General features: G+C 65.1%; 46 protein-coding genes and 8 pseudogenes (2 of these 54 running past the window's edge). 36 read left to right on the top strand and 18 right to left on the bottom strand.

Features of this window, described 5'->3' with window-relative positions:
• The 7 genes from carB to metK all read left to right on the top strand — a co-directional run.
• Positions 1-1,660: the 3' end of a carbamoyl-phosphate synthase large subunit gene (carB, locus tag CKW46_RS16540; protein ID WP_482052145.1), read on the top strand. It extends 1,706 nt beyond the left edge of the window; 1,660 of the gene's 3,366 nt are visible here — the last part of the coding sequence; its start codon lies beyond the left edge, outside the window; it ends in the stop codon at positions 1,658-1,660.
• Positions 1,657-2,493: an orotidine-5'-phosphate decarboxylase gene (gene pyrF, locus CKW46_RS16535; RefSeq protein WP_012393964.1), complete on the top strand. Its 837-nt coding sequence runs from the start codon at positions 1,657-1,659 to the stop codon at positions 2,491-2,493. The genes carB and pyrF overlap by 4 nt, the downstream gene beginning before the upstream one ends.
• A 973-nt stretch (positions 2,494-3,466) precedes the next feature.
• A complete protein-coding gene (gene mihF, locus CKW46_RS16530; RefSeq protein ID WP_015355818.1) occupies positions 3,467-3,784 on the top strand; it encodes an integration host factor, actinobacterial type in 318 nt (105 codons plus the stop codon).
• A 129-nt stretch (positions 3,785-3,913) separates the two neighbouring features.
• On the top strand, positions 3,914-4,507 hold the full coding sequence (gene gmk / locus CKW46_RS16525) for a guanylate kinase (RefSeq protein WP_012393966.1): 594 nt from the start codon (positions 3,914-3,916) through the stop codon (positions 4,505-4,507).
• Between the two features lie 86 nt (positions 4,508-4,593).
• Positions 4,594-4,926 carry a DNA-directed RNA polymerase subunit omega gene (rpoZ, locus tag CKW46_RS16520; protein WP_012393967.1) on the top strand — a complete coding sequence of 111 codons (333 nt, stop codon included), beginning with the start codon at positions 4,594-4,596 and terminating at the stop codon, positions 4,924-4,926.
• 15 nt (positions 4,927-4,941) lie between these two features.
• Positions 4,942-6,183 carry a bifunctional phosphopantothenoylcysteine decarboxylase/phosphopantothenate--cysteine ligase CoaBC gene (gene coaBC, locus CKW46_RS16515; protein ID WP_482052144.1) on the top strand — a complete coding sequence of 414 codons (1,242 nt, stop codon included), beginning with the start codon at positions 4,942-4,944 and terminating at the stop codon, positions 6,181-6,183.
• A 128-nt stretch (positions 6,184-6,311) separates the two neighbouring features.
• Positions 6,312-7,523 carry a methionine adenosyltransferase gene (gene metK / locus CKW46_RS16510; RefSeq protein WP_012393969.1) on the top strand — a complete coding sequence of 404 codons (1,212 nt, stop codon included), beginning with the start codon at positions 6,312-6,314 and terminating at the stop codon, positions 7,521-7,523.
• A gap of 81 nt (positions 7,524-7,604) precedes the next feature.
• Here metK and CKW46_RS16505 read toward each other — a convergent pair whose 3' ends face one another.
• The 4 genes from CKW46_RS16505 to CKW46_RS16490 all read right to left on the bottom strand — a co-directional run bounded on the left by CKW46_RS16505 (position 7,605) and on the right by CKW46_RS16490 (position 11,873).
• A complete protein-coding gene (locus tag CKW46_RS16505) occupies positions 7,605-8,180 on the bottom strand; it encodes a pyridoxamine 5'-phosphate oxidase family protein (protein ID WP_015355816.1) in 576 nt (191 codons plus the stop codon).
• Between the two features lie 91 nt (positions 8,181-8,271).
• Positions 8,272-9,750 (bottom strand): flavin-containing monooxygenase, encoded by a 1,479-nt coding sequence (locus CKW46_RS16500; RefSeq protein WP_085981920.1) that lies wholly within the window; start codon positions 9,748-9,750, stop codon positions 8,272-8,274.
• Positions 9,751-9,900: 150 nt separating this feature from the next.
• Positions 9,901-10,872, bottom strand: a complete 972-nt coding sequence (locus CKW46_RS16495; RefSeq protein ID WP_012393972.1) for an alpha/beta hydrolase — start codon at positions 10,870-10,872, stop codon at positions 9,901-9,903.
• A 26-nt stretch (positions 10,873-10,898) separates the two neighbouring features.
• Positions 10,899-11,873 (bottom strand): esterase LipI, encoded by a 975-nt coding sequence (locus tag CKW46_RS16490; RefSeq protein ID WP_041299227.1) that lies wholly within the window; start codon positions 11,871-11,873, stop codon positions 10,899-10,901.
• Between CKW46_RS16490 and CKW46_RS16485 the strand changes: the two are divergent.
• Together CKW46_RS16485 and CKW46_RS16480 are read left to right on the top strand one after the other, a co-directional pair.
• Positions 11,872-12,608 (top strand): annotated as a pseudogene (locus CKW46_RS16485) (lysoplasmalogenase). The gene CKW46_RS16490 and the pseudogene CKW46_RS16485 sit on opposite strands and share 2 nt — an antisense overlap.
• A gap of 110 nt (positions 12,609-12,718) precedes the next feature.
• The gene (locus CKW46_RS16480; RefSeq protein WP_015355812.1) at positions 12,719-14,665 is read left to right on the top strand and encodes a primosomal protein N'; all 1,947 of its coding nucleotides are present in this window, start codon (positions 12,719-12,721) and stop codon (positions 14,663-14,665) included.
• Between the two features lie 17 nt (positions 14,666-14,682).
• Here the strand turns inward: CKW46_RS16480 and CKW46_RS16475 are convergent, their stop codons facing one another.
• Positions 14,683-15,507 carry a class I SAM-dependent methyltransferase gene (locus CKW46_RS16475; RefSeq protein ID WP_482052143.1) on the bottom strand — a complete coding sequence of 275 codons (825 nt, stop codon included), beginning with the start codon at positions 15,505-15,507 and terminating at the stop codon, positions 14,683-14,685.
• Between the two features lie 223 nt (positions 15,508-15,730).
• Here CKW46_RS16475 and CKW46_RS16470 point away from each other — a divergent pair, with 223 nt between their 5' ends.
• Complete coding sequence (locus tag CKW46_RS16470; protein WP_012393977.1) at positions 15,731-16,213, top strand: MarR family winged helix-turn-helix transcriptional regulator; 483 nt, start codon at positions 15,731-15,733, stop codon at positions 16,211-16,213.
• A gap of 122 nt (positions 16,214-16,335) precedes the next feature.
• Here the strand turns inward: CKW46_RS16470 and CKW46_RS16465 are convergent, their stop codons facing one another.
• Positions 16,336-17,160, bottom strand: coding sequence for a class I SAM-dependent methyltransferase (locus CKW46_RS16465; protein WP_012393978.1), 825 nt, complete (start codon positions 17,158-17,160; stop codon positions 16,336-16,338).
• A gap of 207 nt (positions 17,161-17,367) precedes the next feature.
• Between CKW46_RS16465 and fmt the strand changes: the two genes are divergently transcribed.
• The 4 genes from fmt to ribD are packed head-to-tail and all read left to right on the top strand — an operon-like array spanning position 17,368 to position 21,531.
• A complete protein-coding gene (gene fmt, locus CKW46_RS16460; protein WP_011739898.1) occupies positions 17,368-18,306 on the top strand; it encodes a methionyl-tRNA formyltransferase in 939 nt (312 codons plus the stop codon).
• Positions 18,303-19,748 (top strand): RsmB/NOP family class I SAM-dependent RNA methyltransferase, encoded by a 1,446-nt coding sequence (locus CKW46_RS16455; RefSeq protein WP_482052142.1) that lies wholly within the window; start codon positions 18,303-18,305, stop codon positions 19,746-19,748. The genes fmt and CKW46_RS16455 overlap by 4 nt, the downstream gene beginning before the upstream one ends.
• A 57-nt stretch (positions 19,749-19,805) precedes the next feature.
• On the top strand, positions 19,806-20,504 hold the full coding sequence (gene rpe / locus CKW46_RS16450; protein ID WP_085979811.1) for a ribulose-phosphate 3-epimerase: 699 nt from the start codon (positions 19,806-19,808) through the stop codon (positions 20,502-20,504).
• Positions 20,505-20,511: 7 nt separating this feature from the next.
• The gene (gene ribD / locus CKW46_RS16445; RefSeq protein ID WP_015355807.1) at positions 20,512-21,531 is read left to right on the top strand and encodes a bifunctional diaminohydroxyphosphoribosylaminopyrimidine deaminase/5-amino-6-(5-phosphoribosylamino)uracil reductase RibD; all 1,020 of its coding nucleotides are present in this window, start codon (positions 20,512-20,514) and stop codon (positions 21,529-21,531) included.
• Positions 21,532-21,535: 4 nt separating this feature from the next.
• Here ribD and CKW46_RS16440 read toward each other — a convergent pair whose 3' ends face one another.
• Entirely contained in the window at positions 21,536-23,089 is a 1,554-nt protein-coding gene (locus CKW46_RS16440; protein ID WP_012393983.1) for an MFS transporter, read from the bottom strand.
• Positions 23,089-23,790, bottom strand: coding sequence for an LppX_LprAFG lipoprotein (locus CKW46_RS16435; protein ID WP_117437455.1), 702 nt, complete (start codon positions 23,788-23,790; stop codon positions 23,089-23,091). Before CKW46_RS16435 ends, CKW46_RS16440 begins: the two co-directional genes overlap by 1 nt.
• 132 nt (positions 23,791-23,922) lie before the next feature.
• On the opposite strand from CKW46_RS16435, the gene CKW46_RS16430 reads away from it, so the two are divergent.
• From CKW46_RS16430 to CKW46_RS16380, 11 genes and pseudogenes are all read left to right on the top strand, one after another.
• On the top strand, positions 23,923-24,546 hold the full coding sequence (locus CKW46_RS16430) for a riboflavin synthase (RefSeq protein ID WP_117437456.1): 624 nt from the start codon (positions 23,923-23,925) through the stop codon (positions 24,544-24,546).
• Positions 24,547-24,684: 138 nt separating this feature from the next.
• Positions 24,685-25,962, top strand: coding sequence for a bifunctional 3,4-dihydroxy-2-butanone-4-phosphate synthase/GTP cyclohydrolase II (locus CKW46_RS16425; RefSeq protein ID WP_015355804.1), 1,278 nt, complete (start codon positions 24,685-24,687; stop codon positions 25,960-25,962).
• Positions 25,959-26,441 carry a 6,7-dimethyl-8-ribityllumazine synthase gene (ribH, locus tag CKW46_RS16420; protein ID WP_015355803.1) on the top strand — a complete coding sequence of 161 codons (483 nt, stop codon included), beginning with the start codon at positions 25,959-25,961 and terminating at the stop codon, positions 26,439-26,441. The genes CKW46_RS16425 and ribH overlap by 4 nt, the downstream gene beginning before the upstream one ends.
• On the top strand, positions 26,438-26,908 hold the full coding sequence (locus CKW46_RS16415; RefSeq protein WP_012393987.1) for a PH domain-containing protein: 471 nt from the start codon (positions 26,438-26,440) through the stop codon (positions 26,906-26,908). Before ribH ends, CKW46_RS16415 begins: the two co-directional genes overlap by 4 nt.
• 19 nt (positions 26,909-26,927) lie before the next feature.
• On the top strand, positions 26,928-27,581 hold the full coding sequence (locus CKW46_RS16410; RefSeq protein ID WP_117437457.1) for a hypothetical protein: 654 nt from the start codon (positions 26,928-26,930) through the stop codon (positions 27,579-27,581).
• 45 nt (positions 27,582-27,626) lie between these two features.
• Positions 27,627-29,096, top strand: coding sequence for an HNH endonuclease signature motif containing protein (locus CKW46_RS16405; protein ID WP_482053430.1), 1,470 nt, complete (start codon positions 27,627-27,629; stop codon positions 29,094-29,096).
• 19 nt (positions 29,097-29,115) lie between these two features.
• Positions 29,116-31,059: an excinuclease ABC subunit UvrC gene (gene uvrC, locus CKW46_RS16400; RefSeq protein ID WP_499017996.1), complete on the top strand. Its 1,944-nt coding sequence runs from the start codon at positions 29,116-29,118 to the stop codon at positions 31,057-31,059.
• A pseudogene (gene rapZ, locus CKW46_RS16395) lies at positions 31,056-31,975 on the top strand (RNase adapter RapZ). The gene uvrC and the pseudogene rapZ overlap by 4 nt, the downstream one beginning before the upstream one ends.
• The gene (locus CKW46_RS16390) at positions 31,972-33,048 is read left to right on the top strand and encodes a YvcK family protein (RefSeq protein WP_015355798.1); all 1,077 of its coding nucleotides are present in this window, start codon (positions 31,972-31,974) and stop codon (positions 33,046-33,048) included. The pseudogene rapZ and the gene CKW46_RS16390 overlap by 4 nt, the downstream one beginning before the upstream one ends.
• A complete protein-coding gene (whiA, locus tag CKW46_RS16385; RefSeq protein ID WP_012393992.1) occupies positions 33,045-34,022 on the top strand; it encodes a DNA-binding protein WhiA in 978 nt (325 codons plus the stop codon). Before CKW46_RS16390 ends, whiA begins: the two co-directional genes overlap by 4 nt.
• A 102-nt stretch (positions 34,023-34,124) precedes the next feature.
• The gene (locus CKW46_RS16380; protein ID WP_011739914.1) at positions 34,125-35,507 is read left to right on the top strand and encodes a WS/DGAT/MGAT family O-acyltransferase; all 1,383 of its coding nucleotides are present in this window, start codon (positions 34,125-34,127) and stop codon (positions 35,505-35,507) included.
• Here the strand turns inward: CKW46_RS16380 and CKW46_RS16375 are convergent, their stop codons facing one another.
• The 3 genes and pseudogenes from CKW46_RS16375 to CKW46_RS16365 form a co-directional block, all read right to left on the bottom strand.
• A complete protein-coding gene (locus CKW46_RS16375; protein ID WP_482052140.1) occupies positions 35,508-36,785 on the bottom strand; it encodes an alpha/beta hydrolase in 1,278 nt (425 codons plus the stop codon). It lies immediately after the preceding gene.
• Positions 36,782-38,420 (bottom strand): annotated as a pseudogene (gene fadD12 / locus CKW46_RS16370) (acyl-CoA ligase FadD12). The gene CKW46_RS16375 and the pseudogene fadD12 overlap by 4 nt, the downstream one beginning before the upstream one ends.
• A 3-nt stretch (positions 38,421-38,423) precedes the next feature.
• Positions 38,424-39,167, bottom strand: a complete 744-nt coding sequence (locus CKW46_RS16365; protein WP_482053429.1) for a lysophospholipid acyltransferase family protein — start codon at positions 39,165-39,167, stop codon at positions 38,424-38,426.
• 270 nt (positions 39,168-39,437) lie between these two features.
• Between CKW46_RS16365 and CKW46_RS16360 the strand changes: the two are divergent.
• Positions 39,438-40,631: pseudogene (locus tag CKW46_RS16360) on the top strand (PE family protein); the annotation flags it as partial.
• Positions 40,632-40,775: 144 nt separating this feature from the next.
• Positions 40,776-40,874 (top strand): annotated as a pseudogene (locus CKW46_RS16355) (transposase); the annotation flags it as partial.
• A gap of 21 nt (positions 40,875-40,895) precedes the next feature.
• Here the strand turns inward: CKW46_RS16355 and CKW46_RS16350 are convergent.
• Positions 40,896-42,098: pseudogene (locus CKW46_RS16350) on the bottom strand (ISAs1-like element IS2404/ISMul1 family transposase).
• Between the two features lie 421 nt (positions 42,099-42,519).
• Here CKW46_RS16350 and CKW46_RS16345 point away from each other — a divergent pair.
• From CKW46_RS16345 to CKW46_RS16330, 4 genes are all read left to right on the top strand, one after another.
• Positions 42,520-42,864: an LLM class flavin-dependent oxidoreductase gene (locus CKW46_RS16345; RefSeq protein ID WP_482052139.1), complete on the top strand. Its 345-nt coding sequence runs from the start codon at positions 42,520-42,522 to the stop codon at positions 42,862-42,864.
• Between the two features lie 178 nt (positions 42,865-43,042).
• A complete protein-coding gene (locus CKW46_RS16340; RefSeq protein WP_012394608.1) occupies positions 43,043-43,273 on the top strand; it encodes a DUF167 domain-containing protein in 231 nt (76 codons plus the stop codon).
• A 43-nt stretch (positions 43,274-43,316) separates the two neighbouring features.
• On the top strand, positions 43,317-43,667 hold the full coding sequence (locus CKW46_RS16335) for a hypothetical protein (RefSeq protein ID WP_041299216.1): 351 nt from the start codon (positions 43,317-43,319) through the stop codon (positions 43,665-43,667).
• Positions 43,668-43,819: 152 nt separating this feature from the next.
• A complete protein-coding gene (locus CKW46_RS16330) occupies positions 43,820-44,683 on the top strand; it encodes an alpha/beta fold hydrolase (protein ID WP_117435403.1) in 864 nt (287 codons plus the stop codon).
• 213 nt (positions 44,684-44,896) lie between these two features.
• On the opposite strand, the pseudogene CKW46_RS16325 reads toward CKW46_RS16330, so the two are convergent.
• Both CKW46_RS16325 and CKW46_RS16320 read right to left on the bottom strand, forming a co-directional pair.
• Positions 44,897-46,100, bottom strand: a pseudogene (locus CKW46_RS16325) (ISAs1-like element IS2404/ISMul1 family transposase).
• A 429-nt stretch (positions 46,101-46,529) separates the two neighbouring features.
• Positions 46,530-47,732 (bottom strand): annotated as a pseudogene (locus CKW46_RS16320) (ISAs1-like element IS2404/ISMul1 family transposase).
• A 116-nt stretch (positions 47,733-47,848) separates the two neighbouring features.
• On the opposite strand from CKW46_RS16320, the gene CKW46_RS16315 reads away from it, so the two are divergent.
• A complete protein-coding gene (locus tag CKW46_RS16315; protein ID WP_482053428.1) occupies positions 47,849-49,591 on the top strand; it encodes a BCCT family transporter in 1,743 nt (580 codons plus the stop codon).
• 93 nt (positions 49,592-49,684) lie between these two features.
• On the opposite strand, the gene katG is transcribed toward CKW46_RS16315, so the two are convergent.
• Together katG and CKW46_RS16305 are read right to left on the bottom strand one after the other, a co-directional pair.
• Complete coding sequence (gene katG, locus CKW46_RS16310; RefSeq protein ID WP_036426551.1) at positions 49,685-51,916, bottom strand: catalase/peroxidase HPI; 2,232 nt, start codon at positions 51,914-51,916, stop codon at positions 49,685-49,687.
• A gap of 36 nt (positions 51,917-51,952) precedes the next feature.
• Positions 51,953-52,405, bottom strand: coding sequence for a Fur family transcriptional regulator (locus CKW46_RS16305; RefSeq protein WP_036426550.1), 453 nt, complete (start codon positions 52,403-52,405; stop codon positions 51,953-51,955).
• 329 nt (positions 52,406-52,734) lie between these two features.
• Between CKW46_RS16305 and CKW46_RS16300 the strand changes: the two genes are divergently transcribed.
• Both CKW46_RS16300 and CKW46_RS16295 read left to right on the top strand, forming a co-directional pair.
• Positions 52,735-53,184, top strand: a complete 450-nt coding sequence (locus CKW46_RS16300; RefSeq protein WP_011740210.1) for a nitroreductase family deazaflavin-dependent oxidoreductase — start codon at positions 52,735-52,737, stop codon at positions 53,182-53,184.
• A 221-nt stretch (positions 53,185-53,405) separates the two neighbouring features.
• Positions 53,406-54,221 carry a DUF1906 domain-containing protein gene (locus CKW46_RS16295; protein ID WP_482053427.1) on the top strand — a complete coding sequence of 272 codons (816 nt, stop codon included), beginning with the start codon at positions 53,406-53,408 and terminating at the stop codon, positions 54,219-54,221.
• A gap of 33 nt (positions 54,222-54,254) precedes the next feature.
• Here CKW46_RS16295 and CKW46_RS16290 read toward each other — a convergent pair whose 3' ends face one another.
• On the bottom strand, positions 54,255-55,109 hold the full coding sequence (locus CKW46_RS16290) for a sulfurtransferase (RefSeq protein ID WP_015355787.1): 855 nt from the start codon (positions 55,107-55,109) through the stop codon (positions 54,255-54,257).
• A gap of 133 nt (positions 55,110-55,242) precedes the next feature.
• A complete protein-coding gene (locus CKW46_RS16285; RefSeq protein ID WP_015355786.1) occupies positions 55,243-55,938 on the bottom strand; it encodes a DUF899 domain-containing protein in 696 nt (231 codons plus the stop codon).
• Between the two features lie 247 nt (positions 55,939-56,185).
• Between CKW46_RS16285 and CKW46_RS16280 the strand changes: the two genes are divergently transcribed.
• Together CKW46_RS16280 and CKW46_RS16275 are read left to right on the top strand one after the other, a co-directional pair.
• Positions 56,186-57,049 (top strand): cyclopropane mycolic acid synthase family methyltransferase, encoded by an 864-nt coding sequence (locus CKW46_RS16280; RefSeq protein WP_482053426.1) that lies wholly within the window; start codon positions 56,186-56,188, stop codon positions 57,047-57,049.
• A gap of 533 nt (positions 57,050-57,582) precedes the next feature.
• Positions 57,583-57,671: the start of a hypothetical protein gene (locus CKW46_RS16275; RefSeq protein ID WP_117437160.1), read on the top strand. 190 nt of this gene lie beyond the right edge of the window; 89 of the gene's 279 nt are visible here — the first part of the coding sequence; the start codon lies at positions 57,583-57,585; its stop codon lies beyond the right edge, outside the window.

Genomic DNA, 57,671 nt, shown 5'->3' with positions numbered 1-57,671 from the left:
GATCCTCGGGTCCGGGCCTAACCGCATCGGCCAGGGGATCGAGTTCGACTACAGCTGCGTGCATGCGGCAACCACGTTGAGCCAGGCCGGTTTCGAGACGGTGATGATCAACTGCAATCCGGAGACGGTATCCACCGACTATGACACCGCGGATCGGCTGTACTTCGAGCCGCTGACGTTCGAGGACGTGCTCGAGGTATTTCATGCCGAGGAGCAGTCGGCCGCCGGTGGGGCCGGCGTGGTGGGAGTCATCGTGCAACTCGGCGGCCAGACGCCGCTCGGGCTGGCAGAACGGCTGGCCAACGCGGGGGTGCCGATCGTCGGCACCCCGCCCGCCGCCATCGACCTGGCCGAAGACCGCGGGGCGTTCGGCGATGTGCTGACCGCGGCGGGACTGCCCGCGCCACGCTATGGCACCGCAACCACCTTCGCGCAAGCCCGCCGTATCGCCGAAGACATCGGCTATCCGGTGCTGGTGCGGCCGTCGTACGTGCTGGGTGGCCGGGGGATGGAGATCGTCTACGACGAGGAGACGCTGCGCGGCTACATCACCCGCGCGACCGAACTCTCGCCGGCACATCCGGTGCTGGTCGACCGCTTCCTCGAAGACGCTGTCGAGATCGACGTGGACGCGTTGTGCGACGGGACCGAGGTCTACATCGGCGGGGTCATGGAGCACATCGAGGAGGCCGGGATCCACTCCGGTGACTCGGCGTGTGCCCTGCCGCCGGTGACCTTGGGCCGCAGCGACATTGAAAAGGTTCGCAAAGCCACGGAAGCCATCGCGCATGGCATCGGTGTGGTGGGTCTGCTCAATGTGCAGTATGCGCTCAAAGACGACATCTTGTATGTCTTGGAGGCCAATCCGCGCGCCAGCCGCACCGTGCCCTTCGTGTCCAAGGCCACCGCCGTCCCGCTGGCCAAGGCATGTGCCCGGGTCATGTTGGGCGCCAGTATTTCCCAGTTGCGCGCCGAAGGGATGCTGGCGCGTACCGGGGACGGCGCCAACGCCGACCCGCGTGCCCCGATAGCCGTCAAAGAGGCTGTGCTGCCTTTCCACCGCTTCCGGCGCGCGGACGGCGCGGCCATCGATTCGCTGCTTGGACCGGAGATGAAGTCGACGGGCGAGGTGATGGGGATCGACCGGGACTTCGGCAGCGCCTTTGCCAAGAGCCAGACCGCCGCGTACGGTTCGTTGCCCGCGGCGGGGACCGTGTTCGTTTCGGCCGCCAACCGGGACAAACGCTCACTCGTGTTCCCCGTCAAGCGGCTCGCCGACCTGGGCTTTCGGGTGCTCGCTACCGAGGGCACGGCAGAGATGCTGCGACGCAATGGGATTCCCTGCGACGAGGTTCGCAAGCATTTCGAGGCGCCACAACCCGGACGCCCGGCGATATCCGCCGTCGACGCGATCCGGGCCGGCGAGGTCGACATGGTGATCAATACCCCATACGGGAACTCTGGCCCGCGTGTCGACGGCTACGAAATCCGCTCGGTTGCCGTGTCCGTCAACATCCCGTGCATCACCACCGTGCAGGGCGCGTCGGCCGCGGTGCAGGGCATCGAAGCCGGGATCCGCGGCGATATCGGGGTCAGGTCGCTGCAAGAGCTGCACCGCGCCATCGAACAACAGAGCGCGGCCGACGGCGGGGCCCGGTGACCGGATTCGGCGCACGCTTGGCAGAGGCCAAGGCACACCGCGGGCCGCTGTGTTTGGGGATCGATCCCCACCCCGAGTTACTTCGGGCCTGGGATCTGCCGGCCACCGCCGACGGATTGGCCGCGTTCTGCGATATCTGCGTGGCGGCCTTCGCGGGATTTGCGGTGGTCAAGCCGCAGGTGGCGTTTTTCGAAGCGTACGGTGCCGCGGGATTTGCGGTGCTGGAAGGCACGATGGCCGCGCTACGGGCCAATGGTGTGCTGGTCCTGGCGGACGCCAAGCGTGGCGACATCGGGTCGACGATGGCGGCCTACGCGGCGGCCTGGGCGGGCGACTCGCCGCTGGCGGCCGATGCCGTGACTGTCTCGCCCTTTCTGGGGTTCGGCTCGCTGCGGCCCCTGCTCGAGGTTGCGACGGCCAATGATCGGGGTGTGTTCGTGCTCGCGGCTACCTCCAATCCGGAGGGCGCCACCATTCAACGCGCCGACGCGGATGGCCGCACGGTGGCCCAACTGATCGTCGATCAAGTCGGACTCTTCAATAGTGAAGTTGGCGAAGTGACGGGGCCGGAGCCCGGATCGGTTGGTGTGGTCGTCGGCGCAACGGTGCTGAATCCGCCGGATGTGAGCGGGCTGGGCGGACCCGTATTGGTTCCCGGCGTCGGGGTGCAGGGCGGCCGGCCGGAGGCGCTGGGCGGCCTCGGCGGCGCGGCGCCACAACAGCTGTTGCCCGCGGTGTCGCGCGAGGTCCTGCGCGCCGGCCCCAGCATTTCTGAAGTCCGGGCGGCGGCCGAGCGGATGCTGGACTCCGTCGCGTACCTTTCAGCGGTCTAGGTCTTCGGGTCAAGCACGCTCGGCGCCCGTTGCTGTTGGAGTTTCTGTAGCCGCTGACGCCCGGGGTCGATCTGCGTCTGAGCGCCGCCGGAATCCCAGCCCGCTTGCCACCTCACACGTCGGCGCTCGGCAACCGTGCGCGGCAGCCGGGCTCCATGCTTGCCGGAATCCACTCTGAAAAGGCTTGCAGTAAAAGGAAAATCGTCAGATTTCCGTGGTCACCGGGGCTTCGTCGCGGCCCGCCAAACTGCCCGAGTCGGCGTCGGCACGTTCGCATTGGTGCCGGCGCGATCAACTGCGTGTGGCCGTTTGGGCGCCCGCGCCGCGCTGTTGTTCGGGAAACCCCGACGTTGCTGGCCGCATTCGGCTGGACATCCGTACCAGATTTGCTGGGCAGTCGAAATGGACCGATGTTCGTCCGTCGGTGAATGCGGCGCGACGCCCGAGTCGTGAGTCGGCGTGGTGGGGTCTCGGGTCCGCCCCGTTCCGGCAACGTGGACGGGCCCACCGCACGGTTCGAGCATGCGCTGGCCTGCTGATTCGCTCCATTTGCCCCGAACCGCCCGACACGCGCGACACGCCACCGAAATGCGTGATCCATGGCACGTTGGTCGCGGGGGTTGCTCGGGGTGGCCCGGGGCGGCCCAAACCGGCCGGCGGGCGGTGCGATCGTCGGGCGGCGCCGCCCGCAGATTCCAGTCAAATCGCAAATAACCGCAGCTAGGCATCAATATCTGGGGGTGTGGCCGGACCATCCCGCTGGGCGCTCGACCCCGTGGTTTGTGGCCGCTCGGGCGTGGCGGCGGAGCGCTGATTCGTCTCGCGGCCGGGGCCCACGCTGGGGATTTGTCACCCAAACCAGGGGGTCGGGTTAGATTTCGTCAGGAACCGTGAGTACGGTCGTCTCCGCTGGCTGTAGTACCAGCCAAGACAAACAAATGATCGATTGATATCGATGAGAGACGGAGGAATCGTGGCCCTTCCCCAGTTGACCGACGAGCAGCGCGCGGCCGCGTTGGAGAAGGCTGCTGCCGCACGTCGAGCGCGAGCAGAGCTCAAGGACCGGCTGAAGCGCGGCGGCACCAACCTCACCCAGGTGCTCAAGGACGCCGAGACCGACGAAGTCTTGGGCAAGATGAAGGTGTCTGCGCTGCTCGAGGCTTTGCCGAAGGTGGGCAAGGTCAAGGCGCAGGAAATCATGACCGAGCTCGAAATCGCCCCGACCCGGCGGCTGCGTGGTCTTGGTGACCGTCAGCGCAAGGCCCTGCTGGAAAAGTTCGGCTCCGCCTAGCCCGCTGCCGACGATGCAGGCCGCTGGGCCTGAGGTGGGGTATCACCCGCTAGCAGGGGTGGTGCGGGCAATCAGCGCCCAAGGATCCAGGCTGCAGTGCCTGGTGGGGGTGCCGACTCAGGAGCGCCGATGAGCGCCGGCGGAGGACCTGGCACAGGACATGTGGTCGTGCTGTCCGGTCCTTCCGCTGTCGGCAAGTCGACGGTGGTCCGCTGCTTGCGTGAGCGGATCCCAAACCTGCACTTCAGCGTCTCGGCCACCACCCGGGCGCCGCGGCCGGGGGAGGTGGACGGCGTGGACTACCACTTCGTCACCCCGGAGAGCTTCCAGCAGATGATCGACCAGGGCGAGTTGCTGGAGTGGGCCGAGATTCACGGGGGATTGCACCGATCGGGCACCCCGGCTCAACCGGTGCGGGAGGCCACGGCCTCCGGAGTTCCGGTGCTGATCGAGGTCGATCTGGCCGGGGCCAGGGCTGTCAAGAAGGCGATGCCCGAGGCCATCAGCGTGTTTTTGGCGCCGCCCAGTTGGGAGGACCTCAAGGCCAGGCTGGTCGGTCGGGGCACTGAGACGCCGGACGTTATTCGTCGCCGGTTACAGACCGCGCAGACCGAACTGGCAGCCCAACCCGACTTCGACAAGGTCGTGGTAAACGGTCGATTGGAATCCGCATGCGCTGAATTGGTATCATTGCTGGTGAGAACTGTGCCCGGCTCTGGGTGAGTCATCAGCCAGGCAAAGAGCCAGAATTCAGAATTGAGATCTTTAACGTCTTCGCAACGATTTACGCCGCCAGGAGAAAGTCTTAAGTGAGTATTCCGCAGTCCGATGCGCCGTTGGCCGCCGTTTCCGCCGTGGATCAATTCGATCCTTCCTCTGGCGGGGTCGGTGCCTACGACACCCCGCTGGGCATCACCAATCCGCCCATTGACGAGTTGCTGGATCGCGTCTCGAGCAAATACGCCCTGGTGATTTATGCGGCGAAGCGGGCTCGGCAGATCAACGACTACTACAACCAGCTCGGCGAGGGCATCCTGGAATACGTCGGGCCGTTGGTGGAGCCGGGCCTGCAGGAAAAGCCGCTATCGATCGCGATGCGTGAGATCCACGCCGATCTGCTCGAGCACACTGAGGGCGAGTAACAGGGCAGGCCCCGGATGGACCGTAAGCGGATCGTCGTCGGCGTCTCTGGGGGTATCGCCGCGTACAAGGCGTGCACGGTCGTCCGTCAACTGACTGAGGCCGGTCATCACGTCCGGGTCATCCCCACCGAATCTGCGCTCCGTTTTATCGGGGCGGCCACCTTCGAGGCGCTCTCCGGTCAGCCCGTGCACACCGGGGTGTTCGACGACGTGCCGGCGGTGCCGCATGTTCAAATCGGTCAGCAGGCTGACCTGGTCGTGGTCGCCCCGGCGACGGCTGATCTGCTGGCCCGGGCGGTAGCCGGGCGCGGAGACGACCTGCTGACAGCAACTCTGCTCACGGCCCGGTGTCCGGTGATGTTCGCTCCAGCGATGCACACCGAGATGTGGCTGCATCCGGCCACCGTCGACAATGTGGCCACGCTGCGCCGTCGTGGCGCGGTGGTGCTCGAACCCGCATCCGGGCGGCTGACCGGCAGTGACACCGGCGCCGGACGCTTGCCCGAGGCCGAGGAGATCACCACCCTGGCCCAGCTGCTGCTGGAACGCCATTATGCGTTGCCCTACGACCTGGCCGGCCGCAAGGTGTTGGTGACCGCCGGTGGCACCCGGGAGCCGATCGATCCGGTGCGCTTCGTGGGCAACCGCAGCTCCGGTAAGCAGGGTTACGCCGTCGCGCGCGTCGCTGCCCAGCGGGGCGCCGAGGTGACGTTGATCGCGGGGCACACCACCGGGTTGATCGACCCGGCCGGTGTCGAGGTGGTGCACGTCAGCACCGCGCAGCAACTCGATGACGCCGTCTCCAAGCACGCACCCACCGCGGACGTGCTGGTGATGGCCGCCGCCGTTGCCGACTTTCGGCCGGCGCAAGTTTCCACCGCCAAGATCAAAAAGACTGCCGACAGTCCACCGGTGATCGAACTCCTGCGCAACGACGATGTGTTGGCCGGTGCGGTGCGTGCGCGCGAGGATGGGCAGCTGCCCAAGATGCGTGCCATCGTTGGTTTTGCCGCCGAGACCGGTGACGCCAACGGGGATGTGCTGTTTCACGCCCGACAGAAGCTGCGGCGAAAAGGCTGCGACTTGCTGGTCGTCAACGCCGTGGGCGGTGACAGGGCCTTTGAGGTGGACAACAACGACGGCTGGCTATTGGCCGCCGATGGAACCGAGGCGGCGCTGCAGCACGGGTCGAAGACGCTGATGGCAAGCCGTATCGTTGACGCAATAGTTACGTTCCTGGATAGCTGTCGCGGGTAGTCGATCCACGGGCTCGGTGCTGTACAGCGGCTGGACAGGTCCTGAACGATGCCTTGCTCGAGTGGACGAGCGCAAATTGATGCCTGAGGATATAATTCGGCTAACTAATTATCGGAAGGATGCAGATAGTGAGTGAAAAGGGTCGCCTTTTTACCAGTGAGTCGGTGACGGAAGGACATCCCGACAAGATCTGTGACGCGGTCAGCGACTCGGTCCTCGACGCGCTTCTGGCGGCGGACCCCCGCTCGCGTGTTGCAGTTGAGACCCTGGTGACCACCGGGCAGGTGCACGTGGTGGGTGAGGTCACGACGACCGCCAAGGAGGCGTTCGCTGACATCACCAATATCGTTCGCGAACGCATCCTCGACATCGGCTACGACTCGTCGGACAAGGGCTTCGACGGGGCATCCTGCGGAGTGAACATCGGTATCGGAGCCCAGTCGCCCGACATCGCACAAGGTGTTGATACCGCCCATGAGGCCCGCGTCGAGGGCGCTGCGGATCCGTTGGACGCGCAAGGCGCCGGCGACCAGGGCCTGATGTTCGGTTACGCGATCAACGACACCCCGGAGCTGATGCCGCTGCCGATCGCGCTGGCTCACCGGTTGTCGCGGCGACTGACCGAGGTCCGCAAGAACGGTGTGCTGCCCTACTTGCGCCCGGATGGCAAGACTCAGGTCACCATCGCCTACGAGGACCGGGTGCCGGTGCGGCTGGACACGGTGGTCATTTCGACCCAGCATGCGGACGACATCGACCTGGTGAAGACGCTGGATCCCGACATTCGCGAGCAGGTGCTCAAGACCGTGCTCGACGACCTGGCCCACGACACCCTGGATGCCTCGGCGGTGCGGGTGCTGGTCAACCCGACCGGAAAGTTCGTCCTTGGCGGACCGATGGGCGATGCGGGCCTCACCGGCCGCAAGATCATCGTCGACACCTACGGCGGGTGGGCCCGGCACGGTGGTGGCGCATTCTCCGGCAAGGATCCGTCCAAGGTGGACCGCTCGGCGGCGTACGCGATGCGCTGGGTGGCCAAAAACGTGGTCGCAGCAGGACTGGCCGAGCGGGTCGAGGTACAGGTGGCCTACGCTATCGGCAAAGCCGCCCCGGTCGGCCTGTTCGTGGAGACATTCGGCTCCGAGGCTGTCGACCCGGTCAAGATCGAGAAGGCCATCGGTGAGGTGTTCGACCTGCGGCCTGGCGCGATCATTCGCGACCTGAACCTGCTGCGGCCCATCTATGCGCCCACCGCCGCTTACGGGCACTTCGGTCGCACCGATGTCGACCTGCCGTGGGAGCGGCTCGACAAGGTCGACGACCTCAAGCGCGCCATCTAGGTTTCCGGCACGAGCAGACGCGGAATCGCGCGCGGGATCCCCGCGCAATGCGATTCCGCGTCTGCTCGCGCGTGTGGTGGCTCAGTTTTGCGCGCTGGGCGGCAGGGGATGGTCGGAGTCCAACGCCGGCAGGCCATCGATGCTGTGCTGGTTGCGATCGATGACACCAGAGAAGGTTTCCTCGGTCGCTTTGCGGAAGTGGGCGTCCAGCACCGGTCGTTCATCGACGAGGTCGTAATAGGGAACCGCGAATCCGCACGCATCCGCGATGCGGTCGACGTCGATCACGACGGCGGAGCGCGTGCCCGGATGAAGAGTCTTGAAATGTTCTCTCAGGGTTTGGAATTCGCCGTCATCGGGGCGCACCACTCGTCCGGTCCCATAGAGCCGCAGGATCCGCGAGTTGCGGGTGAACGAGCAGAACATGATCGTGATCCGGCCGTTGTCGCGCAGGTGCGCAATGGTTTCGGCGCCGCTGCCGAATAGGTCGATGTAGACGACCGTGTGGTCGTCCAGCACCGCGAAAGTGTCGCGATAACCCTTGGGGGAGAGGTTGACTCGGCCTCCGTCGGACGGCGCGGTGGCAACGAAGAACATGGCCTGGTTGCCGATGAACTCGCGGATCGACTCGTCGATGTGCGAGAACTCTTTGGCCACCGAAATCTCCTTTTGCTCATTCGAAGCCGCACGTTCGAGCCTAACGCCGGCCAGCGAGGTCGGCGACGTGAGTTTTGTCTCGGGGGAGCTCTCAGCGTCCGAAGCGGTAGTCGTCGAGATCGAAATGCCTGCCACGCCAGTAGGCTTCCACGGTGGTGGTGGGACGCAGCGGCACGTCGCCGTTCTTGTCGAAGTAGTAGCTGTTGGCCCGGCGGCAACTGTCCTGCCAGAACACTTGGCGGTACCGGCGCCGCATCATCTCGGCGAAGTAGCGGGCGTTGGCTTCCTCGGTCACCTCGACCCGGGTCGCGCCGTCGCGTCGGGCCCGCTTCAGGCAGCGCAGGATGTGGTGGGTCTGCGTCTCGATGAGCGCGAAATACGACGAACCCACGTAGCCATACGGGCCGAACACGGCGAAGAAATTGGGGTATCCGGGAACGCTGACGCCTTGGTAGGCCTGCGCGCGATGCTCTTCCCAGAACTGGCTCAGTGATCGACCTGCGCGTCCGATGACCGGATAGGTCAGCACATCGTCGGTGTCGAGCACCTTGAAGCCGGTGGCCAGGATCAGCACGTCTATCTCGTGGTCGGTGCCGTCATCGGTGGCCACCGATGTCGGGGTGATCTTCTCGATCGGCTCGGTGACCAGCTGCACGTTGTCGCGGTTGAAGGTGGACAGGTAGCCGTTGTGGAATCCGGGTCGCTTGCAGCCGACCGCATAGCGTGGGGTGAGTTGGTCGCGCACCACCGGATCGTCGACCCGCTGTCGCAAATAGCGCCGTCCCAGCACCGCGCTCCAGCGCGCCAACGGAAACACCGTGAAGTAGTGCGCCGAGATTGGGAAGGTCGCCTCCACATAGGCCTGGCTGAGTAGCCGCTGCAGCGCTTTTCCGCCCGGGATGCGCATTGCCCAGCGCAGCGCTGCCGGCAACGGAAAGTCGAATTTCGGAAAACACCAGATCGGAGTTCGCTGAAACACCGTGAGGTGTTTCACGATTGGTGCGATTTCCGGGATGACCTGGACCGCCGACGCGCCGGTGCCGATGATCCCGACGCGTTTGCCGGTCAGCTCCTGGCTGTGATCCCAGCGCGCGGTGTGCATGGTGACGCCGGCGAAGGAGTCGACGCCGGCAATGTCAGGAAGCTTTGGCACGGTCAAAACGCCGCTGGCATTGATGATGAATCGGGTGGTCAGTTCGCCGCCGGGATCCGTCTGCAGACGCCACAGACTGCGCTCGTCATCGAACTCGGCACCAAGGACCTTGGTGTTGAACCTGATTCGGGGCCTGATGCCGTACTTGTCGGCGCAGTGCTCGGCGTAGGCCCTGAGCTCGCGGCCGGGTGCGTAGCTGCGCGACCAGTCCGGGCTCTGCTCGAACGAGAACTGGTAGGAGAACGACGGAATATCCACGGCTATGCCGGGATAGGTATTCCAGAACCAGGTTCCGCCGACGCCGTCGCCGGCTTCGATCACGAGGTAGTCGCCGAATCCCGCCTTGTCGAGGCTGATCGCGGCACCGATGCCGGAGAATCCGGCGCCGACGATCACGATCTGGTAGTCTGGTTCGATGCTCACTAGCGTTCCCCTCCGATGCCGAGAACTCCGTGCTCGGGCCGCAGGATCAGCGCCGCCTCGAGGGCCATGGCACCACTGTATGGCTGACGGCGGTGGCCGGTAAGGGCCGGACTCCCGGGTCTTTCGAGTCCCTGCTAGTTCTTGTTAGTAATGCAGCACTTTGCGCAGTGCCGCCAAGCCGCGGCTGGTTGCTTCGGCGGCTGAGGGCACCACCACGGCGAAGCTGACGTAGCCATGCACCAGGTTGGGCTCGTTGCACCACTCGGCCGCTATCCCCGCGGCAGTGAGCAACTCGGCATAACGGGCCCCGTCGTCACGCAGCGGGTCGTGTTCGGCGGTGCCGATGAAGGCCGGAGGTAGCCCGGTCAGGTCGCCGTTGCCCGGCGCGAGCGTGGCAGGCAGCGCCGTGTGGTCGCTGACGTCAAGGTCGGGCACATACCACGACAGGAACGCGTCGATGACCTCGAGATCCAGGATGGGCGCGGTGGCGTTTTCGCTGAAGGACGGCAGGGCCAGGTCGCCGACGCACGACGGGTACCACAGCAACTGGAAGACCAGGTTCGGAGCGCCATTACCGGCATGGTCACGGGCCAGCTGCGCCATGATCGCCGAGATGTTGCCGCCAGCGGAGTCGCCGGCTACGGCGATCCGGTTCGGGTCCCCGCCCAACTCGTGAGCGTGCTCACCGACCCACCGCAACGCCGCCCAGCTGTCTTCGATCCCGGCCGGGTAGGGATGCTCCGGAGCGAGCCGGTAGTCGACGGAGACCACGATGGCCTCCGCGCCCACCGCATGCGCCCGCGCGACGTGGTCGTGGGTATCCAAGCTGCCCAGCGCCCAGCCGCCGCCGTGGTAGTACACGACGACCGGAAGGACCCGGTCGGGCTCCACGGTGGGCCAATAGATTCGGACGGGGATGTCGGTAAGCTCGCCATAGCCGATCTTGCGGTCCTCGGTCCGCAAATCGGGGAGCAGTTCCGGTGGTGCTTTGAGCGCGGCGAGCCGTTCGCGGGCCAATTCGACGCCGTCTGCGGCGCAAAAGGTCATCGGAACCGCGTCGAGCAGCATCTTCAGGATGGGATCGATGCCGGGGCGGGTGCTGATCTGCTCCGTCATGGTCCTACACGGTACGCACTTGTGGCCTATCCGTGCAGCGCAACGCGCAATGCCGCCAGCCCGCGCTCCATGGCGGTGGTGGCCGCGGGCACCACGCCGGCATAGCCGATGTAGCCGTGTACCAGGGATCCGGCGTTGTGAACTTCAACCGAGACGCCGGCAGCGGCCAGCAATTCGCCGTACCGGATGCCGTCGTCACGTAGCGGGTCGTGGCCGGCCACCGCGATGTAGGCGGCCGGTAGATTCGCCAGGTTCTCGGCGCGGCCCGGAGCCATGCCCGCTGGTGGGTTAGACAGGTCGGTATCGCCTGCATACCAGCGGGAAAAGTCGGCGATGGCCTTGACGTCGAGAACCTCGCCGGTGGCGTTTTCGGTGAACGACGGCAATGTCTGATCCCACATCGTGGACGGATACCACAGCAGTTGAAAGGCGATCGGCGGTATGGGGCCATCGGCATTGTCCCGGGCCTGTTGTGCGATCACCGCAGCGATGGTTCCACCTGCTGAATCACCGGCCACGGCTACCCGGTTGAGGTCAGCGCCGATAGTGGATCCGTGGTCGGCGACCCATCGCGTTGCGGCCCAAGCATCTTGGATGGCCGCGGGGTAGGGGTGCTCTGGGGCCAAGCGGTAATCGACTGAAACGACCAGCGTGTCGGCCCCGACGGCATGCTGACGACAGGTTCCGTCGTGAGTGTCCAGGTCGCCCATGACAAAGCCGCCGCCGTGAAAGAACAGCACCACCGGTAGTGGATCGGTGGCATCGGGACTGATTGGTGGCCAATAGATCCGAATGGGGATGGATCCACCCGGTCCGTCGATGGCCCGGTCCTCGACGCGAAGCTCGGGGTGCACGGGCCGGCGTGGCAAGTCCCGCAGCCGCTGACGTACCGCATCGATTCCTTCCTCGGTGGATAGCCGAAACGGAACCGCATCCAGTACCTTCTGCATGATGGGGTCGATAGCGGGTTTCTCGTCTGCGGTTTTGTCCAAACTGGGCATGGACGTACCGTACGCACCTCGGTTGGTGACCGGCGGCTGGGTGCTCGCCGGATGGGCCGGCCTCGGCTACGGCGTGTACCTGACCATCATCGCGATGCGCCGCCCGCAGGGTATGGAACTGACCGGGCATTGGATCCTGCAGCCGCCGTTCAAGGCATCGATGGCGGTGCTGCTCGCGCTAGCGGCGGCCGCCCACCCGATCGCGCGCGAGCGACGGTGGCTGATAGCGGCGTTGCTGTTTTCCGCCGCCGGTGACTGGTTGTTGGCAATCCCGTGGTGGACCCAGTCATTTGTGCTGGGGCTTGGTTCGTTCTTGTTGGCCCACTTGTGCTTTCTCGGAGCCATGCTGCCGATGGCCTGGGGGCGGTTCCATCGCGTCCACGGATCGCTGCGGCGGCGTTGATGTGCGTGGTCTCAGTGGGGCTGTTGATTTGGTTTTGGCCGCACCTCGGTCAGGAAAATCTGACGATTCCGGTGACGGTCTACATCCTGGTGCTGACCGCCATGGTGTGCACGGCTTTCGTCACCAGGCTTCCGACGATATGGACAGCGGTGGGGGCGTTGAGTTTCGCGGTATCGGACTCGATGATCGCGATCAGCCGGTTCATCCTCGGTAACGAGGCCCTGGCGGTGCCGATCTGGTGGGCATATGCCGCCGCGGAGATCTTGATTACCGCCGGGTTCTTCTTCGGCCGGGATATTTCGGATAACGGGCCGGCCGCTGTCGACGGCTGAGGCGCCGCGTCCGCTGTTGCGAAAAAGCAAGAAAAAGATTGTCTAGCAAATCATCTCGAGGCTGCGAGTGCGTACCGATCGAGGTAGAGCCGATCGCGAGGGTACTACCGATGCTTTCGGTGCCCCACCTCGATCGTGAATTCGACTACTTGGTGTCCGCCGAGCAGTCCGACGATGCCCAGCCCGGGGTGCGGGTCCGGGTGCGGTTCCACGGCCGATTGGTCGACGGGTTTGTGCTCGAGCGCCGCAACGACACCGACCACCAGGGCAAGCTGGGCTGGCTGGATCGGGTGGTATCGGCCGAACAGGTGCTCACGCCGGAGATCCGCCGATTGGTCGACGCCGTGGCCGCTCGCTATGCAGGCACCCGGCCGGACGTCTTGCGGCTGGCGGTGCCGGCCCGGCATGCGCGGGTGGAGCGCGAAGTCGCAACGCGGCCGGACCTGCCGGAGGTGGCTCCGGTCGATGGGGCCGGCTGGGCGGGGTACGGCAGGGGCGGCCAATTCTTGGACGCCCTCGGCGAGGCGCGGGCGGCGCGTGCCGTCTGGCAGGCGCTACCCGGCGAGCCGTGGGCCGATCGATTCGCCGAGGCCGCCGCGCAGACGGTGCGCACCGGCCGGGCGGTGCTGGCGATCGTTCCCGACCAGCGGGACCTCGACGAGCTGTGGCGAGCGGCGACAACCCGCATCGATGAGCGCAGCGTGGCGGCATTGTCGGCCGGATTGGGTCCGGCCGCCCGCTACCGACGCTGGTTGGCCGCGCTGCGGGGTGGTGCACGACTGGTGATCGGTACCCGCAGCGCCGTGTTCGCGCCGCTGAGCGACCTGGGGTTGGTCATGGTCTGGGCGGACGGCGACGACACCCTGGCCGAGCCGCGGGCGCCCTACCCGCACGCCCGGGAGGTGGCGATGCTGCGGGCACATCAAGCCCGGTGCGCGGCGTTGATCGGCGGCTACGCCCGAACCGCCGAGGCCCACGCCCTGGTGCGAAGCGGGTGGGCGCATGACATCGTCGCGGCCCGGCAGGTGGTTCGGGCGCGCACCCCGCGCGTCATTGCCCTCGATGACAGCGGCTACGCCGACGAACGCGACCCGGCCGCACGGACCGCGCGTCTGCCATCGATCGCCCTGCACGCCGCCCGCTCGTCGTTGCAGGCGGGGGCGCCCGTACTGGTCCAGGTGCCACGGCGCGGGTACGTGCCCTCCCTGGCTTGTGGGCGCTGCCGGGCAATCGCGCGGTGCCGACATTGCACGGGGCCGCTGTCCCTGCTGGAACGCGGCGCGCCCGGCGCGGTCTGTCGATGGTGCGGGCATGGGGAACCGCTGCTGCGCTGCACGCGCTGTGGGTCGGACACCGTGCGGGCCGTCGTCGTTGGAGCCCGGCGCACCGCCGAAGAGCTGGGACGCGCCTTCCCCGGTACGTCGGTGATCACCTCGGCGGGCGATGCGATCGTGCCCGACGTCGATGCTCGCCCGGCGCTGGTCGTGGCCACCCCGGGCGCTGAGCCCCGGGCAGCCGGGGGATACGGGGCCGCCCTGTTGCTGGATACCTGGGCGTTGTTGGGCCGTCAAGATCTGCGCGCGGCCGAGGAAGCGCTCTGCCGTTGGATGGCTGCAGCGGCCCTGGTGCGCTCGCGTGCCGACGGAGGCGTGGTGGCGGTGGTCGCCGAATCGTCTATCCCGACGGTGCAATCGCTGATCCGCTGGGACCCGGTGGGGCACGCCGAAGCCGAGCTGGAGGCCCGTAGCGAAGTCGGGCTGCCGCCGAGCGTGCACATCGCCGCCATCGATGGCACCGCGGAGGCGGTCCTGGCCTTGCTGGATCAGGCCCGGTTGCCCGAAGACGCAGACATGCTCGGCCCGGTCGACCTGCCGCCGGGGGTACGCCGCCCGGCAGGCACCCCCGACGGCGTGCCCGTGACCAGGATGCTGGTGCGGGTACGCCGGGAACAGGGTCTGGAACTAGCCGGGTGTCTGCGCCGCGGAGTCGGTGTGCTCAGCGCACGCCAGACTCATGAACCGGTCCGGGTACAGATCGACCCGCTGCACATCGGCTAACCCGCATTGATCCATCGTCAGCGCTTGCGCGCGGTGAAAATCAGGTACTCCCACTCCATCACGCCGTCGGTGAGGTATTCGCGGCTGAGTTCGATGAGTTCGGCGTCGAGCTGGGCAACTCGTTGGGGGTCGTCGTTGATATTGCGGTAGGCGTTGATCGTCGGTCCGTAGTAATCCTTGAAGTAATCGACGCATTCTTCGGGTTGCCCGAACCGCTTTACCCGCAACGAGCCCCGCTGCGTCCGGACATCGCACACGTGGTCGCTGAACAGGTCGCCGATGTACTCTTCGCGCCCCCACCACACCTCATGCGGGGCGCCCATCGGCAGCGTCGGCCGGTACGGCCGGAGGGTGGAGAGCAACTGGCCGTAGAACCCCTCCGGCGTCCAACTCAGCACACTGATCTTGCCGCCCCTGCGACACACCCGGGCCAGCTCGTCGGCCGTGCGCTGATGACGCGGAGCGAACATCGCCCCGATCGTCGAAAGCACCGCGTCGAACTCGTTGAACCCGAAGGGCAGGGTCTCGGCATTGGCTTCCCGCCAGCTGAGGTGTACTCCCGCTGCCGCGGCGCGTCGCTGAGCGCTGCGCAGCAGTTCCGGCGTGAGGTCACAGGCGACGACATGAGCACCCGCAACCGCCGCGGCGATCGACGCATTCCCCGAACCCGCGGCAACGTCGAGGACGCGATCTCCGGGGCGAATGCCGCTGGTGGAGAACAGGATTGGCCCCAGCGGGGCCAGTACTTCATCGGCCAGTACCGCATAGTCGCCCAACGCCCACATGGCCCGATGCGTGGTTGCCGGGGCCCGCCGATCGCTGATTGGTGTGTCAAGAGCCATTGCCCCTCCTGACCGAATTCGGGAAATTTGCTGCGACACCATCGTCGGCGCAAGGCAGGCGCAGGGAAACCACTTCCGATCGTTGCCCGGCGGCAATTGTATACGTGATCAATAATCGCTGTCTACGAATGTAGGGCGCTGCTAGACTCTTCCCTTGCTGCAGCCTGTTTTGTGCGACAACGAACTTGAAAAGCCCAGCGAAATCCGGGGAAGGGGGCCATTAATGTCCACCGAGAACGCGACGGCAGCTGAAGAGTCGCTGGACATGATTACCGATGCGCTGCTAACGGCGTCTCGGCTGTTGGTAGGCATCTCGGCGCATTCGATCGCGCAGGTCGATGAGAACATCACCATCCCGCAATTTAGGACCCTGGTCATTCTGTCCAATCGGGGACCGGTCAATCTGGCCACGCTGGCGAACCTGCTTGGGGTGCAGCCGTCGGCGACCGGCCGGATGGTCGACCGTCTCGTCAGCGCCGGGATGATCGACCGACAGCCGCACCCGACCTCGCGTCGTGAACTACTCGCGGTGTTGACCAAGCGTGGTCGTGATCTCGTCCGCCGGGTCACCGCGCACCGGCGCGACGAAATCGCTCGTATCGTCGAGCAGATGCCGCCGGCCGAACGGCAGGGGTTGGTTCGCGCGCTGACCGCGTTCACCGCGGCCGGCGGTGAGCCGGACGCAAATGTCGAGATGGATCTATAGGCTCAGCCTTTTGGTGCCCATTTGGGCTTTGGGTCTTTGGGGTCCTCTCGAAGACGTCGGGATTCAGCCGTTCCAGGCCGCCCGCCGAATTGGCGGGCGGCCCGGCCCGGTTGCGGAGCGGCTTACTTCTTGGTGCCGGTCAGAACCAGGTACTCCCATTCCATGACGCCGTCGGTCAGGTATTGGTCGGCGAGTTCAACCAGCTGGGCGTCGAGTTCGGCCGCCAGCACCGCGTTGTCGCCGATGTTCGCGTAGGCCTCGATCGTCGGGCCGTAGTGATTCTTGAAGTAGTCGTGCACGGCCTGCGCCGTTTGGAAGCGTGTGACCTCCAACTGTCCGCGCTGCGTTTGGATGTCGGAGACGTGGTTCCCAAACAGGCCGCGGGCGTAGGCTTCCCGTCCCCATAGCGCAGACGGGGGCAGGGCCGCCGACAGGCTCGGGCGGTAGGGCCGGATGGTGGCCAGCATGCGGCCGAAGAAACCTTCTGGCGTCCAGCTGATCACGCCGATGGTTCCGCCGGTCTTGCAGACGCGGGCCAGTTCGTTGGCTGAGCACTGGTGATCCGGGGCGAACATCACGCCGATCGCCGAGATCACGGTGTCGAACTCGCTGTCGCCGAACGGCAGTGCCTGTGCGTTGGCCTCCTGGTAGTCAAGGGTCAATCCCTGGGCTGCGGCGCGCGCCTTGGACCGTTGCAGCAGTTCGGGTGTCAGGTCCGTCGATACCACCGTGGCGCCCGACTTGGCCGCCGGAAGCGAGATGTTGCCGGAGCCGGCCGCAACGTCGAGCACGCGCACGCCGGGCCCAATGCCGGCGGCAGCGACCAGGATCGGGCCGAGCGGAGCCATCACCTCTTCGGCCATCAATGCGTAGTCGCCCAGTGCCCACATCGCCCGGTGTGTAGCCGCGAGCGATACGTCCTCGCGGATGGGTGTGTCGATAGTCATTCAGAGCTCCTCAAAAGGAAAAGGAAAGGGAAAGGGCTGCGTTACTTCGACATCGTCGTCGCAGGCGCGGCGGAAAAACTCGACTGCTTGCTCGCAGAACGTTTCCGCCGGACACAGTATGCAATAGCAAGTTTATAAACGGCTGAGAATCTGGCCATTGAAGATTGTGGTCCACGCCACTTCACAGGCACTTCCTAGACTGTCCCGGTGCGTCTCGTTTTTGCCGGTACCCCCGAAACTGCGCTGCCAGCGCTCCATCAGCTCATCGATTCGCCGCGACACGACGTGATCGCGGTGTTGACCAGGCCCGATGCCGCTTCGGGTCGGCGCGGTAAGCCAGAACCGTCGCCCGTGGCGCGTGCGGCGCTGGAACGGGGCATCCCGGTGCTGCGGCCGTCACGGCCGAACTCGGCGGAGTTTGTCGCTGAACTATCCGAATTGGCGCCACAGTGCTGTGCGGTGGTCGCCTACGGCGCGCTCCTGGGTGACGCGCTGCTCGGGGTGCCGCCACAGGGCTGGGTCAACCTGCATTTTTCGCTGCTGCCGGCATGGCGTGGTGCGGCGCCGGTGCAAGCCGCCATTGCCGCGGGTGACGCGGTCACTGGGGCCACGACCTTCCAGATCGAGCCCAGTCTGGACTCCGGACCGGTGTACGGGGTGGTCACCGAGACCATCCGGCCCACCGATACCGCTGGCGATCTGCTTGGGCGACTTGCGGTTTCGGGTGCCGAGCTGCTCTCGGCCACCCTGGACGGGATCGCCGAGGGGGCTTTGACAGCGCGCCCGCAACCTGCGGACGGCGTCACGCTGGCGCCGAAAATCTCCGTCGAGCAGGCCAGGGTGCGGTGGGAGTTGCCGGTGCCCATCATCGAGCGTCGGATCCGGGCCGTTACTCCCAATCCGGGCGCCTGGACGCTCATCGGTGACCTGCGGGTCAAGTTGGGGCCGGTGTATCTCGATGCCGCGGTCGAACCTCCCGGCCCCTTGCCCCCAGGTGCGATTCAGGTGGATCGCAAGCACGTGTGGGTCGGCACTGGCTCGGAACCTTTGCGATTGGGCCAGGTCCAGCCGCCGGGCAAGAAGCTGATGAACGCCGCCGACTGGGCACGCGGTGCCCGCCTGGACCCCAGCGTGCGTGCATCATGAGCCCCGGCCAGGACAAACGACAGCGAAATCGGCCGGACCGAAAGCCGCGACGCTCCGAGGGCACGGGCGTGCCGAACCAGCGCAGGGGCCCGCGCCGGCGGCCGCTGGACCCGGCGCGCGGCGCCGCGTTCAACGCCTTGCGGGCGGTGAGTGAGCGCAACGCCTACGCCAACCTGGTGCTACCCGCGCTGCTGAGGGAGCGCGGCATCACCGGCCGCGACGCCGCCTTCGCCACCGAGTTGACCTATGGCGCCTGCCGGGCCAGGGGACTGCTCGACGCCATCATCGGAGCGGCGGCCGGACGTTCGCCCGAGGCGATCGACCCCTTCCTGCTGGACTTGTTGCGGCTAGGTGCCTATCAGCTGTTGCGCACCCGGGTGGACGCCCACGCCGCGGTGTCCACCACGGTCGAACAAGCCGGCATCGAATTCGATTCGGCGCGGGCGGGTTTTGTCAACGCAGTGCTGCGCACGATCGCTGATCGCGATGAGCAATCCTGGGTCCAGGAGCTGGCGCCAGACCCGCGCCGCGACCCCGTCGGGCACGCGGCCTTCGTCCATGCTCACCCACGCTGGATCGCGCAGGCCTTCGCTGACGCGCTGGGCCCGTCGGCGGCGGAACTCGATGCGGTGCTGGCCAGCAATGACGAGCGTCCACAAGTGCACCTGGCGGCTCGTCCGGGGGTGCTGACGGCCGCCGCATTGGCCGATGAGGTGCGCGGCACCGTGGGCAGGTATTCGCCGTACGCCGTGTACCTGCTCGGTGGTGACCCGGGGCTGCTGGCGCCCGTGCGCGACGGTCAGGCGCTGGTGCAGGACGAGGGCAGTCAATTGGTGGCGCGGGCGTTGACGCTGGCCCCGGTCGAGGGCGACTCGGGCCGGTGGCTGGACCTGTGCGCGGGGCCGGGCGGCAAGACGGCGCTGCTGGCCGCGCTGGGCGTGGCAACGGGGGCCCGGGTGACCGCCGTGGAGCCGTCGTCGCATCGCGCCGACCTGGTGGCGGACAACACCGGCGGGCTGCCGGTGGATCTCGTCCGTGGTGACGGGCGCTACACCGACCTGGAACCGGTTTTCGACCGGGTGCTCGTCGATGCGCCCTGCACCGGCCTGGGCGCCTTGCGCCGGCGGCCGGAAGCCCGCTGGCGCCGGCAACCGTCGGACGTGCCCACCCTGGTCAAGCTGCAGCGTGAGCTGCTGGCCGCGGCGATCAACCTGACTCGTCCGGGCGGGGTGGTGCTCTATGCCACCTGTTCGCCGCACCTGGCCGAAACCGTCGGGGTCGTCGCCGACGCGCTACGCCGGCACCCGGTGGATGCGCTGGATACCCGAGCACTCTTCGAGCCCATCACCGAGGGCCTGGGGGAGGGGCCGTACGTGCAGCTGTGGCCGCACCGGCACGGCACCGACGCCATGTTCGCCGCGGCGCTGCGCAGGCGGGCATGAGGCAGCGGGAGCGAATCGCCGACGTGCGTCGCGCGTCGCGCCGCGCGGCTCAGTAGTGTGTCGCTCATGCCTAACAGCATCGGGGGTCCCATGATCGCGCCGTCGATCCTGTCAGCTGACTTTGCCCGGCTAGCCGACGAAGCCGCTGCGGTGCGCGGTGCCGATTGGTTGCACGTCGACGTGATGGATGGTCACTTCGTGCCCAATCTGACGCTCGGGCTTCCCGTGGTGGAGAGTCTGCTGGCGGCCAGCGACATTCCAATGGATTGCCATCTCATGATCGACAACCCGGATCGGTGGGCTCCGCCCTACGCCGAGGCCGGGGCTTACAACGTCACGTTTCACGCCGAGGCCACCGACAACCCGATCGCGGTGGCCCGCGACATTCGCGCGGCCGGTGCGAAAGCCGGGTTCAGTGTGAAACCGGGAACCCCGCTGGATCCCTACCTCGAGATCCTGCCGCACTTCGACACCCTGCTGGTGATGTCGGTGGAGCCCGGCTTCGGCGGACAGAGTTTCATTCCCGAGGTGCTCAGCAAGGTGCGGACGGTACGCAAGCTGGTCGATTCGGGTGAGTTGACGATCCTGATCGAGATCGACGGCGGCATCAACGCAGACACCATCGAGCAAGCGGCGGAGGCCGGCGTGGACTGCTTCGTCGCCGGGTCGGCGGTGTATGGAGCCCAGGATCCCGCTGCCGCGGTGGAGGCACTTCGGCGACAGGCCGGGGCCGTTTCCAGCCATCACGGCCGGTGAGCGCCAGATGACAGTCGAACAGGTCAAGAGCCTCGAAGAGTCGATGCGTCTGGCGATCGAGCAGTCGATGCTGGTCAAAGGCACGACGTACCCGAACCCGCCGGTCGGCGCTGTCATTGTCGACCAGGAAGGCCGGGTCGTCGGCATCGGCGGCACCCAGCCCTCCGGTGGTGATCATGCCGAGGTGGTGGCGCTGCGCAAGGCGGGTGGTTTGGCGGCCGGCGCCATAGCGGTGGTCACCATGGAGCCCTGTAACCACTTCGGCAAGACTCCGCCATGTGTGAACGCTTTGATCGAAGCCAGGGTCGGAACGGTGATATACGGCGTCGCCGACCCCAATGGGATCGCAGGTGGGGGCGCGGGGCGGCTGTCGGCCGCCGGCCTGCAGGTGCGATCCGGCGTGCTGGCCGATCATGTGGCGGCCGGACCGTTGCGGGAGTGGCTGCACAAGCAGCGCACCGGGTTGCCGCATGTGACCTGGAAGTACGCCACGAGTATCGATGGCCGTAGCGCTGCCGCCGACGGTTCCAGCCAGTGGATTTCCAGCGAGGCGGCCCGTGCGGATCTGCATCGGCGCCGCGCCATTTCCGATGCGATCGTGGTCGGTACCGGCACCGTGCTGGTTGACGATCCAACCCTGACCGCCCGGCTGTCGGATGGTTCCTTGGCGGCCGAGCAGCCGCTGCGCGTGGTGGTGGGCAAGCGTGACATTCCGCCCGAAGCCAAGGTGCTCAACGACGATGCGCGAACGATGATGATCAAGACCCACGAGCCGGTGGAGGTCCTGCGAGCCCTCTCCGACCGCACCGACGTGTTGCTAGAAGGGGGTCCGACCCTGGCCGGGGCCTTCTTACGGGCCGGAGCCATCAACCGCATCCTGGCCTACGTGGCGCCGATCCTGCTCGGCGGCCCGGTCACCGCCGTTGACGACGTGGGCGTGTCCAGCATCGCGCACGCATTGCGCTGGCAGTTCGACGGCGTCGAGCGGTGCGGCCCCGACCTGTTGCTCAGCCTGGTGTCGCGCTAGTGACTCACGGCCGGGGCGCTACGGCCGGTTCCTCCGAGATCTCCGGTTCTTCCGCGTGCTCCTTGCGTCCGCTGACCAGCAGACCCAGCACCGCACCAAAGACGCACACAAACGCGGTGATCGTGAAGATTTCGCCGTACATCAAGGCGAATGCCTGTTGGTATTGGGCTCCGATCGCGGCCGCGCGCTCGAGCAAGGTCGCGTCGGGCGGTACGGCCGCCGACAATCCCGCCAGGATCTGGTTGAACCGGTACAGACCCCAGGCGCTCAGCGCGGCCACACCGATCAACATGCCGGTCATCCGCGCGACCACCACCGCCGCCGAGGCGATGCCATGTTGGGCGGCCGGTACAACTCGCAGCGTGGCCGACGACAGCGGCCCAATCACCAGGCCAAGCCCTAGGCCGGCCACCAGCAGGTCGGCGTGCATGGCGGGCACGGTGAACAAGCCGAAGATGCTGTGCCGATAATCCGGCAGATCGACGGGCCAATGCGAAATCAGCAAATAGCCGCCGGCGGCGATCAGTAGCCCGACAAACGTCACCGCCCGGTCGCCGACTCTGGTGGCAATCCACCCGCCGGTCACCGCGCCGATCGGAAGGGCGATCAGGAACCACAGCAGCATCCCCGCCGCCTGGGTCTGGTCCATGCTCAGCACGCCCTGGCCGAACAACTCCACGTTCACCAGAGTCACCATCAGCGCGGCACCCGCGGCCACCGATGAACCCAGGGCGGCCAAGAACGGCCGGAAGTGCACCCCATTCGGGTCGATCAGCCGGGTTCGAGCGAACCGCTCCCAGGCGAAGAACGCCACCGCGGCCACGATCGCGCCGGTCAGCACCGGTAGTCCGTAGCTCGGCAACACCTCTTTGCCGTCCGGGTTGGGGTTGTACAGCCCTATGACGGCGAGCCCCAACGCGATTGCCAGCAGCGCACCGCCAACCAGGTCGATCTTCTCCGGCTCTGCGTTCTTGTCGTGCGCCGGCAGGCTGAATTGGATCATCAGCATGGCGATCGCGGTCAGGGGGACGTTGATCCAGAAGACGTCTCGCCAGTCATGGAACAACCAGACGATGAAAATCCCGTAGAGCGGCCCCAGCACGCTGCCGAGTTCCTGGGCGGCTCCGATACCGCCGAGGACGCCGGCGCGGTTTCGTTGTGCCCACAGATCCGCACCCAGCGCCAAGGTGATCGGCAGCAGCGCACCGCTGGCCACACCTTGAAGTGCCCGGCCGGCGAGCAGCATATGGAAATCGCCGAAATGCCCCGCCAGCGCGGTGACCACCGAGCCGGCGGCGAAGCCGAGCAAGCTGACCTGCAGCATCAGCTTGCGGCCGAACCGGTCGGAAGCCCGTCCCAGCAGCGGCATCGCGGCGATGTAGCCGAGCAGATACCAGGTGACAATCCAGGTGATCCGCTGCAATTGGTTAACCGGGATGCCGACGCTGCCCATGATGTCGCGCATGATGGTGACCACGACGTAGGTGTCGAGGGCGCCCAACAATACCGCCAGGCTGCCGGCGCTGATGGCGACGCGGCGCCCTGTCTGCGTGCTCATCAGCTCACCGGGGGCTTGCTGACGCTGACCTGCTCGCCCCACTTGGACAAGGTCATCTCGACGGAATTGCCCGACCAGCGATCCAGTTTGGCTTGCACCAGCTGATGGTCACCGTTCTCCTGAATCCACACGGTGCCCGGCACGGGTTCTGTTGCATTGAACGGGGGCGCGATCTGGTTCACCGCCTCGGCAGTGACCTTTCCGGTGATCCGGATCGTGGTCTGTCCGTCGATGGTGTCGCGACCGTCGGCCTTGGCGTCCTGGAGATTGGCCAGCACATTGGCCAGGCCAACTTGCGGGTTCAGGATCTGCGACGGGTCGTAGATGTCGGCAGCCGGGCCGAAATCACTCCACTTGTTCGGGGTGAGGGTGGCATACAGGGTTCCGTCCACCACCACGAAATCGGCGTCGATCGCAGATCCGCCGAGCGTGAGCTCGACGTTTCCCTTCGCGGCGGTCGGGTTGGTGGTCAGATCGCCGGAGAGCGTCTTCATCGACAGGCCGGGGATCTTGCCGTTCACGGTGAGGACCAGGTGCGCGCTCTTGAGGTTGCTGGTGAGCTCGGTTGCTTGCTTCACCAACGGTGTCGCATCGGGTAGTGGTCCGCCGCTGTCCTTCGTGCCCGACGAGCAGCCGGCAACCAGGGCGGTGGCGGTGCCGAGGGCGGCGAGGACAGCGAATAGACGGCGGCGGGTCTGCATACCCTGCATCGTAGAGGGTGCCGCCGACCGGGTCGGGCAACGCGGGGTGTGCAGCGCGCTACAGAACGGCGTTTGTCGCGGCCCGCCGAGGGCCAATTAGCCTGGTGCAATGTTCACCGGAATACTGGTGCAATGTTCACCGGAATAGTCGAGGAACTCGGCGAAATCACCGACCGGAGCACCCTCACCGATGCGGCACGCTTGACCATTCGTGGCCCGATCGTTACCGCCGACGCCGGCCATGGTGATTCGATCGCAGTCAACGGTGTCTGCCTGACGGTGGTGGAGGTGCTCGCCGACGGCCAGTTCACCGCCGATGTGATGGCCGAGACGCTGAACCGGTCCAACCTGGGGGAACTACAGGTCGGTAGCCAGGTCAATTTGGAGCGTGCCGCGGCCGTCAACAGCCGCCTCGGTGGGCACATCGTCCAGGGCCATGTCGACGGGACCGGCGAGATCATCGCCCGGAGCCCGTCGAAGCACTGGGAAGTGGTGCGCATTCAGGTCCCAGCGACGGTGGCCCGCTATGTCGTGGAGAAGGGATCGATCACCGTCGACGGCATTTCCCTGACCGTCTCCGATCTAGGTGCGCAGCCTCGGGACTGGTTCGAGGTTTCGCTGATTCCGACCACCCGAGAGCTCACCACGCTGGGACAAGCGCCGGTGGGTACGCAGGTAAACCTGGAGGTGGACGTGATCGCCAAATATGTCGAACGACTGATGCAATCCGGACCGACAGCCGACCCGGCGCACTAGCGCGGTAGGAAACCGGTCAGAATCAGCGGGCAGGGACCTCAAAGCCGCAAGACAGTAACTGTGGCGGTGCGGTAGTCCATACTGATTGCAGCACGTGAAACATCTCGTGTGAGTAGGTCTGACAGCAAGGTAGCAAAGATGACGAGGTTGGACTCCGTCGAGCGAGCGGTTGCCGACATTGGTGCGGGCAAGGCTGTCATCGTCATCGATGACGAGGACCGCGAGAACGAGGGCGACCTGATCTTCGCCGCTGAGAAGGCAACACCGGAGCTGGTGGCGTTCATGGTGCGCTACACCTCTGGGTACCTGTGCGTCCCGCTGGATGGAGCGGTGTGTGACCGGCTGGGACTGCTGCCAATGTACGCGGTCAACCAGGACAAGCACGGTACCGCCTACACCGTTACGGTGGATGCGAAAAATGGCGTGGGAACTGGTATTTCAGCTTCCGACCGAGCGACCACGATGCGGCTGCTTGCGGATCCGGCGAGTGTGGCCGAAGACTTCACCCGTCCCGGTCACGTCGTTCCGTTGCGCGCCAAGGACGGCGGGGTGTTACGCCGCCCGGGCCATACCGAGGCCGCGGTGGACCTGGCCAGGATGGCTGGCCTGCAGCCCGCGGGCGCGATCTGTGAGATCGTCAGCCAAAAAGATGAAGGGTCGATGGCCCAGACCGACGAGCTGCGGGTCTTCGCCGACGAACACGGGCTGGCACTGATTACCATCGCCGACCTGATCGAATGGCGGCGTAAGCACGAGAAACACATCGAGCGCGTTGCCGAGGCCCGGATTCCGACCCGGCACGGGGAGTTTCGCGCCATCGGATACACCAGCATCTATGAAGACGTCGAGCACGTTGCACTGGTGCGCGGCGAGATCGCCGGGCCGAACAGCTACGGCGACGACGTATTGGTGCGGGTGCACTCGGAGTGTCTGACCGGCGACGTTTTCGGGTCACGTCGTTGTGACTGCGGGTCCCAGCTCGACGCGGCCATGGCCATGGTCGCCAGGGAGGGGCGTGGGGTGGTGCTGTACATGCGCGGACACGAGGGCCGCGGCATCGGGTTGTTGCACAAGCTGCAGGCCTATCAACTCCAGGACGCCGGGGATGACACCGTCGACGCCAACCTCAAGCTCGGTCTGCCCGCTGATGCACGCGACTATGGGATCGGGGCCCAGATTCTGGTTGATCTAGGGGTCCGTTCGATGCGGCTGCTGACCAACAACCCGGCAAAGCGGGTAGGGCTGGACGGTTACGGTTTGCACATCATCGAGCGGGTCCCGTTGCCGGTGCGGGCCAATGCGGAGAACATCCGCTATCTGATGACCAAGCGCGACCGGATGGGACATGACTTGACCGGATTAGACGACTTTCACGAATCGGTGCACCTGCCAGGGGAATTCGGTGGTGCTTTGTGAGCGGTGGCGCCGGCATTCCGGACGTGCCGGCGTTCGACGCTTCCGGCGTTCGGCTGGCTATCGTCGCCAGCACCTGGCACACCAAGATTTGTGATGCCCTGCTCGCCGGTGCGCGCAACACGGCTGCCGATTCCGGAATCGACAACCCGACGGTGGTGCGCGTCCTGGGGGCGATCGAAATTCCGGTGGTGGCACAGGAACTGACTCGAAATCACGACGCTGTGGTCGCGTTGGGTGTGGTAATACGTGGTGAGACACCGCATTTCGACTACGTTTGTGATGCGGTGACCCAGGGTCTGACCCGGGTCTCGCTGGACTCCTCCACGCCGGTGGCCAATGGGGTTTTGACCACCAACTCCGAGGAACAGGCGCTCAACCGGGCTGGCCTGCCAACCTCAGATGAGGACAAGGGCGCGCAGGCGACCGCGGCGGCGTTGACCACCGCGTTGACCCTGCGCGAGCTGCGTGCTGAGTCATGACCGACGAAGCACAACGCGCCGAGTGGGACGTCGTCTTGCGTCCCTACTGGACACCGGTTGTCGCGTACACCGCGGCGATCCTGATCGTGGCGGCGCATGTAGCCGGTGGATTGTTCCTCAAGGTGGGCTCGAGCGGGATGATATTTCAGACCGGTGATCAAGTGGCGATGGGCGCCCTCGGGCTCATTCTCGCCGGTGCTGTGCTGCTGTTCACCCGACCGCGGCTAAGGATCGGTGCTGCGGGCATCTCGGTGCGTAATCTGTTGGGCTATAAGCTGATTCCTTGGAAAGACGTGGTCGGTGTGTCGTTTCCTGGGGGGAGTCGCTGGGCGCGAATCGACTTGCCCGATGACGAGTACATCCCGGTGATGGCGATTCAGGCCGTGGACAAGGAGCGTGCGGTGGCGTCAATGGACGCGGTGCGCTCCCTGCTGACCCAATATCGCCCGGACCTGCCCACTCGCTGAGCCGCGCTACGATCTGCCGATGACGCGTCTTGGGCGTAGCTGCGCGGCGGTGGTGTTGCTCGTCGTGGTGGTGGCGATGGCCGCGTGCACCAATTCCGTTGCCGGTCGCGCGATTCGGGCCTCCGTTCAGCCGCGTGCCCACATCTCGGCTCGTGACTTGTTGTTGCAGGATGGGGACAACACGCCGCTGGGGCCGGCGTCTTCGACTCGGGTGGGCGAAACCTATTTCACCAGCGCCCGGCCACCCGAATGCACGGCCGCGGTGTTGTTCAAAGGTTCGCCGCTACGGCCACCGGGCTCGGCGGACTTCGCCGAGTCCGCATACCGAGTGCAGGCTACGGCGATGTATGCCGAATCGGTCGATGTCTACAACAGCCCGTTGAATCCTCACGACGTGGTGCAGAACGGATTCCGCGCGGTGTCGCAATGCCATGGCGATGCATTTGCCGGGTATCCGGCGGGGGAGTTCGGGCCGATCACGCTCAAGTCCTTCGGCACTCCGGCTGAGGGTGTGCTGGTGTGGAGCATGGGCCGTTCGGATTGGAACTGCGACTACGGACTGGCGGTGGTGCCGCGGGCCGCTCTGGTCATATCCGCGTGTGACCAAAATTCCGGATTTCCGATGGCGGAGTGGGCGGTCACCCGACGGGCGCAGCTCGACGACCGGGTCTGACACGAGTCGGGGGAAGTGTCGCCATCGGCTGCTATGGTCGAACGTATGTTCGAGTATTGGTATGCCTCCCGTCCGACGGCGGAGTCGAATGCGCTGTTGGAGAGGGCGCGAGAGGCATCTCGCCGGGAGGCTGCGGCCGCGGCCGAACGGCTGGACGTGGTCGGTGCATTGTTCGTGCTAAGGTGCCGGGAGTCCGGCGACCGTGCCGAATGGGCGACGGATACTTGGGAGGCGGTCGCCGCGCAGGTGGCTGCCGCATTGCGAACCAGCGTGGTGATAGGCTCGAGCTATTTGCGTTATGCGATGGCGATGCGCAACCGATTGCCGAAGGTGGGGCAGGCCTTCCGCGCCGGAGATATCGATTACCGGGCATTCCAGACGATCGTGTTTCGCACCGACCTCATCACCGACGCCGAGGTGCTGGCGAAGGTGGACGCACAGCTCGCCGCGCTGTTGGCGCGATGTCCTGCGGTAACTCGAGGTCGGCTGTCCGTTGCGGTCGATCAAGTGGTGGCCGATGTCGATCGCGATGCCGTGCGCCGCGTTGCCGAGGCGGCCGACGGTCGATTCGTCGATGTGGATGTGATCGCCGACGGTTCGGGCTTGGCCGCGCTGGCCGGAAGCGTGCTCGCGACCGCGGGGCGAGCCTTTGACCGGCGCCTCGACGAGCTTGCGAACACGGTGTGCGCCGCCGACCCGCGCACCCGTGAGCAGCGCCGTGCCGACGCGGTGGGGGCGCTGGTGGCGGGCAGTGATCGGTTGGCGTGCGGCTGCACGTCCGCCGATTGCACTGCCGCAGCGCGGTCAGCTCCGAGCAAGGTGGTGATTCACGTCGTTGCCGATCAATCGACTGTCGACGGAACCGGTCACACGCCCGCTGTGTTGCTCGGCGCCGAAGGGCTGATCCCGGCCTCGTTGATCGCCGAGCTGGCCAAGGTCGCCACACTGCGGCCGCTGATGCGACCGTCAGGGCGCCCCGAGTCCGGATACGCGCCATCAGCGGGGCTCGCCGAATTCGTGCGGTGCCGTGATCTGACGTGTCGAGCACCCGGCTGCGACCAGCCGGCAGTTTGCTGTGATCTGGACCATACCGTTGCATACGGTGACGGCGGGCACACGCACGCGTCGAACCTGAAGTGCCTGTGCCGCAAACACCATCTGCTGAAAACGTTCTGGGGCTGGCGCGACCTGCAGCTACCCGACGGCACGGTGATCTGGCTGCTGCCCGACGGGCACACCTACGTGACCACCCCGGGTAGCGCGCTGCTGTTTCGGAACCTATGCGTGCCGACCGGGGAGCTACCGCCAATCGTGGGCACGGCCGGCAGCCCCCGCGCTGGCCGAGCGGCGAGGATGCCGACCCGTGCCCGAACCCGCGCACAAAACCGGGCGAATCGCATCGACACCGAGCGCCGATGCAATCGCAGGGCACTGGAAGCCGTCGGCGGCGTCCACGCCGACCGGTACGACACCCCGGAGCCGACAATCGGTCCCGACGAGCCGCCGCCCTTCTAGCGGCTACTAGCCTGGGTACGTGCCAGATCCCGCGACGTATCGCCCCGCGCCCGGGTCCATCCCGGTCGAGCCGGGGGTGTACCGATTCCGGGACCCGCATGTGCGAGTCATCTATGTCGGCAAGGCCAAGAGCCTGCGCAGCAGGCTGACGTCGTATTTTGCCGACATCGCGCACTTGCAGCCGAGGACCCGCCAGATGGTGACCACCGCCGCAAAGGTCGAGTGGACGGTGGTCAACACAGAAGTCGAGGCGCTGCAGCTCGAGTACAACTGGATCAAGGAATTCGATCCTCGCTTCAACGTTCGCTACCGCGATGACAAGTCATATCCGGTGCTGGCCGTCACGCTCAACGAAGATTTTCCCCGGCTCATGGTCTATCGCGGTCCACGGCGCAAAGGGGTCCGCTATTTCGGGCCCTACTCGCACGCGTGGGCGATCCGCGAGACAGTGGATCTGCTTACCCGGGTGTTTCCGGCGCGCACCTGCTCGATGGGAGTGTTCAAGCGGCACAAGCAGATAGACAGGCCATGCCTGCTCGGCTATATCGACAAGTGCTCGGCTCCCTGTATCGGCAGGGTCAGCAAAGAGCAGCATCGCCAGATTGTCGATGATTTCTGCGACTTTCTCTCCGGTAAGACCGACCGATACGCCCGCGAGCTGGAACAGCAGATGAACGCCGCTGCGGAGAACCTCGACTTCGAGCGCGCCGCACGGCTGCGAGATGACCGGTCTGCATTGAAGCGCGCGATGGAAAAGCAAGCGGTGGTGCTGGGGGACGGCACCGACGCGGACGTGGTGGCATTTGCCGACGACGAACTCGAGGCGGCGGTGCAGGTGTTCCATGTCCGCGGCGGTCGGGTCCGCGGTCAGCGCGGCTGGGTGGTCGAAAAGCCCAGTGCACCAGATGTTTCGGTCGAGGAACAGTTGGTGGAGCAATTCCTGGCTCAGTTCTATGGCGACCAGGCGGAGTTGGGCGGTGCCGCCGATGAGTCGGTCAACCCGGTTCCCCGCGAGGTACTGGTGCCGTGCCTGCCCTCCAACGCCGACCAACTGTCCAGCTGGTTGTCCGGCTTGCGCGGCTCGCGGGTCACGCTGCGCGTGCCGCGCCGCGGAGACAAGCGCGCGCTGGCCGAAACCGTGCAGCGAAATGCGAAAGAGGCGCTGCAGCAGCACAAGCTGAAGCGGGCCGGTGACTTCAACGCCAGATCTGCTGCACTGCAGAATATTCAGGAGGCGCTCGGGATAGCCGATGCGCCGTTGCGCATCGAGTGCGTCGACATCAGCCACGTGCAGGGCACCGATGTGGTCGCCTCGCTGGTGGTTTTTGAGGACGGCCTACCGCGCAAGTCCGACTACCGCCACTTCGCCATCCGGGAAGCGGCTGGGCAGGGCCGCTCCGACGACGTCGCATCCATTGCCGAAGTGACTCGACGCCGGTTCCAGCGCCACCTGAGTGAACAGAACGATCCGAATCTGCTTTCCCCGGAAGGAAAATCTCGCCGATTCGCCTATCCGCCCAATCTCTATGTCGTTGACGGCGGTGCGCCGCAGGTCAACGCCACCAGCGCCGTTCTCGAGGAGCTGGGTATCGGCGACGTCGCGGTGATCGGCCTGGCCAAGCGGCTGGAAGAAGTATGGGTGCCCTCCGAGCCGGATCCGATCATCATGCCGCGTAACAGCGAGGGCCTTTACTTGCTGCAGCGGGTGCGCGACGAGGCGCACCGATTCGGCATCACCTACCATCGGAGCAAGCGATCCAAGCGGATGACGGCGTCGGCGCTGGATGCGGTGCCCGGATTGGGAGAGCACCGTCGCAAGGCGCTCGTCACCCATTTCGGATCGATAGCCCGCCTCAAGGAGGCCACCGTCGACCAGATCACCGCGGTACCGGGTATTGGCGTAGCAACGGCAACTGCCGTGCTCGAGGCGTTGCGTCCCGACCAGCCGGGGGGTGCCCAATGACCAACCATATTGCGGGTGGCGGAAATCTGCCCGGTCCAGAAGGCGACGCCTCGGCCGGTATCGACGTGGTGCTGGTGACCGGGCTGTCCGGGGCGGGCCGCGGCACGGCGGCCAAGGTACTAGAGGACCTGGGCTGGTATGTCGCGGATAACCTGCCTCCGCAGCTGATCACCCGAATGGTGGATTTCGGGCTGGCGGCCGGATCGCGCATCACCCAACTCGCCGTGGTGATGGACGTTCGGTCACGGGGCTTCACCGGCGACCTGGATTCGGTGCGCAACGAACTGGCCACCCGCAACATCACCCCCGAGTGGTGTTCATGGAGGCGTCCGACGACATGTTGGTGCGCCGCTACGAACAGAATCGCCATAGCCACCCGCTGCAGGGCGGGCACACACTTGCCGAGGGGATCGCCGCCGAGCGCAAGATGCTCGAGCCGGTGCGCGCCACCGCTGACCTCATCATCGACACGTCCACGCTCTCGGTGCGCGGGCTGCGGGAGAACATCGAACGAGCTTTCGGCGGCGACGCCGCGGCGATCACCAGCGTCACCGTGGAGTCCTTCGGCTTCAAGTACGGACTGCCGATGGACGCGGACATGGTCATGGACGTGCGGTTTTTGCCCAACCCGCACTGGGTCGACGAGCTGCGCCCACTGACCGGCCAACACCAGGCGGTCAGCGACTACGTCCTGGGCCGGCCTGGTGCGTCCGAGTTTCTGCAGACCTACCATGAGCTGCTATCCCTGGTCGTGGAGGGCTATCGCCGGGAGGGCAAGCGCTACATGACGGTCGCGATCGGCTGCACCGGTGGCAAGCATCGCAGCGTCGCCATCGCCGAAGCACTGGTGGGGCTGCTGCGGTCGAATTCGCGACTTTCGGTGCGGGTACTGCACCGGGATCTGGGCCGCGAATGAATTCACCGGCGAGCCACAGCATCGTTGCTTTGGGTGGCGGACACGGGCTATACGCGACGCTGTCGGCGGCTCGTCGGCTCACTCCCTACGTCACCGCGATCGTGACCGTTGCCGACGACGGTGGATCCTCGGGTCGGCTACGTAGCGAACTCGACGTGATACCGCCGGGTGATTTGCGAATGGCGCTGGCGGCCTTGGCATCCGACAGTCCGTACGGCCGACTTTGGGCGACCATTCTGCAGCACCGGTTCGGTGGCAGCGGCGCGCTGGCCGGGCATCCGATCGGCAACCTGTTGCTGGCCGGCCTGTCCGAGGTGCTGGCCGATCCGGTAGCCGCGCTCGACGAACTCGGACGCATCCTCGGTGTCAAGGGCCGGGTGCTGCCGATGTGTCCGATTGCGCTGCAGATCGAAGCCGACGTTTCCGGGCTGGAGTCTGATCCGCGGATGTTCCGGCTGATCCGCGGCCAGGTGGCGGTGGCCACCACCCCGGGAAAGGTGAGACGGGTGCGGTTGCGGCCGGCCGACCCACCGGCGACCCGCCAGGCCGTCGACGCCATCATGGCTGCCGATCTCATCGTCTTAGGTCCCGGGTCGTGGTTTACCAGTGTGATTCCGCATGTGCTGGTGCCGGGGCTGTTCGCGGCGTTGCAGGCCACGTCGGCGCGTCGCGCGCTGGTGCTCAACCTGGTGGCCGAGCCGGGGGAGACGGCCGGTTTCTCGGTTGAGCGTCACCTGCACGTCCTGGCCCAGCATGCCCCGGGGTTCACGGTCCACGACATAATCATCGACGCGGACCGGGTGCCTAGCGATCGAGAGAAGGAGCAACTTCGCCGCACGGCAACAATGCTTCAGGCCGAGGTCCACTTCGCCGACGTTGCCCGACCTGGTACACCTTTACATGACCCGGGCAAGCTAGCGGCCGTCCTGGGTGCAGTGCGGGTCCGTGACAGGGACCTCACGACGCCTCCGGTGACGAGTCCGCAGGAGATACCGATCGAGGGCGGACGTCAACAGACCGGCGGGCCCGGGGCGGGTGGCAACAAACCGAAGGGTGACGACGCGTGGCGATGACGACTGAAGTCAAGGACGAACTGAGTCGCCTAGTAGTCAAATCGGTCAGCGCCCGGCGCGCTGAGGTCACTTCGCTGCTCAGATTCGCCGGGGGCCTGCACATAGTGGCTGGGCGCGTCGTCGTCGAGGCCGAGGTGGATCTGGGCAGCATCGCGCGGCGGCTGCGCAAAGACATCTTCGACCTCTATGGCTACAGCGCGGTGGTGCACGTGCTGTCGGCCAGCGGGATCCGCAAGAACACCCGGTACGTGCTGCGGGTCGCCAACGACGGCGAAGCGCTGGCGCGTCAGACCGGACTGCTCGACATGCGGGGCCGTCCGGTGCGTGGCCTGCCGGCCCAGGTGGTCGGCGGCAGTATCGGCGACGCGGAAGCCGCGTGGCGGGGCGCCTTTCTGGCGCATGGGTCACTGACCGAACCCGGGCGCTCGTCGGCCCTCGAGGTCAGCTGCCCGGGCCCGGAAGCTGCCCTGGCGCTGGTGGGGGCCGCCCGCAGGCTCGGGGTGGGTGCCAAGGCCCGTGAGGTCCGCGGAGCCGATCGCGTGGTGGTGCGCGACGGCGAGGCGATCGGTGCCCTGCTGACCCGAATGGGGGCGCAGGACACCAGGCTGGTCTGGGAAGAGCGCCGGATGCGTCGCGAGGTGCGCGCGACGGCCAACCGGCTGGCCAATTTCGATGATGCCAATCTGCGCCGCTCGGCGCGCGCGGCGGTGGCGGCGGCCGCCAGGGTGGAACGAGCGCTGGAGATCCTCGGTGACACGGTGCCCGATCATCTGGCCTCGGCCGGCAAACTGCGTGTCGAGCATCGCCAGGCGTCGCTGGAGGAGCTGGGCCGCCTCGCCGATCCACCGATGACGAAAGATGCTGTGGCGGGTCGGATTCGGCGGCTGCTGTCGATGGCCGATCGCAAGGCGAAGGTGGAAGGAATTCCCGACACCGAATCGGCGGTGACGCCCGACTTGCTCGAGGATGCGTAGTCCGCGCAAGCACTGCTTGCGGGTCCGTCGCACGACGACGGCGCGTTGTGAGATTTCTGGGAGTGCTGGCCCTAGCAGCTCACGGGAGGTTATGGTCGCCCAATGAGGCGGCTCTCGAGTGTTGATGCGGCGTTCTGGTCTGCGGAGACCGCAGGCTGGCACATGCATGTTGGTGCGCTGGCGATTTGCGATCCGACCGATGCGCCCGACTACAGCTTTCAGCGGTTGCGCGAACTACTCATCGAACGGCTCCCGGAGATCCCACAGCTGCGCTGGAGAGTCACCGGGGCCCCGCTGGGGCTGGACCGGCCCTGGTTCGTCGAAGACCAGGATCTGGACGTCGACTTTCACGTGCGGCGAATCGGAGTCCCCGCGCCGGGCGGCCGGCGCGAGCTCGAGGAACTCGTCGGTCGGCTCATGTCCTACAAGCTTGATCGCTCTCGACCGCTGTGGGAACTCTGGGTCATCGAGGGTGTCGAAGGCGGGCGCATCGCCACCCTGACCAAGATGCACCACGCCATTGTCGACGGTGTCTCGGGTGCCGGGTTAGGTGAGATCCTGCTGGATGTCACGCCCGAACCTCGGCCGCCGCAAGAGGAAACAGTTGGATTCGTCGGATTCCAGATCCCCAGGCTGGAGCGCCGCGCGGTGGGTGCCCTGATCAACGTGGGAATCATGACCCCGTTCCGCATCGCACGGCTGGTGGAGCAAACCGTGCGCCAGCAGATCGCGGCGCTGGGCGTGAGCGCCAGGCCACCCCGCTACTTCGATGCACCCAAGACCCGGTTCAACGCACATGTGTCGCCGCACCGGCGGGTCAGTGGGTGCCGCATTGAACTGGCAAGAGCCAAGGCGGTCAAGGATGCCTTCGGCGTCAAACTCAACGACGTTGTGCTGGCGACGGTGGCCGGGGCGGCGCGGGAATACCTGAAGAAGCGCGACGAGCTGCCCGCCAAGCCGCTCATCGCGCAGATCCCGGTGTCCACCCGCACCGATCAAACCAAGGAGGACGTCGGCAACCAGATCAGCTCGATGACGGCGTCGCTGGCGACCCACATCAATGATCCGGCCGAGCGTCTCAAGGCCATTCACGAGAGCACCCAGAACGCCAAAGAGATGGCCAAGGCGCTCTCGGCGCATCAGATCATGGGGCTTACCGAGACCACCCCGCCAGGTCTGCTCCATCTGGCCGCCCGCGCGTACACCGCTACCGGGCTTTCCCATAACCTGGCCCCGATCAACCTCGTCGTATCTAACGTCCCCGGCCCGCAATTCCCCCTCTATATGGCGGGTGCGCGGCTGGACTCCTTGGTGCCGCTAGGGCCGCCGGTGATGGACGTGGCGTTGAACATCACCTGCTTCTCGTATCAGGAGCATCTGGACTTCGGGTTCGTGACGACACCCGAGGTAGCCAATGACATCGACGAGATGGCCGACCTCATCGAACCGGCGCTGGCCGAGCTCGAACGCGCGGCTGGTCTCTAGCTAGCGTGGGCCCGGGCCGTTGGTGACGTACACCCAGGACAGGAACCGGGCCACGGCTTCGGAAGTCTTATGCGCGCGTGGGGAACCGAAGATGTCGAAGGCATGCTGGGCGTTGGGCAATTCGGCGTAGGCGACCGGGGACTTCGACACCGCCCGTAGTTCTTCGACGAACTCTCGAGCTTCGACGACCGGGATGAGGGAGTCGTCTTGGCCGTGTAGCACGAAGAACGGTGGTGCGTCGGCCCGTACATGGTGGATTGGCGAAGCATCGACGAAGACCTCGCGGTGGTCGCGGAATTTCCGTTTCACCACGAAACGCGCTAGCAATTCGACGAATTCAGGTCGCCCCTCGGCCTCGGTCGAATACCAGTCGTAGCGGCCATAGATGGGAACCGCTGCCGCCACAGAGGTGTCGGCTTCCTCGAAGCCGGGTTGAAACCTGGGTTCGTTGGGGGTCAGAGCCGCCAGCGCGGACAGGTGGCCGCCCGCTGAACCGCCGCTGATCGCCACGAAGTCCGGGTCGCCGCCGTAGTCGGCGATGTTTTCTTTCACCCAGGCCAGCGCGCGCTTGACGTCGACGATATGCGCCGGCCAGGTGTGTAGGGGAGAGACCCGATAGTTCAGCGACACACAGACCCAGCCACGCGAAACCAGGTTGCTCATCAGGGGATACGCCTGGGGGCGGCGCCATCCGAGGACCCAGGCGCCACCGGGCACCTGCACCAGCACCGGGGCCTTGCCGTCGCGCGGCAGATCGCGTCGCCGCCAGATGTCGGCCAGGTTGGCACGGCGGTGTGGGCCGTAGGCCACGATGTTGGTCTTCTCCACATAGAGTCGGCGTGCCACGGTCGTGCGCAGGGGGAGGTTGCGTCGTCCCCGCCGCGTCGGCTCGGTCGGCAGGGTGGCCAACTCCTGGGCGTAGTCAGCCCCCAGTCCTTCGGTCAACCCCTCCTCGAGGACCGGGCCGGGGGTGGTGATGCCGCGGCAGCGGATCACGCCCAGCGTTGCCCAGGCCGCGGCGGTAAGGGCCAACGCGACTTTGCCCTTCGGCCCGGCGAAATCACCGCGTCGTCCGCGGCGCAGCGCGTCCACCACTGACGCGGTCAGGTAAAGACCAGGCACCTCCGAGGTCGGCCAGCCAAGCCAGAACACGAAAAAGGCGGCATAGGGGTTGCGGCTGATGGGCCGTAATCCGTTGGCGGCGTTGACGAGTTCGGCCGTCGCCCGGGTCAGGGGCCGGGGCCGGCGGGCCAGCTTGCGCAGTCGATCGCCCCTCATGTGCCGCAGACCTTTGCCTGCAGTTCGGCACGCAATATCTTGCCGGTACTACCGCGGGGCAACTCGTCGAGAACCGCGATTTCGCGGGGCACCTTGTAGTTGGCCAGGTTGTCGCGCACATGTTGTTTGAGGGTTTCGGGGGCGGCATTCTCACTCATCAAGATCAGCGTCGGGTTCGAGCACCACGAATGCGGCCAGCCGCTGTCCGTACTGTTCATCGTCGACGCCGATCACCGCGGCCTCCGCGACTTCGGGATGGGTAGCAAGGGTCTTTTCCACCTCGATCGGGTAGACGTTCTCTCCTCCGGAGACGATCATTTCGTCGTCGCGCCCGACCACGAACAGCCGTCCGTTGCGGTCCAGGTAGCCCACGTCGCCCGACGACATGAAGCCGGCCTGGAAATCCTTGGTGGTGCCCGATGTGTATCCGTCGAACTGGCTGTCGTTGCAGACAAAGATGCTGCCGACCTCGCCCTCCGGCACTTCGTTGAATTCCTGGTCCAGGATCCGGATTTCGGTTCCTTCGGCGGGGCGGCCCGCGGTGTCGGGTGCGGCACGCAGGTCTGCCGGCGTCGCGGTGGCGATCATCCCGGCCTCGGTCGCGTTGTAGTTGTTGTAGATCACGTCGCCGAATCGGTTCATGAACGCGACGACGACGTCGGGGCGCATCCGGGAACCGGACGCCGCGGCAAACCGCAATGTGCGGCCGCTGTAGCGGTTGAGCACCTTGGTGGGCAGTTCCATGATGCGGTCGAACATCACCGGCACCACCACCAGGCCGGTCGCCCGATGGCGGTCGATGAGGTCCAGCGTCGCTTCCGGGTCGAACTTGCGGCGGGTGACGATCGTGCATGCCAGTGATGCGGCCAGTACCAGCTGTGAGAAGCCCCAGGCGTGGAACATCGGCGCCACGATCACGATGGGCTGTTCGGCTCGCCACGGTGTGCGGTCCAGAATCGCTTTCAGGGTGCCGATTCCGCCGCTACCTCCAGAATGCTTGGCGCCCTTAGGCGTTCCGGTGGTGCCTGAAGTCAGCAGGATCAGCCGCCCGGTGCGGCCGGTGCGCTCGGGCTGGTCACCCAGGTGGGCGTTGACGAGCTGTTCGGCGGTCAGGTCGTGCTGTCCATCAGACCACGCGACGATTCGAGTGGCCTGTGGCCGGCCATCAAATGCGCGGTCGACCGTGGCGGTGAATTCTTCGTCGTAGATGACGGTGTCGAGGCCTTCGCGGGCCACCACATCGGCCAGCGCCGGACCCGCGAATGCGGTATTGAGCAGCAGAATGTCGGCACCGATCCGGTTGGCCGCCACCAGCGCTTCGACGAACCCGCGATGGTTGCGGCACATGATTCCGACGATCTTGGGCGAGCCGGCCGGCAGTGCCTGCAGCGCTGCGGCCAGCGCGTTGCTGCGCTCGTCGAGCTGCCGCCAGGTCAGCGTGCCCAACTCGTCGACCAGGCCCGGCCGATCTGGGCAGCGCTGGGCGGCTGCCGCGAATCCCGCAGTGAATCCCATCCCCTCGCGACGCATGGCGGCGGCGATCTTCAGGTACCGGTCCGGCCGCATCGGGGCGATCAGACCGGACCGCGCCAACGTGGTGATCAGACCCAGGATCTGGTCGATGCGAGGCGCCATGGCTCAGCCCAGAATCGGGAATCGACGAGTGGCGGCCAGCCTGGTGAGAGCCTCCTGCATCACCGAACGAACATGTTGGTCGACCTGGTCCACGTCGGGATCCTCGCCGAATTGGGCGATGACGTCGATCGGATCCAGCACCTCGGTGACGATCTTGGTCGGCAGCGGCAGGTTGGGCGGGATAGCCGCGCTGAATCCGAACGGGAAGCCGAACGAGAGGGGCAGAATATCGCTGCGCAGCAACCGCTTTAGCCCAAGCCGTTCGGCGAGCCAGGTGCCCCGGGACAGGTAGAGCTGGGTTTCCTGTCCGCCGATGGACACCGCGGGCACGATGGGGACACCGGCTTCGATCGCGGTGCTGACGTACCCCTTGCGGCCGTTGAAGTCGATGACGTTTTCCGAAAGCGTGGGCCGGTGCGCGTCGTAGTCGCCACCGGGAAACACGATCACCACCCCGCCGGAGCGCAATGCCTTTGCCGCATTGTCTCGGCTGGCCCGGATGTAGCCGGTGCGCCGAAAGAACGACCCGGTCGCGCCCATGAACAGGATGTCGTGGCTGAGCGTGTAGACCGGCCGGTCATAACCGAACTTGTCGTAGAAGTCGACGCTGAAGATCGGGACGTCCATCGGGAACATGCCACCGGAGTGGTTGCCCACCACCAGCGCCCCGCCCGGCGGAAACGAGTCCAAGCCGTGGACCTCGGAGCGGAAGTACGTCTTCACCACCGGCCGCATCACACCGATCATGCGCCGGGTCAGGCCCGGGTCGAACTTCTCGATGTCTTTGTCGTTGTCGGTATCGCTCACGAAGATCCCCTGACCATGGGCGCTGTGGGTCAACCGATGGTACCGATCGCCAATTGGTCCCGCGGCCGGCGGCCCCACCGGGTGGGCGGCAGTGATCTCGGCGAATCACCCACCAGAGTTCGCCGGATCGCGATAGCATCCGCCCTGCTAGATGTGCTGGGCGGCTGACCTTGCCAGAGCTGCCTGGGTCAGGCGGCGGAGGGGGGTGGGATGTCGTTCGTGGTCACCGCGCCGGAGACGGTGGTCGCCGCGGCGTCCCAACTAACGGGCATCGGATCGGCAATCGAGGCGGCCAACGCGGCGGCCGCGGCCCTGACCACGCGGCTTCTTCCCGCGGCTGCTGACGAGGTATCGGCGGGGATCGCGGCGTTGATGAGCACCCACGCCCAGGAATATCAGCTCCTGGGCGGCCAGCTGGCCACCTACCACGACCAATTGGTGCAGGCCCTCGATCGGACCGCGGGTTGGTACGCGGACGCGGAAACCGGCAACGCGGCGCTGTTGCGCAACGTGCAGCAGGAGTTACTCACCGGGTTGACGGCGCCGGGCAGGGCATGGTCTGGGGCCGGCGCCGCCTCCGCGGGAGCGTCCGGCGTTGACGCGCTGATGAGTTCGGCCTTGCTGTCCGGCGGGCGCTCGGTCTTGGTCGTGGGCTCCACCGGAACCCCGCGACCGTCGTATCGCTTCATGCGGGAGGTCTACGACCTGTTCGTCGCACCGCACTATTTTGGCGATTCGCTTTTCGGCGTACAGACACCCGCGCAGTTCCAGCCGTTCACCGGGATTCCCAACCTGACCTTCGATGAATCGGCCGCTACGGGAGCCAGCTACTTGCACGCCGCGATCACGCAACAACTCGCCGACGGGAATCGCGTTGTCGTTGCCGGCTTTTCGCAGGGCGCTTCGGTGGCGACCCTGGAGATGCGGCATCTGCAGAGCCTGCCCATCGATAGCAGGCCGAGCCCCGAGGACCTCTCGTTCGTATTGCTCGGCAATCCGAACAATCCGAACGGCGGGATCCTGGCGCGTTTTCCAGGTCTGTATATCCAATCAGTGGGTCTGACATTCAATGGCGCGACGCCGGTCACCGAGTACCCGACGACGGTCTACACGACCCAATATGACGGCTTTGCCGATTTCCCGCAGTACCCGCTCAATGTCGTCGCGGACGTCAATGCGCTGTTGGGTATCTCCTATTCGCACAGCCTCTACTACGGGCTCACGCCTGATCAAGTGGCGGCGGGCGTGGTGCTGCCGGTGTCCTCGCCGGACGTCAACACCACCTATATCTTGATCCCGAACGAGCACTTGCCTTTGTTGCAACCACTGCGCGGCATTGTGCCCGATTCGGTGCTCGATGGCATTGAGCCCGGTCTGCGCGACGTCGTTGAGTTGGGCTACGACCCAGGGCTCCGGCGTTGTTGATTAGCAGGCTTGTGAGCTGGGTTGATGATCTTTGGTGCCGCGCTATTGGGACCGGAGTGTAGGCACGGGCTATCTGGAGAACGATCGAGTTGGTTACTGTTCGTCGTTGGTCTGGAGTTGCCCGTGCCTACCGTTTCAGTATTGCCTGTGTCGTCGGTTCCAGAGGTGTTCGACCGCTGGAGTCCTGGTGAGCGCAGCGAGCTCATCGGATCGGAGTTTCTCGCAGGGCTCCGGCGTTGTTGATTAGCAGGCTTGTGAGCTGGGGAATTGTGGATTGAGGAGGTCTAGGCGGCGGTTGGCGGTCAAAGCGGTGATCCGGCAGGCTTCGGCGATGTTGTCGGCGCCGTTGAGGCGGTGCAGATTGATCGCGGTGTTGCGTAGCGTTGCTAGGACCTGTGCGCCGTTTCCGGTATGTGCCCTTTGACGGTCTTCGTCGAAGGTGACGTCGCGTATCCAGTGCAGGCTGTTCTCGATTCCCCAGTGTTGACGCATCCAGGTCATGATCGCGGTAGGGCGGGCGTGCTCGAACGGCAGGCTGCAGATGGCATAGACCACCTCCACGCTGCGCTGGTCGGTGGCGGTGATCAAGCGTTCACGAGTGATCCGGATGATTTGTTTTGCGTAGGGGAAGCCGATTCCTCGTGCAGCGGTGATGATTTGCAGGGTGCGGGTCTCGACACGGCCGTGGCCGCGGGAGTCGTCGGTAGCGGCTGCGGGCACCTCGGCCCAGGGCAGCGCGGTGATACGCGCAAGTATTTTGGCTTGGTTGGACTTGACGATCATCAGGTAGTGCGACTTCAAAGTGGCGCAGATCAACTTCGCGGTGACGACCTGGGTATGCATCGCATCCACGGTGACCAGCCACCGCAAGCTACCCGGCAGCAGCGTGAGCAGGGCATGTACGCAGGGAATTTCATTGCTTTTCTCGGCGACAGCGAGTTGACCGAGCACCAATCGGGCACGGTGGGCGAACACCGACACGAGATGCGTGGCTGTCGCTTTGGCGCGTAAAGCACCACGCAGCATCTTGCCGTCCAACGCGATCGGCACCAATCCACTGGGGCCGCTGCTGGCCACGTGTGCAGTGAAGTAACTGCCCATCCTGGCGTTGAGGTCGGCGGGGTCTAGCCGAGACAAAACAGCGCGGAAGGTCTTCTCACTGGGCCGCCGGAACCGGACCCCTAATTAGGCCAACACATCATCGGGAGCGGTGGCCGCCCATGTAGCAAAAACAGCATAGCCGCGCATCCCCGCGGCAGTGGCCAGAACCGCGATCGCCAACAAAGCCATCAGCGAATACCTCCGACCGCGTGGGTCCCTCGGGTCCGGCACCGAGGCCAACACATCGAGAAACTCCGATCCGATGAGCTCGCTGCGCTCACCAGGACTCCAGCGGTCGAACACCTCTGGAACCGACGACACAGGCAATACTGAAACGGTAGGCACGGGCAACTCCAGACCAACGACGAACAGTAACCAACTCGATCGTTCTCCAGATAGCCCGTGCCTACACTCCGGCCCCAATAGCGCGGCACCAAAGATCATCAACCCAGCTCACAAGCCTGCTAATCAACAACGCCGGAGCCCTGCACCTGAGGGCAGTTCGCCGCATCGGTTGACGGCGCCGCACCGGGCGTTCCCGGCGGCAGCACCGCTGCGGCGATCGTTAGGGCCGCAGCTACCGCGACCGCCCCAACTCCAAATTGGACCGACCTACGGGCAAACAAAGCGCGCACAGGAAGATGTTAGCCACTTCGGCACCTGTTGGCAGGCTTTGAAGAATTGGCCCCCACGCCATGCACCGCACTGCACTTTGATACTCAATGACCGCGCCGCACACACACCGCAACGGCCTAAATATCGCCGCATGCGGATATCGGTCGAGTTCCACCTGAGCTTCGAATACTCCGCACTGCAGCAGTTGCGGCAGGCCGCGGATCGCCCTAGCTTCGAAGGGATTTGGGACTGGGACCACTCTTGTGGGCCGGCGGAACTCGCCGAGCCGACGTTCGAGAGCTGGACGACGCTGGCCGCCATGGCAGCTGTTACCCAACGGACGAGGATCGACCCGCTGGTAACCGGTGTGATCTTTGGCCATCCGGCGATCCTGGCGAAAATGGCAGTGACCGTCGACCACATCTGCGTCGGTCGACTGCACGTCGGCATCGGCGCCGGGTGGCACGAGGCACCCGGCACTCGAGAACCAGGTTGACCGCCAACTTGCCCTGTTACCCGAGTTCAGCAGGCTTGGCTGCGAACACATGGTCCTGGCGTTCCGGCAGCCACCATCGCTAGGCCTACTCGAACGGTGCGCCGCCCTCGGTTGACCAGCATGGCCTTCGGGCGCGGATGACGCATCAGCGGTTGGCCGGTCGGTAGCCTCACCAAGCATGACCGACATCGTCGTCGTCCGGGTCAAGCCGGGTAGTCGCAAAGGCCCCCTGGTCGAGACGGGTTCCGATGCCGAGCTAACCATCTATGTACGCGAGCGGGCGGTCGACGGTAAGGCCAACGAAGCCGCAGCCCGGTTGCTCGCCGCCCACCTTCAACTGCCGAGAAGCCGAGTTGAATTGGTGGCGGGGGCCACGTCGCGGTTGAAGCGCTTCCGCGTCGAGCGCTGATCGCCTTCGGGGGTCCGCCCACGCCGGGGACCACCGCGTTCACATGGTGGCCAAGGCGTATCTGCCCCGTGATCTCGCCGCGACGGCGGACAACGATGCTCAGTTCATGCCAGCGCTTGCCGTCACCTCAGTGCTGGTCATGGCGGCACTTTGCATCGGCTACCTATGCGGCCGCCGGGCCGGCTCAACCCGCTCGGGCCGGATCAGGCGCAGGCGCAGGACGGCACTGGCTGGCATGGCGTTCACGGTCATTGCGCTGGTTGTTGTCCGCCGCGCCCGGCGCAGCTTGCGGCGCCGACGCAATTCCATTTCCATACAGGTAGCGAAACATGTTGCTCCGCTGGGGTTTTGGGAAGCGCCGACGCGCGCCCTCAAACAACTGCGCGGCTGCTAGCCCGCCCGAGCGCTCGACGCCGGAGCTTGGGCACCAATCCCGGGATGTGACACCCGCCCTAGCGCGACCTCAATTCAGCGGGATTGGTTATCCCCGTACGGCAGAACACACGTCAGTCCTACCCCCATTACCCGTCGACATAGGATGTTCCTATGGGGCGGTACGTTGAAAATCTGGGCGTCAGAATCTGGACGCAGAGTTTTGGGAGCCGTGCCGACAGGGCAATCCTTCTCATATCCGGCGCGATGGCTCCAGCTATCTTCTGGAACAGCAACTTCTGCGAGCGTCTCGCCGATCTAGGATATTTTGTCTTACGCTTCGACAGCCGTGACATCGGTGATTCAACGCATTTCCCCCCGGCAAGGGATGTCGACGCTGATCCGCCATACACCATCGATGAAATGGTTGACGATGTTCGAGCCATACTAGCCGACCATGATCTGAATACCGTTGTACTCATCGGACATTCACTCGGCAGCACCGTGGCTCAACTGTTCGCGGTCAAATACCCGGAACGGGTCGAGAAGCTGTTCTTGATGTCATCGCCGATAATCGCCACGGGTAACAACATATACGCCGAGACGGATAGCGAGACGCTCGCCGCCATTTGGCAAGTGCTGATGTCCAACAAGATGTACCCAGATTACAAACGTGGCAAAGAAGAATTTTTCAAAGTCTGGCGATACCTCAACGGCAGCTTTGAATTGGACACCGACTTAGCCGATGAATACACCAAGCGCCTCTATGAAACGGAAGTCATCGAGCCAGCATATAATCACACCAAGGTTCAGGTGGGCATCGACGACACCTGGACCGAGCTAAGCGAACTCGAAATCCCGATACACTTCATTTACGGCGAAAAGGACCAGTTGGCGTCGAACGTCGGGAATATACAGATCCTGGCCAACTCCCTGCCGAACGCTCATCTGACCGTTCTCAAAGGTGCCGGCCACATGTACTTCCATAGACGCATATGGCAGCAAATACTGTCGGTCCTCACCGAGGCCCTGGCCTAATACCGTTCGGCCCCGTCCCGTATCACCTGCCCTTTCGTTGCGACGACCAGGTGATATCGCGCGGCGACACCGGCAGTATCGATTGCGTTGCAAAACCACTCGGGGGTGTGATAGCCGCATCGGTAATTTCACCTGCACCCGACAACCTCCGGCCATCTCGGTAATATCAGCCCGGCAGAGTTCAAACTCTGAACAGGGCTCCGGCGTTGTTGATTAGCAGGCTTGTGAGCTGGGGAATTGTGGATTGAGGAGGTCTAGGCGGCGGTTGGCGGTCAAAGCGGTGATCCGGCAGGCTTCGGCGATGTTGTCGGCGCCGTTGAGGCGGTGCAGATTGATCGCGGTGTTGCGTAGCGTTGCTAGGACCTGTGCGCCGTTTCCGGTATGTGCCCTTTGACGGTCTTCGTCGAAGGTGACGTCGCGTATCCAGTGCAGGCTGTTCTCGATTCCCCAGTGTTGACGCATCCAGGTCATGATCGCGGTAGGGCGGGCGTGCTCGAACGGCAGGCTGCAGATGGCATAGACCACCTCCACGCTGCGCTGGTCGGTGGCGGTGATCAAGCGTTCACGAGTGATCCGGATGATTTGTTTTGCGTAGGGGAAGCCGATTCCTCGTGCAGCGGTGATGATTTGCAGGGTGCGGGTCTCGACACGGCCGTGGCCGCGGGAGTCATCGGTAGCGGCTGCGGGCACCTCGGCCCAGGGCAGCGCGGTGATACGCGCAAGTATTTTGGCTTGGTTGGACTTGACGATCATCAGGTAGTGCGACTTCAAGGTGGCGCAGATCAACTTCGCGGTGACGACCTGGGTATGCATCGCATCCACGGTGACCAGCCACCGCAAGCTACCCGGCAGCAGCGTGAGCAGGGCACGTACGCAGGGAATTTCATTGCTTTTCTCGGCGACAGCGAGTTGACCGAGCACCAATCGGGCACGGTGGGCGAACACCGACACGAGATGCGTGGCTGTCGCTTTGGCGCGTAAAGGCACCACGCAGCATCTTGCCGTCCAACGCGATCGGCACCAATCCACTGGGGTCGCTGCTGGCCACGTGTGCAGTGAAGTAACTGCCCATCCTGGCGTTGAGGTCGGCGGGGTCTAGCCGAGACAAAACAGCGCGGAAGGTCTTCTCACTGGGCCGCCGGAACCGGACCCCTAATTAGGCCAACACATCATCGGGAGCGGTGGCCGCCCATGTGGCAAAACCAGCATAGCCGCGCATCCCCGCGGCAGTGGCCAGAACCGCGATCGCCAACAAAGCCATCAGCGAATACCTCCGACCGCGTGGGTCCCTCGGGTCTGGCACCGAGGCCAACACATCGAGAAACTCCGATCCGATGAGCTCGCTGCGCTCACCAGGACTCCAGCGGTCGAACACCTCTGGAACCGACGACACAGGCAATACTGAAACGGTAGGCACGGGCAACTCCAGACCAACGACGAACAGTAACCAACTCGATCGTTCTCCAGATAGCCCGTGCCTACACTCAGGCCCCAATAGCGCGGCACCAAAGATCATCAACCCAGCTCACAAGCCTGCTAATCAACAACGCCGGAGCCCTGAAACTCTGAAGGTTCACCAAGAGGGTCTCCCTACTCGCGTGGCCGCTCGAACGGCGGTGACAGATCAGGCTCGCGAGCTCCGGCCGGAGGCCACTCGACACGCACGTTCGTCACGGTCGTTCGCGTTAGCCGCGAAGCGACGTCGGTGACCAGGACGTGCCTAGAAGGGAGTGTGATGGCGTTGCCCGACCTGCCCGATAGCGATCCGGGTCGCCCGAATGTGGTTGCCGAGGCTTGGCGAAGTATCAAACCCTCGGTCTTCGTTCCAGGGCTCCGGCGTTGTTGATTAGCAGGCTTGTGAGCTGGGGAATTGTGGATTGAGGAGGTCTAGGCGGCGGTTGGCGGTCAAAGCGGTGATCCGGCAGGCTTCGGCGATGTTGTCGGCGCCGTTGAGGCGGTGCAGATTGATCGCGGTGTTGCGTAGCGTTGCTAGGACCTGTGCGCCGTTTCCGGTATGTGCCCTTTGACGGTCTTCGTCGAAGGTGACGTCGCGTATCCAGTGCAGGCTGTTCTCGATTCCCCAGTGTTGACGCATCCAGGTCATGATCGCGGTAGGGCGGGCGTGCTCGAACGGCAGGCTGCAGATGGCATAGACCACCTCCACGCTGCGCTGGTCGGTGGCGGTGATCAAGCGTTCACGAGTGATCCGGATGATTTGTTTTGCGTAGGGGAAGCCGATTCCTCGTGCAGCGGTGATGATTTGCAGGGTGCGGGTCTCGACACGGCCGTGGCCGCGGGAGTCGTCGGTAGCGGCTGTGGGCACCTCGGCCCAGGGCAGCGCGGTGATACGCGCAAGTATTTTGGCTTGGTTGGACTTGACGATCATCAGGTAGTGCGACTTCAAGGTGGCGCAGATCAACTTCGCGGTGACGACCTGGGTATGCATCGCATCCACGGTGACCAGCCACCGCAAGCTACCCGGCAGCAGCGTGAGCAGGGCACGTACGCAGGGAATTTCATTGCTTTTCTCGGCGACAGCGAGTTGACCGAGCACCAATCGGGCACGGTGGGCGAACACCGACACGAGATGCGTGGCTGTCGCTTTGGCGCGTAAAGCACCACGCAGCATCTTGCCGTCCAACGCGATCGGCACCAATCCACTGGGGTCGCTGCTGGCCACGTGTGCAGTGAAGTAACTGCCCATCCTGGCGTTGAGGTCGGCGGGGTCTAGCCGAGACAAAACAGCGCGGAAGGTCTTCTCACTGGGCCGCCGGAACCGGACCCCTAATTAGGCCAACACATCATCGGGAGCGGTGGCCGCCCATGTGGCAAAACCAGCATAGCCGCGCATCCCCGCGGCAGTGGCCAGAACCGCGATCGCCAACAAAGCCATCAGCGAATACCTCCGACCGCGTGGGTCCCTCGGGTCCGGCACCGAGGCCAACACATCGAGAAACTCCGATCCGATGAGCTCGCTGCGCTCACCAGGACTCCAGCGGTCGAACACCTCTGGAACCGACGACACAGGCAATACTGAAACGGTAGGCACGGGCAACTCCAGACCAACGACGAACAGTAACCAACTCGATCGTTCTCCAGATAGCCCGTGCCTACACTCCGGCCCCAATAGCGCGGCACCAAAGATCATCAACCCAGCTCACAAGCCTGCTAATCAACAACGCCGGAGCCCTGGTCTTCGTTCCGGCGTCATTGGTGATCGTGACCATGATCGTTGTTTTAGTCGTCTACGCGCAGACCGCCGCCAATGCATTCGTGAAGCTCAACGCCGCAATCACCGCTGGGGTCGGGTGGTGGTACATCCTGGTCGCCACGGCTTTTGTCGTGTTCGCGCTCTACTGCGGTATCTCGCAGATCGGCACCATCCGGCTCGGCAGCGACGACGAGGTACCCGAGTACGGCTTTTGGGCATGGCTGGCGATGCTGTTCAGCGCGGGTATGGGCATCGGTTTGGTGTTCTACGGTGTGGCCGAGCCGCTCAGCCACTACGCCCATCCACCTCAGTCCCGCGGCGTGCCCGCACTCACCGATGCGGCGGCCAACCAGGCGATGGCACTGACCCTGTTCCACTGGGATCTGCACGCGTGGGCGATCTACGTGGTGGTTGGCCTCGGCATGGCCTACATGACCTATCGGCGGGGACGCCCCTTGTCGGTGCGGTGGCTGCTGGAGCCGGTCTTGGGGCGGCGCCGAGTCGAAGGCGTGCTGGGACACGCGGTCGATGTCGTTGCCATCGTGGGAACACTGTTCGGTGTCGCCACATCACTGGGCTTTGGCATCACCCAGATTGCCTCCGGCCTGGAGTATCTCGGCTGGATCAAGACGAACAACTGGTGGATCATCGCCATGATCGGCGCGATCACCGCCGCCGCGACGGCATCGGTGGTCAGCGGTGTCAGCAAGGGTTTGAAGTGGCTGTCAAACATCAACATGGCATTGGCGGCCCTATTGGCCCTGTTCGTGCTGTTACTCGGACCGACACTTTTCTTGCTGCAGTCGTGGGTGCAGAACTTGGGCGGCTACGCCCAGTCCCTGCCACAGTTCATGCTGCGCACCGCGCCGTTCTCGCACGACAGCTGGCTCGGCAACTGGACCATTTTCTACTGGGGCTGGTGGATCAGCTGGGCGTCGTTTGTCGGGATGTTCATCGCGCGGATATCGCGCGGGCGCACGATCCGAGAGTTCATTGGAGCGGTGCTGCTGGTACCCACCGTGATTGCCTCGCTGTGGTTCACCATCTTTGGTGACGCCGCGCTGTTGCGCCAGCGAAACGACGGCGACATGCTGGTCAACGGCGCCGTGGACACCAACACGTCGCTGTTCCGATTGCTCGGCGATCTGCCCATCGGCGTCATCACCAGCGTTCTTGCGGTGCTAGTGATCGTGTTCTTCTTCATCACGTCGTCGGACTCGGGTTCGCTCGTGATCGACATCTTGTCCGCGGGTGGCGAGCTGGATCCGCCCAAGCTGACCGGGGTGTACTGGGCGGTGCTCGAGGGGACCGCCGCCGCGATATTGCTGCTGGTTGGCGGCTCCGGGTCGCTGACCGCGTTGCAGACCGCTTCCATTGCCACCGCCCTGCCGTTCTCCATCGTCATGGTGGTGGCGTGTTACGCCATGCTAAAAGCGTTCCGCTTCGATCTACTCACCACGCCCAGGCTGCTGCATGTCACCGTGCCCGACGTGGTATCGGACGGCAACCGGCAGCGCCGCGACATCTCCGCGACCCTGGCCGGGCTTATCGCGGTTCGCGACGTCGATAGCGGTACCTGCAGCGTGCACCCCGACACCGGCGCGCTAACCGTCATAACTCCACCAGATCCGTTGGGCGGGCACATGTTTGACACCAGCGAGCAAGACGGCCAAAGAAATCCAACATCGTCGGCGTAGGCCGCGAAGCCAACCGGCCGACGCCGCCCCTCGCAGTGGCCCCGCGAGCTATTGGTTCACGGGGGTCACTACGAGTCAGCAATCGATACCGGACTACTCGAGATCGAACCGGTCGTTGTTCATGACCTTGGCCCACGCCGCGGCGAAGTCCTCAGCGAACTTCTGCTTGGCGTCGCTTTGGGCATAGACCTCGGCCAGTGCGCGCAGCACCGAGTTCGAACCGAACACCAGATCGTTGGCGGTGGCCGTCCACTTGAGCTGCCCCGAGGAGCGGTCGCACCCTTCGTAGACGTTCTCCGCCGCGTCCGAGGCCTTCCACTCCGTGCCCATATCGAGCAGGTTCACGAAGAAATCATTGGACAGCACGCCCGGCTTGTCGGTGAACACGCCATGCTTGGAGCCGCCGTGATTGGCGCCCAGCGCACGCAACCCACCAACCAGCACCGTCATCTCCGGAGCCGTCACCCCGAGCCGATACGCCCGTTCGATCAGCAGGTGCTCCAGCGGAGCCTTCTCACCGACCCGGACATAGTTGCGGAATCCGTCCGCGCGCGGTTCGAGCACCGCGAACGACTCCACGTCGGTGTTCTCCTGCGATGCGTCGGTGCGCCCGGGGGAGAACGGCACCGAGACCTCGTGACCGCCATCCTTGGCCGCCTTCTCGACCGCTGCCGAGCCAGCCAACACGATCAGGTCGGCAAGCGAAATCTTCTTGCCGCCGGCCGCCGAGCTGTTGAAGTCCTGCTGGATTCCCTCCAGCACAGACAGCACCTGGTCGAGGTCTGCGGGCTCGTTGGATTCCCAGCTCTTCTGCGGTTCCAGACGCAACCGCCCTCCATTGGCACCGCCGCGCTTGTCGGTGCGCCGGAAGCTGCTCGCCGCCGACCATGCCGTCTTGACCAGCTGCGCAACCGTCAGGCCGGACGCGAGCACCTTGCTCTTCAGCGCCGCAACGTCCTTGGCGTCAACCAGCTCGTGGTCAACGTCGGGCACCGGGTCTTGCCAGAGCTGCGGCTCGGCAACCCAGGGTCCGAGGTAGCGGCTGACCGGTCCCATGTCCCGGTGCAACAGCTTGTACCAGGCCTTGGCGAACGCCTCGGTCAGCTCCTCCGGATGTTCCAGCCAGCGCTGGGTGATCCGCCGATAGATCGGGTCCTCGCGCATCGATATGTCGGTGACCAGCATCGTCGGGGCGCGCCCCGGCCCGCCGAACGGATCGGGGATCGTGCCTGCGCCGGCACCATCCTTGGCCGTGAACTGCCACGCGCCGGCCGGACTCTTGGTGAGCTCCCACTCGTAGCCGTAGAGCAGCTCCAGGAATCCGTTACCCCACTGGGTGGGGGTCGGGGTCCAGACCACTTCGAGACCGCTGGTGATCGCGTCCTTGCCCTTGCCGCTACCAAACGAGCTCTTCCAGCCAAACCCCTGCTGTTCGATCGGGGCGGCCTCCGGCTCGGGACCGACCAGGTCGGCGTCGCCGGCACCGTGGGTCTTGCCGAAGCTGTGGCCGCCGACGATCAGTGCGGCGGTCTCCTCGTCGTTCATCGCCATGCGGGCGAAGGTTTCCCGAATGTCGTGCGCGGCGGCAACCGGATCGGGCTTGCCCTCGGGCCCCTCGGGGTTGACGTAGATCAAACCCATGGTGGTCGCGCCGTAGGGTTGGGCGAGGTCGCGCTTGCCCGAGTAGCGCTTATCGGTGCCCAGCCAGACGTCCTCTTCGCCCCACATGACCTCTTCGGGCTGCCAGACGTCCTCACGACCGAACCCAAAGCCGAAGGTCTTGAATCCCATCGAATCCAAGGCACAGTTCCCGGCGAAGATAATCAGGTCCGCCCAGGAGATCTTGCTGCCGTACTTCTGCTTGACCGGCCACAGCAGTCGGCGTGCCTTGTCCAGGCTGACGTTGTCCGGCCAGCTGTTGAGCGGAGCGAATCGCTGCATGCCCTGGCCACCGCCGCCGCGACCATCTTGGATGCGGTAGGTACCGGCGGCGTGCCAGCTCATCCGGATGAACAGGCCACCGTAGTGGCCATAGTCGGCGGGCCACCAGTCCTGCGAGGTGGTCATCACCGACATGACGTCGGCCTTGAGCGCATCGACGTCGAGCTTGGCGAACTCTTTCGGGTAGTCGAAATCAGCACCGAGCGGGCTGGCCTGAGACGGGTGCGGGTGCAGCATCGACACGTCGATCTGGTTGGGCCACCAGTCCCGGTTGGTCATCGGCGCGTGATCCTGCGGGGTGGGGGAGGAGATTGCGGGGCTTTCGCTTTCGCTATTGCTCTGGGTCGAGGTGTCGGGTTGAGGTGGGCGGCTATCGGATGACACAGCATTCCTTCCAGGGGTGGGTGAATCGGGCTGCGATCACGGCTGTGACCGGGGCATTGCGGTTGAACAATCGGGGCACATGCCCCAAAAAATGACTTCGGCCTCGTCGACAACGAAGCCATCCAGCACATTGCTGTCGTCCGAGGGGGCCAGACACGGAGCCTCACCGACGGCACAATCGATGTCGGCAATCGCTCCGCAGGATCGGCAGACGACATGGTGGTGGTTATCGCCGACGCGGGATTCATAGCGGGCGACCGATCCCGACGGCTGGATGCGACGGACCAGGCCCACCGAGGTAAGTGCGCCGAGCACGTCATATACGGCCTGCCGGGACACGTCGGGCAGGATTTCGCGAACCGCCGAGTAGATCGTTTCGGTGTCGGCGTGTGGGTGATCGCCCACGGCCTCGAGCACAGCAAGCCTCGGCCGGGTGACGCGCAGATCGGCCATACGCAGCTTCTCTGTGTAGTCCGCCGTTGACCCCACTTCGCCACTATGACTCGCTATCTTGAATCGGTCAAGAGTTTCCGCTCGCCATCAACGCACAATTGGGCCGGCGCGCTCAGCCCCTTGCTCCGACACCTTCGGGCCCGCATCACATCGCGCCCTGCGACGGTCGCGCCCGCGGCCGTTTGCCAGTTGAAAAAGATTGTACAACAAGCACACTCAGACACCGGTGCCGCCACGCGGTCGCGCGCCGGCAGGGTTGACGACAACACCGTCAAGCCACTCCGAACACCGGCCATCTATCAGGTAGATTGATATCAGACACCCTGATATAGCTGGGGCCGCAATGTTCAGAGATGGGATCTGAAATGTCCAATCCGAAGCCACCGGCTTGGCTCAAGCCGATGAACAAAGCCATGGTGACCCTGCAGAAGATCGGCGTCGTCGCGGGCCCGGTACGGGTACTCACCGTGACCGGCCGCAAGACGGGGCTGCCGCGCAGCACCCCGGCAACCCCGTTCGTACTCGATGACTGCGTGTATGTGGTCGGCGGATATCCAGGTGCGGACTGGGTGCGCAACGCTCGCGCGGCCGGCAGCGGAACCGTTACCCGGGGACGCAAGAAGCAACAGGTGGTCTTCACCGAACTCACCGCAGCCCAGGCGGTTCCCGTGCTGGCCGCGTTTCCGCACAAAGTTCCTCGGGGCGTCGGCTTCTTCAAGCGCTCCGGCTTGGTGCGGCAAGGAACGGCCGAAGAGTTTGCCGCACTGGCCGGGCAGTGCGCCGTCTTCCGGCTCGACCCCACCGCGCAGAACTAGCCCGATCCACGAGCCTCGTCGCCGCCACCGTGGTGCCGGCTTCGGGCGATGTCGACCAAGATCCGCCCGGAAGTCCGCGCAGCGGGTCTCGCTTCCCGTACGAAATATTCTGGACTGATTAACCTTTCGATCCAGTTCGACTGCCCCGGCAAATGCACCCGAACGGAATGCGGTCGCCGCGGCACGACACCGAGGGAACCGGAATTTGGTACCATCGCGCGGTGCACAAGCCGGCTGCACCGAGTAGCCGCATCGGAGCGCAATCGGTGTCCCGGCGCGACGTCCTCAAGGTCTGCAAGTTTGCCTTGGCACCGGCTTTGTTCGGCCTCGGGACACTCGCCGAAAGCGTCGACGCACCCCGGGCCGGCGCCACCAGCGTGAGGTTGATCGACTTTGCCAAGCAGCGCATCTCACCAGAGCTGATCAGGTCGGCAAGCTATGACGGCGTCGTGAACTACGTATCCGAATCGCGCCCGGGAGCGACCTTCCAAGCAAAACCCATCACCCGCGAATACGCCGACGAATTGCGAGCGGCGGACCTGCACATCGTCAGCAACTACCAGTACGGCAAGCCCGGTGGCTCAGCGCCGTCGGATTTCACCCGCGGCCGTTCCGGTGGTGTGCAAGACGCCCAGACTGCCCTACGCCTGCACAGCGCGGCAGGGGGCACAGCGTCGGCCCCGATCTTCTTCAGTGTCGATGAAGACATCGACCCGCACACCTGGGACACCGCTGCCGTGGAGTGGTTCCGGGGAATCAACTCGGTACTCGGCGTCGAGCGCACCGGTATCTATGGACATTCCCGGGCCTGCGCGTGGGCGGTCAGAGACGGGGTGATCGGAAGCTCGACCACGCCGGAGCATCGGTGGGCATGGCAGACCAGGTCCTGGTCGCATGGTCAGCGCGAGCCCGCCGCGGTGCTGTATCAAGAGGTCGTCAACAGTCCCACACACCCAAGTCCGCTGTTAGGCGAGATACGTGTGGACGTGAACGAGGTCCTCGCCGCCGACTTCGGGCAGTGGGATCTGGCGCGGTGATCGGCTAGCGGAACCTGCGGGGTGGCCGTGGGTTCATTCGGTGCTGCGTTCCACGGGACGATTGGGATCCGAACACCACTCCGACCATGAACCCGGGTACAGCGCCGCGTCGCCGCCCGCGGCGACCAAGGCCGCCACGGTGACTGCGGCGGTGATGCCCGAGCCGCAGTAGGCGCCCATGGCGCCGTCCCGATCAATGCCACATCCGGACAGGAGTTCGTCGAGCGCGCCGGTGTCCACAAACGTTCCGTCCGCGGTCAGGACGGCGCCGCTGGGAAGGTTCTTCGCGCCGGGAATGTGGCCGCCGACCGGGTCGATCGGCTCGACATCACCACGGAAGCGCTCGGGCGCGCGGGCATCGAGCAGTGTCGTGACTCCTGCGCCAACTTGGCTCGCCGTCAATGTCGGACGGCTTCCGACGTACAAATCCTCATGCAGCACAGACACATTGCCGGCGCGGGGGTGAACGGCTCCCGTCTGCAAGTGCCCACCGGCGCGGCGCCACGCGCCCAGACCTCCATCCAGGATGCGCACATTCGCTACCCCTGCCGTGGTCAACAGCCACCATGCTCGGGCCGAACCGGTCCGGTTCCAGTCGTCGTAGACCACGACCAATTCGTCCTGCTGCACTCCCCATCGGCGCGCGGCGATCTCGAGATTGCGCCCCGACGGTAGCGGGTGCCGGCCGCGCCCGGCGACGGTGTGGTCGCTGAGTTCCGCCTCGAGCGACACATACACCGCTCCCGGTAGGTGGCCGCGCAGGTAGGACGGGTGCCCGTCGGGTTCGCCGAGCTGCCATCGCACGTCCAATATCGTCACCGGCAAGCCGGCCCGGATGTGGTCGGTCAACTCAGCCACAGAGATCAGCACCTGCCCTCTAGCCTGCACCTGTCCACCTCTTCTTCAGGAGTCTTCTGCGAGCTGGCGACACGCACCGATGAGCCTACGGATACCTCCCGAGTACCCGTCGCCGGTGCGACGAACGCACCGCGACGGCCTTTCCCGGCCCCGCGACCAGTGGCTAGGGGCCAGCAGTGTCGCCGGGGCCGTAGGCCAAGGCGATCTCGCGTGAGCCCAGCCAGCCCGAGTAGGTCGGTCGGGACGGCCATCCGGCGGGCGAATCCTGCCATTGCTCCTGGCGCCCCCACGGCAGCAGGTCGATCAGCCCAAACATGTAGCTGAGTTGCTCGGTGCCTCGACCGGTCGTATGCCAAGTGCGGTAGACGGTGTCACCATCACGCAGTAACACATTGACCGCAAAGCCTCCGCCGGCCGGCGCATCCAGGTCAGCGGCGAACGAGCTCTCCGAGGACGAATACCACGGCATCCTGTTGCCCACCTTGTGCTTGTAGGCGAGCGCGTCGTTGATCGGCCCGGTCGTGACGATCACAAAACGCGCGTCATAGTGAGCCAGGAACTCCAGCCGGGTGAACTGCGACGTGAAGCCGGTACACCCGCCGCACTGCCACTCGGCGCCATCGGTCCACATGTGGTGGTAGACGATCAGCTGCGCGCGGCCATCGAACACATCGACCAGCCGGACCGGCCCGTCCGCACCGATCAGCGTGTAGTCGGCCAGCCGCACCATCGGCAACCGGCGCCGCTGCGCGGCAATCGCATCCAGTTCGCGAGTGGCAGCCTTCTCGCGCTCGCGCAGCTCGCCGAGCGCGGCGCGCCAGGTCAGGTGATCAACGCTTGCTGGCAGGGCCTTTGCCATGGAATCCGCCTTTGAGGTCGATGTTTGGTGATCACTTGTTATGACCGCCGCGGCGGCCGGAAGTCATCGCGCCAGGGCCGTCGATGCCCCTACGGTGGCCTTTCACCGCGCGGTTCTGACGGATAAGTGCAGGCCAGCACCGCATCGGAGGTGGCAGTGTTTGCCGTTCTCGGCTGGCGGGAAACCCTGCAGGGGTTGGGGGACGGGAAATCTTGGGGGGCCGGTGGGCCCGGAAAGGCACACAACCATGGCTCAACGGCTGGTACCGCATTTCGACGACGTCCAGGCGCATTACGACCTATCCGACGATTTCTTCCGGCTATTTCTGGACCCCACCCAGACCTACAGCTGCGCCTACTTCGAGCGCGACGACATGACACTGGAAGAGGCACAGATCGCCAAGATCGACCTGGCGCTGGGCAAACTGGGCTTGGAGCCCGGCATGACACTGCTCGATATCGGCTGCGGCTGGGGCGCCACCATGCGCCGCTCGATCGAGAAACACGACGTCAACGTCGTCGGCCTCACCCTGTCCAACAACCAGGCCGCCCACGTGCAGAAATCGTTCGACCAGCTGGACACCGCACGCACCCGGCGGGTGCTGCTGAAGGGCTGGGAGCAGTTCGACGAGCCCGTCGACCGCATCGTCTCGATCGGCGCGTTCGAACACTTCGGTCACGACCGCTACGACGACTTCTTTGCGATGGCGCATCGGGTCTTACCGCGCGGCGGGGTGATGCTGCTGCACACGATCACCGGCTTAACCCGAGAGCAGATCAGCGATCGGGGAATACCGATCTCGATTGACATGATCCGATTCGTCAAATTCATTGTGACCGAGATCTTCCCGGGCGGCCGGTTGCCGTCGATCGACATGGTGCAGCAGCACGCGGGCAGGGCGGGCTTCACGCTGACCCGTCGCCAGTCGCTGCAGCCGCACTATGCCAGAACCCTGGCTCTGTGGGCCCAAGCCCTGTACGCCTACCGGGACGAGGCCATCGAGATTCAATCCGAAGAAGTCTATGAGCGCTACCTGAAATACCTGACCGGCTGCGCAGATGCCTTCCGCCGCGGTCACATTGACGTCAATCAGTTCACCCTGCAGAACTAGCCCGCGATCGGCGTTCCGGGCGCTGCATCTTCTCGAGGTCGGCGCGCCATCGCAGCTTGGACTACAACGACACGGTCAACGAACGGCCACAATTCATCACGATTTGCACACCGCACTGGCATCGCCTGACCACGGGTGCGACGGTGTTGCGGTGAGTGTTGACGTCGGCCGTTTCGAGCACGGCTCCCGCACCCAGTGGATGGACGCCCCGCCCCGGCGGTGTAAGCGTGGCCACTGGCTGCTTCCGGGGCACATGATCGTTGCGGTCATCCGATGCTCGTGTGGTCGGCACACCTGCTGGGAATGCGAATGCGGCGCTACCACGTATCGACCGGCGCTGACCCACTCTTGCACCATTGTCCGGGACGTGCATGCACCGCTAGATCCTTCTCAACTGGTCAGCTGAGGCAGTCTCCGAACCCGCACCGCGGCGCCGACGCCAGTAGCTTGCTAGGGATTAGTCGAACCGAGCGTTTGCGACTGCGGCGTTTGGTCTATATATAACGCATACCCCGAATTGAGGAAGGGCGACAATGCGGCTCATTGTGCCAACCACCGTAGCGACCGCAGCGCTGCTGTTCACCGGATGCTCTGCCTCCGAGATCGTCAACACCGGCGGTGA

Origin of the sequence: Mycobacterium liflandii (assembly GCF_022354805.1) — a bacterium.
Taxonomy (GTDB): Bacteria; Actinomycetota; Actinomycetes; order Mycobacteriales; family Mycobacteriaceae; genus Mycobacterium; species Mycobacterium marinum.
Note: the sequence above shows the minus strand (reverse complement) of the source record. Positions and strands in the feature narration are given on the sequence as shown.

Bases quoted from the DNA above. Each gene is read 5' to 3' on its own strand.
- gmk (WP_012393966.1), top strand. From the start codon at position 3,914: ATGAGCGCCGGCGGAGGACCTGGCACAGGACATGTGGTCGTGCTGTCC.
- coaBC (WP_482052144.1), top strand. From the start codon at position 4,942: ATGGACCGTAAGCGGATCGTCGTCGGCGTCTCTGGGGGTATCGCCGCG.
- CKW46_RS16495 (WP_012393972.1), bottom strand. From the start codon at position 10,872: ATGACGGAGCAGATCAGCACCCGCCCCGGCATCGATCCCATCCTGAAG.
- CKW46_RS16490 (WP_041299227.1), bottom strand. From the start codon at position 11,873: ATGCCCAGTTTGGACAAAACCGCAGACGAGAAACCCGCTATCGACCCC.
- CKW46_RS16480 (WP_015355812.1), top strand. From the start codon at position 12,719: ATGCTTTCGGTGCCCCACCTCGATCGTGAATTCGACTACTTGGTGTCC.
- CKW46_RS16475 (WP_482052143.1), bottom strand. From the start codon at position 15,507: ATGGCTCTTGACACACCAATCAGCGATCGGCGGGCCCCGGCAACCACG.
- CKW46_RS16470 (WP_012393977.1), top strand. From the start codon at position 15,731: ATGTCCACCGAGAACGCGACGGCAGCTGAAGAGTCGCTGGACATGATT.
- CKW46_RS16465 (WP_012393978.1), bottom strand. From the start codon at position 17,160: ATGACTATCGACACACCCATCCGCGAGGACGTATCGCTCGCGGCTACA.
- CKW46_RS16455 (WP_482052142.1), top strand. From the start codon at position 18,303: ATGAGCCCCGGCCAGGACAAACGACAGCGAAATCGGCCGGACCGAAAG.
- ribD (WP_015355807.1), top strand. From the start codon at position 20,512: ATGACAGTCGAACAGGTCAAGAGCCTCGAAGAGTCGATGCGTCTGGCG.
- CKW46_RS16440 (WP_012393983.1), bottom strand. From the start codon at position 23,089: ATGAGCACGCAGACAGGGCGCCGCGTCGCCATCAGCGCCGGCAGCCTG.
- CKW46_RS16435 (WP_117437455.1), bottom strand. From the start codon at position 23,790: ATGCAGACCCGCCGCCGTCTATTCGCTGTCCTCGCCGCCCTCGGCACC.
- CKW46_RS16430 (WP_117437456.1), top strand. From the start codon at position 23,923: ATGTTCACCGGAATAGTCGAGGAACTCGGCGAAATCACCGACCGGAGC.
- CKW46_RS16425 (WP_015355804.1), top strand. From the start codon at position 24,685: ATGACGAGGTTGGACTCCGTCGAGCGAGCGGTTGCCGACATTGGTGCG.
- CKW46_RS16415 (WP_012393987.1), top strand. From the start codon at position 26,438: ATGACCGACGAAGCACAACGCGCCGAGTGGGACGTCGTCTTGCGTCCC.
- CKW46_RS16410 (WP_117437457.1), top strand. From the start codon at position 26,928: ATGACGCGTCTTGGGCGTAGCTGCGCGGCGGTGGTGTTGCTCGTCGTG.
- CKW46_RS16405 (WP_482053430.1), top strand. From the start codon at position 27,627: ATGTTCGAGTATTGGTATGCCTCCCGTCCGACGGCGGAGTCGAATGCG.
- CKW46_RS16390 (WP_015355798.1), top strand. From the start codon at position 31,972: ATGAATTCACCGGCGAGCCACAGCATCGTTGCTTTGGGTGGCGGACAC.
- whiA (WP_012393992.1), top strand. From the start codon at position 33,045: ATGACGACTGAAGTCAAGGACGAACTGAGTCGCCTAGTAGTCAAATCG.
- CKW46_RS16380 (WP_011739914.1), top strand. From the start codon at position 34,125: ATGAGGCGGCTCTCGAGTGTTGATGCGGCGTTCTGGTCTGCGGAGACC.
- CKW46_RS16375 (WP_482052140.1), bottom strand. From the start codon at position 36,785: ATGAGGGGCGATCGACTGCGCAAGCTGGCCCGCCGGCCCCGGCCCCTG.
- CKW46_RS16365 (WP_482053429.1), bottom strand. From the start codon at position 39,167: ATGATCGGTGTGATGCGGCCGGTGGTGAAGACGTACTTCCGCTCCGAG.
- CKW46_RS16345 (WP_482052139.1), top strand. From the start codon at position 42,520: ATGCGGATATCGGTCGAGTTCCACCTGAGCTTCGAATACTCCGCACTG.
- CKW46_RS16340 (WP_012394608.1), top strand. From the start codon at position 43,043: ATGACCGACATCGTCGTCGTCCGGGTCAAGCCGGGTAGTCGCAAAGGC.
- CKW46_RS16335 (WP_041299216.1), top strand. From the start codon at position 43,317: ATGGTGGCCAAGGCGTATCTGCCCCGTGATCTCGCCGCGACGGCGGAC.
- CKW46_RS16330 (WP_117435403.1), top strand. From the start codon at position 43,820: ATGGGGCGGTACGTTGAAAATCTGGGCGTCAGAATCTGGACGCAGAGT.
- CKW46_RS16300 (WP_011740210.1), top strand. From the start codon at position 52,735: ATGTCCAATCCGAAGCCACCGGCTTGGCTCAAGCCGATGAACAAAGCC.
- CKW46_RS16285 (WP_015355786.1), bottom strand. From the start codon at position 55,938: ATGGCAAAGGCCCTGCCAGCAAGCGTTGATCACCTGACCTGGCGCGCC.
- CKW46_RS16280 (WP_482053426.1), top strand. From the start codon at position 56,186: ATGGCTCAACGGCTGGTACCGCATTTCGACGACGTCCAGGCGCATTAC.